Annotated in this window: 45 protein-coding genes and 2 pseudogenes; 30 read left to right on the forward strand and 17 right to left on the reverse strand. The window is 70.3% G+C overall.

What is annotated here, in order from left to right:
* Positions 1 to 138: 138 nt before the first annotated feature.
* Both ACFW9O_RS12415 and ACFW9O_RS12420 read right to left on the reverse strand, forming a co-directional pair.
* A pseudogene (locus ACFW9O_RS12415) lies at positions 139 to 747 on the reverse strand (DUF6250 domain-containing protein); the annotation flags it as partial.
* A gap of 54 nt (positions 748 to 801) precedes the next feature.
* Positions 802 to 2,985 (reverse strand): annotated as a pseudogene (locus ACFW9O_RS12420) (hypothetical protein); the annotation flags it as partial.
* On the opposite strand from ACFW9O_RS12420, the gene uvrA reads away from it, so the two are divergent.
* Positions 2,906 to 5,404, forward strand: a complete 2,499-nt coding sequence (gene uvrA / locus ACFW9O_RS12425) for an excinuclease ABC subunit UvrA (RefSeq protein WP_384608109.1) — start codon at positions 2,906 to 2,908, stop codon at positions 5,402 to 5,404. The pseudogene ACFW9O_RS12420 and the gene uvrA sit on opposite strands and share 80 nt — an antisense overlap.
* Before the next feature lie 264 nt (positions 5,405 to 5,668).
* Here uvrA and ACFW9O_RS12430 read toward each other — a convergent pair whose 3' ends face one another.
* The gene (locus ACFW9O_RS12430; RefSeq protein ID WP_384608112.1) at positions 5,669 to 6,634 is read right to left on the reverse strand and encodes a TauD/TfdA dioxygenase family protein; all 966 of its coding nucleotides are present in this window, start codon (positions 6,632 to 6,634) and stop codon (positions 5,669 to 5,671) included.
* Positions 6,635 to 7,158: 524 nt separating this feature from the next.
* On the opposite strand from ACFW9O_RS12430, the gene ACFW9O_RS12435 reads away from it, so the two are divergent.
* Positions 7,159 to 8,364, forward strand: coding sequence for an ROK family protein (locus ACFW9O_RS12435; protein WP_384608116.1), 1,206 nt, complete (start codon positions 7,159 to 7,161; stop codon positions 8,362 to 8,364).
* Between the two features lie 415 nt (positions 8,365 to 8,779).
* On the opposite strand, the gene ACFW9O_RS12440 is transcribed toward ACFW9O_RS12435, so the two are convergent.
* Positions 8,780 to 9,388, reverse strand: a complete 609-nt coding sequence (locus tag ACFW9O_RS12440; RefSeq protein ID WP_384608118.1) for a TetR/AcrR family transcriptional regulator — start codon at positions 9,386 to 9,388, stop codon at positions 8,780 to 8,782.
* A 94-nt stretch (positions 9,389 to 9,482) separates the two neighbouring features.
* Between ACFW9O_RS12440 and ACFW9O_RS12445 the strand changes: the two genes are divergently transcribed.
* Positions 9,483 to 10,226, forward strand: coding sequence for an SDR family oxidoreductase (locus ACFW9O_RS12445; RefSeq protein WP_384608121.1), 744 nt, complete (start codon positions 9,483 to 9,485; stop codon positions 10,224 to 10,226).
* Positions 10,227 to 10,273: 47 nt separating this feature from the next.
* Positions 10,274 to 10,921: an NADPH-dependent F420 reductase gene (locus ACFW9O_RS12450; protein ID WP_384608124.1), complete on the forward strand. Its 648-nt coding sequence runs from the start codon at positions 10,274 to 10,276 to the stop codon at positions 10,919 to 10,921.
* Positions 10,922 to 10,966: 45 nt separating this feature from the next.
* Here ACFW9O_RS12450 and ACFW9O_RS12455 read toward each other — a convergent pair whose 3' ends face one another.
* A complete protein-coding gene (locus ACFW9O_RS12455; RefSeq protein WP_384608127.1) occupies positions 10,967 to 12,610 on the reverse strand; it encodes an FAD-dependent oxidoreductase in 1,644 nt (547 codons plus the stop codon).
* A 27-nt stretch (positions 12,611 to 12,637) separates the two neighbouring features.
* On the reverse strand, positions 12,638 to 13,561 hold the full coding sequence (locus tag ACFW9O_RS12460) for a diiron oxygenase (protein ID WP_351177306.1): 924 nt from the start codon (positions 13,559 to 13,561) through the stop codon (positions 12,638 to 12,640).
* A gap of 255 nt (positions 13,562 to 13,816) precedes the next feature.
* Here ACFW9O_RS12460 and ACFW9O_RS12465 point away from each other — a divergent pair, with 255 nt between their 5' ends.
* The 4 genes from ACFW9O_RS12465 (at position 13,817) to ACFW9O_RS12480 (ending at position 17,954) form a co-directional block, all read left to right on the forward strand.
* Complete coding sequence (locus tag ACFW9O_RS12465; protein ID WP_384608130.1) at positions 13,817 to 14,137, forward strand: DUF6191 domain-containing protein; 321 nt, start codon at positions 13,817 to 13,819, stop codon at positions 14,135 to 14,137.
* A gap of 621 nt (positions 14,138 to 14,758) precedes the next feature.
* Positions 14,759 to 16,099 (forward strand): extracellular solute-binding protein, encoded by a 1,341-nt coding sequence (locus ACFW9O_RS12470; protein WP_384608133.1) that lies wholly within the window; start codon positions 14,759 to 14,761, stop codon positions 16,097 to 16,099.
* Positions 16,096 to 17,058, forward strand: a complete 963-nt coding sequence (locus ACFW9O_RS12475) for a sugar ABC transporter permease (RefSeq protein WP_351177291.1) — start codon at positions 16,096 to 16,098, stop codon at positions 17,056 to 17,058. Before ACFW9O_RS12470 ends, ACFW9O_RS12475 begins: the two co-directional genes overlap by 4 nt.
* The gene (locus ACFW9O_RS12480) at positions 17,055 to 17,954 is read left to right on the forward strand and encodes a carbohydrate ABC transporter permease (protein ID WP_384608137.1); all 900 of its coding nucleotides are present in this window, start codon (positions 17,055 to 17,057) and stop codon (positions 17,952 to 17,954) included. Before ACFW9O_RS12475 ends, ACFW9O_RS12480 begins: the two co-directional genes overlap by 4 nt.
* Before the next feature lie 70 nt (positions 17,955 to 18,024).
* On the opposite strand, the gene ACFW9O_RS12485 is transcribed toward ACFW9O_RS12480, so the two are convergent.
* Positions 18,025 to 18,894, reverse strand: a complete 870-nt coding sequence (locus ACFW9O_RS12485; protein WP_384608140.1) for a UbiA family prenyltransferase — start codon at positions 18,892 to 18,894, stop codon at positions 18,025 to 18,027.
* Positions 18,895 to 19,013: 119 nt separating this feature from the next.
* On the opposite strand from ACFW9O_RS12485, the gene ACFW9O_RS12490 reads away from it, so the two are divergent.
* From ACFW9O_RS12490 to ACFW9O_RS12515, 6 genes are all read left to right on the forward strand, one after another.
* The gene (locus tag ACFW9O_RS12490) at positions 19,014 to 20,072 is read left to right on the forward strand and encodes a type III polyketide synthase (protein ID WP_384608143.1); all 1,059 of its coding nucleotides are present in this window, start codon (positions 19,014 to 19,016) and stop codon (positions 20,070 to 20,072) included.
* Positions 20,073 to 20,085: 13 nt separating this feature from the next.
* Positions 20,086 to 20,613 (forward strand): isoprenylcysteine carboxyl methyltransferase family protein, encoded by a 528-nt coding sequence (locus ACFW9O_RS12495; protein WP_384608146.1) that lies wholly within the window; start codon positions 20,086 to 20,088, stop codon positions 20,611 to 20,613.
* Entirely contained in the window at positions 20,610 to 21,623 is a 1,014-nt protein-coding gene (locus ACFW9O_RS12500; protein ID WP_384608148.1) for an NAD(P)/FAD-dependent oxidoreductase, read from the forward strand. The genes ACFW9O_RS12495 and ACFW9O_RS12500 overlap by 4 nt, the downstream gene beginning before the upstream one ends.
* Before the next feature lie 134 nt (positions 21,624 to 21,757).
* A complete protein-coding gene (locus tag ACFW9O_RS12505; RefSeq protein WP_384608151.1) occupies positions 21,758 to 22,450 on the forward strand; it encodes a YqjF family protein in 693 nt (230 codons plus the stop codon).
* Positions 22,451 to 22,571: 121 nt separating this feature from the next.
* Positions 22,572 to 24,722 carry an MMPL family transporter gene (locus ACFW9O_RS12510; protein ID WP_384608153.1) on the forward strand — a complete coding sequence of 717 codons (2,151 nt, stop codon included), beginning with the start codon at positions 22,572 to 22,574 and terminating at the stop codon, positions 24,720 to 24,722.
* An 83-nt stretch (positions 24,723 to 24,805) separates the two neighbouring features.
* Entirely contained in the window at positions 24,806 to 27,502 is a 2,697-nt protein-coding gene (locus tag ACFW9O_RS12515) for a SpoIIE family protein phosphatase (protein ID WP_384608155.1), read from the forward strand.
* Positions 27,503 to 27,518: 16 nt separating this feature from the next.
* On the opposite strand, the gene ACFW9O_RS12520 is transcribed toward ACFW9O_RS12515, so the two are convergent.
* The 3 genes from ACFW9O_RS12520 to ACFW9O_RS12530 form a co-directional block, all read right to left on the reverse strand.
* Positions 27,519 to 28,151 (reverse strand): class I SAM-dependent methyltransferase, encoded by a 633-nt coding sequence (locus ACFW9O_RS12520; protein ID WP_384608158.1) that lies wholly within the window; start codon positions 28,149 to 28,151, stop codon positions 27,519 to 27,521.
* Between the two features lie 23 nt (positions 28,152 to 28,174).
* Positions 28,175 to 28,960, reverse strand: coding sequence for an SAM-dependent methyltransferase (locus ACFW9O_RS12525; RefSeq protein ID WP_384608160.1), 786 nt, complete (start codon positions 28,958 to 28,960; stop codon positions 28,175 to 28,177).
* Positions 28,961 to 29,108: 148 nt separating this feature from the next.
* The gene (locus ACFW9O_RS12530) at positions 29,109 to 30,803 is read right to left on the reverse strand and encodes a lysyl oxidase family protein (RefSeq protein ID WP_384608163.1); all 1,695 of its coding nucleotides are present in this window, start codon (positions 30,801 to 30,803) and stop codon (positions 29,109 to 29,111) included.
* A gap of 299 nt (positions 30,804 to 31,102) precedes the next feature.
* Between ACFW9O_RS12530 and ACFW9O_RS12535 the strand changes: the two genes are divergently transcribed.
* The 8 genes from ACFW9O_RS12535 to ACFW9O_RS12570 all read left to right on the forward strand — a co-directional run bounded on the left by ACFW9O_RS12535 (position 31,103) and on the right by ACFW9O_RS12570 (position 39,416).
* A complete protein-coding gene (locus ACFW9O_RS12535) occupies positions 31,103 to 33,556 on the forward strand; it encodes a SpoIIE family protein phosphatase (RefSeq protein ID WP_384608166.1) in 2,454 nt (817 codons plus the stop codon).
* 55 nt (positions 33,557 to 33,611) lie between these two features.
* A complete protein-coding gene (locus ACFW9O_RS12540; protein ID WP_384608169.1) occupies positions 33,612 to 34,421 on the forward strand; it encodes a PP2C family protein-serine/threonine phosphatase in 810 nt (269 codons plus the stop codon).
* A 160-nt stretch (positions 34,422 to 34,581) separates the two neighbouring features.
* Positions 34,582 to 35,007 carry a DUF6221 family protein gene (locus ACFW9O_RS12545; RefSeq protein ID WP_351181401.1) on the forward strand — a complete coding sequence of 142 codons (426 nt, stop codon included), beginning with the start codon at positions 34,582 to 34,584 and terminating at the stop codon, positions 35,005 to 35,007.
* 731 nt (positions 35,008 to 35,738) lie between these two features.
* Positions 35,739 to 36,353: a lamin tail domain-containing protein gene (locus tag ACFW9O_RS12550; RefSeq protein ID WP_384608172.1), complete on the forward strand. Its 615-nt coding sequence runs from the start codon at positions 35,739 to 35,741 to the stop codon at positions 36,351 to 36,353.
* 183 nt (positions 36,354 to 36,536) lie between these two features.
* Complete coding sequence (locus tag ACFW9O_RS12555; protein WP_384608175.1) at positions 36,537 to 37,034, forward strand: peptidylprolyl isomerase; 498 nt, start codon at positions 36,537 to 36,539, stop codon at positions 37,032 to 37,034.
* 162 nt (positions 37,035 to 37,196) lie between these two features.
* The gene (locus ACFW9O_RS12560; protein ID WP_384608178.1) at positions 37,197 to 37,817 is read left to right on the forward strand and encodes a DUF6629 family protein; all 621 of its coding nucleotides are present in this window, start codon (positions 37,197 to 37,199) and stop codon (positions 37,815 to 37,817) included.
* Between the two features lie 97 nt (positions 37,818 to 37,914).
* Entirely contained in the window at positions 37,915 to 38,709 is a 795-nt protein-coding gene (locus tag ACFW9O_RS12565) for an SDR family NAD(P)-dependent oxidoreductase (RefSeq protein WP_384608181.1), read from the forward strand.
* A gap of 26 nt (positions 38,710 to 38,735) precedes the next feature.
* Positions 38,736 to 39,416 carry a ribonuclease H gene (locus tag ACFW9O_RS12570; protein WP_384608183.1) on the forward strand — a complete coding sequence of 227 codons (681 nt, stop codon included), beginning with the start codon at positions 38,736 to 38,738 and terminating at the stop codon, positions 39,414 to 39,416.
* A gap of 5 nt (positions 39,417 to 39,421) precedes the next feature.
* On the opposite strand, the gene ACFW9O_RS12575 is transcribed toward ACFW9O_RS12570, so the two are convergent.
* Entirely contained in the window at positions 39,422 to 39,898 is a 477-nt protein-coding gene (locus tag ACFW9O_RS12575) for an ATP-binding protein (RefSeq protein WP_384608894.1), read from the reverse strand.
* 216 nt (positions 39,899 to 40,114) lie between these two features.
* On the opposite strand from ACFW9O_RS12575, the gene ACFW9O_RS12580 reads away from it, so the two are divergent.
* The 4 genes from ACFW9O_RS12580 to ACFW9O_RS12595 all read left to right on the forward strand — a co-directional run bounded on the left by ACFW9O_RS12580 (position 40,115) and on the right by ACFW9O_RS12595 (position 44,324).
* Positions 40,115 to 40,954, forward strand: a complete 840-nt coding sequence (locus ACFW9O_RS12580) for a helix-turn-helix domain-containing protein (RefSeq protein ID WP_384608186.1) — start codon at positions 40,115 to 40,117, stop codon at positions 40,952 to 40,954.
* A 254-nt stretch (positions 40,955 to 41,208) separates the two neighbouring features.
* A complete protein-coding gene (locus tag ACFW9O_RS12585; RefSeq protein WP_351178056.1) occupies positions 41,209 to 41,550 on the forward strand; it encodes a YkvA family protein in 342 nt (113 codons plus the stop codon).
* A gap of 27 nt (positions 41,551 to 41,577) precedes the next feature.
* Positions 41,578 to 43,482 (forward strand): rhamnogalacturonan lyase, encoded by a 1,905-nt coding sequence (locus ACFW9O_RS12590; RefSeq protein ID WP_384608188.1) that lies wholly within the window; start codon positions 41,578 to 41,580, stop codon positions 43,480 to 43,482.
* Between the two features lie 638 nt (positions 43,483 to 44,120).
* Positions 44,121 to 44,324, forward strand: coding sequence for a hypothetical protein (locus ACFW9O_RS12595; RefSeq protein WP_384608190.1), 204 nt, complete (start codon positions 44,121 to 44,123; stop codon positions 44,322 to 44,324).
* Positions 44,325 to 44,832: 508 nt separating this feature from the next.
* Here ACFW9O_RS12595 and ACFW9O_RS12600 read toward each other — a convergent pair.
* The 3 genes from ACFW9O_RS12600 to ACFW9O_RS12610 all read right to left on the reverse strand — a co-directional run bounded on the left by ACFW9O_RS12600 (position 44,833) and on the right by ACFW9O_RS12610 (position 46,514).
* Positions 44,833 to 45,477: a hypothetical protein gene (locus tag ACFW9O_RS12600; RefSeq protein WP_384608193.1), complete on the reverse strand. Its 645-nt coding sequence runs from the start codon at positions 45,475 to 45,477 to the stop codon at positions 44,833 to 44,835.
* Positions 45,478 to 45,638: 161 nt separating this feature from the next.
* The gene (locus ACFW9O_RS12605; RefSeq protein ID WP_384608195.1) at positions 45,639 to 46,007 is read right to left on the reverse strand and encodes a DoxX family protein; all 369 of its coding nucleotides are present in this window, start codon (positions 46,005 to 46,007) and stop codon (positions 45,639 to 45,641) included.
* A 54-nt stretch (positions 46,008 to 46,061) separates the two neighbouring features.
* The gene (locus ACFW9O_RS12610) at positions 46,062 to 46,514 is read right to left on the reverse strand and encodes a nuclear transport factor 2 family protein (protein WP_384608198.1); all 453 of its coding nucleotides are present in this window, start codon (positions 46,512 to 46,514) and stop codon (positions 46,062 to 46,064) included.
* A 133-nt stretch (positions 46,515 to 46,647) separates the two neighbouring features.
* On the opposite strand from ACFW9O_RS12610, the gene ACFW9O_RS12615 reads away from it, so the two are divergent.
* Positions 46,648 to 47,538 carry a LysR family transcriptional regulator gene (locus tag ACFW9O_RS12615; protein WP_384608201.1) on the forward strand — a complete coding sequence of 297 codons (891 nt, stop codon included), beginning with the start codon at positions 46,648 to 46,650 and terminating at the stop codon, positions 47,536 to 47,538.
* 99 nt (positions 47,539 to 47,637) lie between these two features.
* A complete protein-coding gene (locus ACFW9O_RS12620; protein ID WP_384608204.1) occupies positions 47,638 to 48,444 on the forward strand; it encodes a hypothetical protein in 807 nt (268 codons plus the stop codon).
* 174 nt (positions 48,445 to 48,618) lie between these two features.
* Here ACFW9O_RS12620 and ACFW9O_RS12625 read toward each other — a convergent pair whose 3' ends face one another.
* Together ACFW9O_RS12625 and ACFW9O_RS12630 are read right to left on the reverse strand one after the other, a co-directional pair.
* The gene (locus ACFW9O_RS12625; protein ID WP_384608207.1) at positions 48,619 to 49,527 is read right to left on the reverse strand and encodes a MerR family transcriptional regulator; all 909 of its coding nucleotides are present in this window, start codon (positions 49,525 to 49,527) and stop codon (positions 48,619 to 48,621) included.
* Positions 49,528 to 49,773: 246 nt separating this feature from the next.
* Complete coding sequence (locus tag ACFW9O_RS12630; RefSeq protein WP_384608210.1) at positions 49,774 to 50,556, reverse strand: VOC family protein; 783 nt, start codon at positions 50,554 to 50,556, stop codon at positions 49,774 to 49,776.
* A gap of 80 nt (positions 50,557 to 50,636) precedes the next feature.
* On the opposite strand from ACFW9O_RS12630, the gene ACFW9O_RS12635 reads away from it, so the two are divergent.
* Together ACFW9O_RS12635 and ACFW9O_RS12640 are read left to right on the forward strand one after the other, a co-directional pair.
* The gene (locus ACFW9O_RS12635; RefSeq protein ID WP_384608213.1) at positions 50,637 to 52,955 is read left to right on the forward strand and encodes a GH92 family glycosyl hydrolase; all 2,319 of its coding nucleotides are present in this window, start codon (positions 50,637 to 50,639) and stop codon (positions 52,953 to 52,955) included.
* Between the two features lie 183 nt (positions 52,956 to 53,138).
* Positions 53,139 to 56,465 (forward strand): LamG-like jellyroll fold domain-containing protein, encoded by a 3,327-nt coding sequence (locus tag ACFW9O_RS12640; protein WP_384608215.1) that lies wholly within the window; start codon positions 53,139 to 53,141, stop codon positions 56,463 to 56,465.
* A gap of 178 nt (positions 56,466 to 56,643) precedes the next feature.
* Here the strand turns inward: ACFW9O_RS12640 and ACFW9O_RS12645 are convergent, their stop codons facing one another.
* Entirely contained in the window at positions 56,644 to 57,663 is a 1,020-nt protein-coding gene (locus ACFW9O_RS12645; protein WP_384608218.1) for a LacI family DNA-binding transcriptional regulator, read from the reverse strand.
* Positions 57,664 to 57,671 lie beyond the last annotated feature (8 nt).

A 57,671-nucleotide genomic window follows, 5' to 3' on the forward strand; every position in this document is an offset into this window, starting at 1 on the left:
CGCGCCCGCCGGGCCGCCCCCCCGCCCGGGCCCGGACCCCCCCGGGGCCGCCGGCGGGGCCCCCCCGCCCGGCCGCCCCCCCACGCCGCGGCCGTCGGTGGTCCCCGGCGACGGGGCGACGGCTGCGGATTCCACCGATCAGATCCGGGTCGGCGGACGCCATACGGCGAAGTCGCTGATCCGGAAGTGACTGGTGACCGTACGGAAGGCGAAGTGCCCGCTCGTGTACGCCTCCGGGTCGTGGTGGTCGAAGACCAGCCGCCCGTTGTTCCACCACCGCACCGTCGAACCGTCGGAGACGATCCTGACCCGGTTGGGCTCGTTGGCCGTCAGCAGCGGCTGCGTGTAGTCGTACAGCAGCGGCCGGTTGTCCGGATCCCCCACGTAACGCCGCAGCCGTGTGGTGGTGTTGCCGTTCGCCCCGTAGCCGACGTAGTACGTCCTCAGGTAGTTGTACTCGTCGAGCCGGCCCTCCCTCACGGTGGCGAAGAGGTCGTGCGGGGAGCGGGTGTCCGTGGCGTTCCAGAAGTTGTTGAGGTCCGACACCCGGTCGTTCGGACCGCCCCGTGAGACCGGTGTCGCGGTGTACTCGAGCTCGTACCGGCCCTTCAGCCGCTGCCCGAACCAGACGGTGGCGCCGCTGGGCACGTCGATGTCCAGGACTCCGTCCTCGGCCGTCACTGAGCCGCCGTCCTGGAGCTCGGAGCGCCACTGCCCCGTTCCGGAGCGGAAGGAGTCACCGGCGATACGGGTCCATGCGCGGCCGGTGCCGGTGTCCGTACGGATGGCGGGCTTGCGCGGGTTCCTGGAGTCGAAGCCGAGGTAGTAGTCGGTGAAGGTCGACTGGAGGTAGCCGCGCACGGTCCAGCCGAGCCGGTACGCGGGGTTGTGGGCGAGCGTGTAGAGCCGGGTGCGGGTGGGTTCGGTGGTGGTGTGGAGACGAAGTGCGCGGTGGTCCTCGGTCTCGGTGAGGATCTCCTCACGCCAGTCGCCCAGGATGTCTCCGTAGAAGGGCGTCGCGTTGCGGGCCCCGGCAACGACACCGGACGGATCGAAGATCCGCTCCGACGTCCCGGACCTCGGGTCCCACTTCTCGACGTGGGTGCTGTCCAGGAGCTCCGCCCCCTTGTCCCCGTCCCACCAGATGCGGAAATTGACGCTGGGGGTGGTCGTGGAGACCTTGCCGTCCCGGACGTTGCGCACGCCCGCGCCGGGCGCGGTCACGTCGGCGGTGGACGTCCAGTACTCGAGGCCGCGGTGGCGGGGGTCGATATCGGCGGCGGTACCGCGGCCCACATCGAGGTCCGCCTCACCGGCCGGGTTCTCGGGATGCGCGCCGGTGGTCAGGCGCTCGCCGGTATCGGCGTCGTAGTAGTACCAGGGGAACGCGGAGACCACGCCGAGCTCGGACTGCTGGATCGCGAACCCTTCGAGTCCGGGGCGGTCGGGGTCGAGGTCCGCGATGTGGAAACGGTCTCCGTGGCCCGCGCCGTCGACGACATAGCGCAGCGTTCCGTCGCTGTTGACCACGTAGTTGCCGTCGGCGATCTCGTCCTTGCCGTCCTGGTCGACGTCGACGACCCGGATCTGGTGGAAGCTCGTCGCGCCGCTCTGCGGGGTGGTCACGTACTTCCACCGCCTGCTCAGGTCGCGGCCGTCGAAGTCCCAGGTCTGGAAGAGGGTGCGGAAGGAGCCGCGCTTGGCACCGACCCGGGTGACCAGCTTCGTCACCAGGCTGGGGTGTACCCCGTCCAGGTACGCGACCCCGAAATGGCCTCCGGAGGGGCCGTCCGCGACGAAGTCCTCCGGAACGGGCTGCCGGGCGCGTTCCGTTCCGCTCCCGCCGTCGATGACCGAGATGAACTGCTCGGAGGGTGAGCCGGCCTCGACCTTCGCACCGTCGGCGAACGTGGTGCCGTCCGCGGTGTGGACGAGGACCTCGGCCCTGCCGTCGCTGTCGAGGTCATGGACGGTGACGTTGTCGTCGTTGCGGTAGCCGCCGATGGCGGTCGACCCGCTGATCGCGGCGGGCGCGGGGTCGTTGGCACCGTTGCCCGCGACCTGGACGAACGAGCCGGGGCCCTGGTCGACGCGCCACAGCCGACGGCCCAGGAGGGAGTACGCCTCCAGCAGATCGGGTCTGTCCCGGGTGCCGGAGAGGCGGCTGACGACCAGCTCGTAGCGGCCGTCGCCGTCGAGGTCGCCCGGCCAGGCGTGCTGCACCGTGTAGCCGTCGGCATCGGCCAGCGGGATCTCGGCGTAGCCCGCGGCGAAGGAGAGGGCGGGGGCGCCGGCCTGCTGCTCCCGGCCGCCCACGATCGCGCGCACGGTGTACGTACCGCCGCCCGCGCTGTCGTCCTGGTACGTGGTCGACTCGGTGACGGGCCTGCGGTTGAGGCGCTTGCCGTCCCTGTAGACGTTGAACGAGATGTCGGATCCGTACTCGGTGCCCAGCAGGCGCCAGCTGAGGAAGGTCCCCCTCCCGGACGGGACGGCCACGAGCCCCCGGTCGAGGTTCTCCACGATACGGCGGGGCTGCGGCGAGCCGCTGTGGCCGGATGCCGCCGCGGCCGGGACCGACAGGAGTCCGGCGAGGACCACTGCGGCGCTCACCGCGGCGATTCTTCGGTATCCGGAACGGATGGCATGCATGACGATCGGTACTCCTCTGGGCAGGGGCGCAAGGTACGGAAGGGCAGTTGCGGAAGGTAGTAAGCGCTTCACACGATGCGGGCCCCCGGGCGCCGTGTCGATCTTTTCCGGTGACGTGCCACACGACCGCAACGGCGCGCTAACAAAGGCGCGGGGACGCGGACTGCGGATGGGCAACGGCGGGCGCACACTGAGGAAGGAGACGCGTCGGGCGGCGGCGTGCCCGTCCGTCCCCGATGCCGTCCGGAGAGATATGACCAGCCCGGCCGATGACCCGTACGTACGGGTGCGCGGCGCCCGCGAGCACAACCTGCGGAACGTCGACGTGGACATCCCGCGGGACGTCCTGGCCGTCTTCACCGGGGTCTCGGGGTCGGGCAAGTCGTCGCTGGCGTTCGGCACGATCTACGCGGAGGCGCAGCGACGCTACTTCGAGTCGGTCGCCCCGTACGCCCGCCGGCTGATCCATCAGGTGGGAGTGCCCGCGGTCGACGACATCATGGGGCTGCCACCGGCCGTCGCCCTGGAACAGCGACGGGGTTCGGCGACGTCCCGTTCCTCCGTCGGCACCGTGACGACGTTGTCGAACACGCTGCGGATGCTCTTCTCCCGCGCGGGCACCTATCCCCCCGGAGCCGAGCCGGTGGACTCCGACGCCTTCTCCCCGAACACGGCAGCCGGCGCGTGCCCGGAGTGCCACGGCCTGGGCAGAGTGCACCGCACCACCGAGGAACTCCTGGTCCCGGACCCGTCGCTGAGCATTGCCGAGGGTGCCGTCGCCGCGTGGCCCGGCGCCTGGCACGGCAAGAACCTGCGGGACGTCACGCGGACCCTCGGATACGACATCGACCTGCCCTGGAGGGAGCTGCCGCACCGGGAGCGGGAGTGGATCCTGTTCACGGACGAGCAGCCGGTCGTGACCGTGGACCCGGTGCGGGAGGCGGGCCGGATCCAGCGTTCGTACCAGGGCACCTTCCAGAGCGCCCGGCGCTATGTGATGCACACCTTCGCCGACTCCAGGAGCCGGACGCTGCGCGCCCGTGCCGAACGGTATCTGGAGAGCTCGGCCTGTCCGTCCTGCGCCGGCAGCAGGCTCCGCCCGGAGTCCTTGGCCGTCACCTTCGCGGGGTGGACGATCGCCCGGCTCAACGCGATGCCGCTCGGCGCCCTGGCCGAAGTACTGCGGCCCGTCGCCCGGGGCGAGGGCGGCGCATCCCCCGACGGTCCCCGGCGGCAGGTCGCCGAGACGCTCTGCACGGACCTCGTCGACCGCATCGCGGTGATCACCGAACTGGGCCTGGGCTATCTGAGCCTGGACCGCACGACGCCGTCGCTCTCGCCCGGGGAGCTGCAACGACTGCGCCTGGCCACTCAGTTGAGGTCGGGCCTGTTCGGCGTGGTGTACGTCCTGGACGAGCCGTCGGCGGGGCTGCACCCGGCGGACACCGAGGCGCTGCTGACGGTGCTGGTGCGGCTGAAGGAGGCAGGCAACTCGGTGTACGTCGTCGAACACGACATGGACGTGGCCCGCAGGGCGGACTGGCTCGTCGATGTCGGGCCGCACGCCGGCGAGCTCGGCGGCCGGGTCCTGCACAGCGGTCCGGTGGACGGTCTGGCAACCGTCGCCGAGTCCGCGACCCGCCGGTTCCTGTTCGCCTCGGGACCCGACCCCGCGGCAGGGCGTACCCCGCGGGAGCCTTCGGTCTGGCTCCATCTGCGGGGCATCGACCGGCACAACCTGCGCGACCTCGATGTGGACCTGCCCCTGGGGGTGTTCGCGGCCGTCACCGGCGTCTCGGGGTCGGGAAAGTCGACCCTGATCACGCAGGTACTCGCCGGGGCCCTCGCCGAGCACCTGGGCACGGAGGTCCCACCGGACAAGGCAGGAGAATCGGGCGACGAACGCGACGCGGGGGAGAGCGAGACCGGGGCCGGCCCGGACTTCGTGGCCGAGGGGATGGAGGCGGTGGACCGCCTGGTGCAGGTGGACCAGAAACCCATCGGCCGTACGCCGCGGTCCAACCTGGCGACCTACACCGGTCTGTTCGACTCCGTGCGCAAGCTCTTCGCGGCCACCGACGACGCGAGGCAGCGCGGCTACAACGCGGGCCGCTTCTCGTTCAACGTCACAGGCGGCCGGTGCGAGACCTGCCAGGGCGAGGGAATGGTGGTCGTGGAGCTGCTCTTCCTGCCCGGCACCTACGCGCCCTGCCCGCAATGCCGTGGCGCCCGCTACAACGAGGAGACCCTGCAGGTCCGTTACCGGGGACGCGACGTGGCGGAGGTGCTGGGCATGACCGTGGACGCGGCCGCGGAGTTCTTCGCCGACGTCCCGCAAGCGGCGCGGAGCCTGCGCACCCTGCGCGAGGTGGGCCTCGGCTATCTGCGGCTCGGGCAGCCGGCCACCGAGCTGTCGGGCGGCGAGGCGCAGCGCATCAAGCTCGCCTCGGAGCTCCAGCGGAGCCGTACCGGACACACCGTGTACGTACTCGACGAGCCGACAACAGGGCTGCATCCGGCCGATGTCGAACTGCTCATGCGGCAGCTGCACGGGCTCGTCGACGCGGGCCACTCGGTGTTCGTGGTCGAGCACGAGATGGGGGTGGTCGCCGGAGCCGACTGGATCGTGGACCTGGGGCCCGGAGGCGGCGACGCGGGAGGCCGGGTGGTCGCCTCCGGCCGGCCCGCCGACGTGGCCCGGACGGCCGGGAGCCGGACGGCGGACTATCTGGCACGCAGGTTCGACGGCTGAGCCGACGCGAGGTCCTGTCGCCAGGGTGGACGTGTCCGGACCGCGCCGTCCGAGGACCGGGTGGCGCCGTCACCGTCCGCCGCACAGTGGCCGAACGACACCCCCTCCCACGGCACTTCGGCTCCGCGCGGCGTGGTCCGCGCCGTACGCACCTCCCGGTGGAAGTACGTCACGCCGCTGGTCGGTGAGGACCACGATCACCTGCGGTCCCACCCCGGCGCCTCACGCCGGGGTGGGCACGTCGCCGGTGCGGGGCGGACACGCTCACGCGCCGGCCTTCTGCGCCACCGAGGACTCAGAGGCGCCGGAGGCGATGCCGAAGGCGGGGTCGGGCACCTCCTCGGGGCTGATGAGGGCGGACGAGCGGCCGTCGACACCGACCGGGACGTCACCGTCGATGGTGACGCGGCGGAGCTTGCGCTCGTGGGTGTCGGAGTCGTCCACGCCGTAGTGCTGCGTGGCCCGGTTGTCCCAGATGGCGACGTCACCGGTCTGCCACTGCCAGCGCACGGTGTTCTCCGGGCGCTCGATGTGCGACTGGAACAGGTCGAGCAGGGCGCGGGAGTCCCGGCCGGTCAGCCCGCTGATGCGCTGGACGAAGTTGCCGAGGAGCAGGACGCGCTCGCCGGTCTCGGGGTGGACGCGCACCACGGGGTGCTCGGTGAGGAACTTGGTGGACGTGAACACCTCGCGGTACTGCGCGAGCGCCTCGGGCAGGGCGTTGGGGCGCAGGGCCGCGTAGTCGTAGTCGTTGGAGTGGACCGCGCGCAGACTGTCCGCGAGTACGCGAAGGGGCTCCGGCAACTCGGCATAGGCGGCAGCGGTGTTGGACCACAGGGTGTTGCCGCCGTACGGAGGGATGACGACGGCGCGCAGGATCGAGAACGCCGGGTAGGCGGGCACGAACGTGACATCGGTGTGCCACTGGTTCGCCCGGCCGCCGCGGTCGGAGTCGATGCCGAGCGAGTAGCGGCCGTCGGCGGAGGGAACGGTGGGGTGGGCGACCGGGGTGCCGAGCAGTTGGCCGAACGCCTCGTGGCTGTCCTCGTCCAGGTGGTCCTGGCCGCGGAAGAAGACGACCTTGTTGGCCAGCAGAGCGGCCCGGACCGCCGCGACGGTCGCGGGATCGAGGTCGCCGCCGAGGCGAACCCCGGAGATGACGGCACCGAGACGGCCGCCGATCTGCTGGACGGTGACGGTGGAGGCGGGGGCAGTGGTTGTCGAGGACATGGTGGGTATTCCTTTCGGAGACCAAGATCATTCGATTGATTAATCTTGGAGCGGAAGTAATTGGGCCGAGCGAGGTGCCCTGCGACGGACGCGATGCGGGACGGGTGCCGCGGAGGGCGGGGGAGCGGGGCGGGATCGCCGGAGGTGCGGGGCCGGAGCCGGCAGGTCAGACGGCGCTACAGCGACCCGGACACACCTGGGGCACTGTGGCGCGGCCGGCGTGGGCGGACCGCGCGGCGGGAACGGCCGTCGCGAACATGCCTCGGAGACTTCCAGTGGCCCGCGGCGTACGTCAAGCACACATCCACGCCCCGCACGGTGCGCGGCAGTGGTTGAATCGGCGCCTGCGTGAGGCCGGAGCCCTGTCCGGCGACGCCTCGTCAAACAGCCTCTGAGCAGCAGTTGTTCCTGCCGCTCCGGATGTGCCGCGCACCCTGGCGGGGTGGGGGGCGAAGGCCCCGGCACGATTTCACGCCGCCGTAACGTCGCGACCGCCCCCGGTCGCAGGACCGGAGGAAGTCCCCATGACAGCCGCCCCTCGCATCGCCCGGACGACCGGTGACGGCCGGCGCGAGGCCAACGCCGCCACGGTCCTGCGCACCGTGCTCGATCACGGACCCGTCGCCCGCAGGACGATTGCCGAACTCTCCGGTCTCAGCCCCGCCGCCGTCTCACGTCAGTGCACCGATCTGGTCCGCCTCGGCCTCGTGAGGGAACTTCCCGAACTCGTCGAGAGCATCGGTGTGGGCCGACCGCAGATTCCGGTCGACCTGCATACCGGGGAGACCGAAGGGCCGGTGGCCGGTGGTGTCCATATCGGCGTGCCCGGATCGACGTTCGGCCTGCTGGATCTGCGCGGCCGGCTACTGGCCCGCAGCGCCTTCCCGCACGACGGCATCGCCCCCGGGGATCTGCCGCACCGCATCCTCGGCGCGCTGCGCACCTTCCTCGCCGACGCCAACCGGGGCCGTCGTCTGCTGGGAGTCGGCGCGGCCCTGGGCGGCTGGGTGGATCCCGGGCCGGGGACGGCCGTCCGGCACGACGCGCTGGGCTGGCACCAGCGCCCGCTCGCTGCCGAACTGGCCCGTGGGCTGGGCGGAATAGACGTTCGGATCGACAACCATGCCCGGGCCATCGCGCAGTCCGAGATCCTCTTCGGCCGGCCCGCGGCGCGCCGCAGCCTGGTCCACCTCTTCGTCGGCAATGTGGTCGACGCCGCCCTCGGCATCGCCGGGGTCGTCCACCAGGGGCCGGGTTCCGGCGCGGGGGACGTGGCGCACCTGCCGGTACCGGATTCCACGGCCGTCTGCCCCTGCGGGCGGTCCGGCTGCCTGGAGGCGACGGCGTCCAACACGGCCGTCGGGCGGACCGCCGTGCGGCGCGGGATCGTGCCCGAACCCGATGCGCACCTCGTCGTGGACGCGGCCGCGGCGGGGGACCGGCGCGCGGACCGGCTGCTGCGCGAACGGGCCCGGTCGGTCGGTCGTGCGACGGCCCTGCTGCTCGACATCCTCAACCCCGATCTGGTCGTGGTCACCGAGCACTCCAGCCTGGTCAATCCCGACTACCTCGAGGAGATACGGGGCGCGGCGATCGATCTGTCCCACGTCTGCCGGGATCCAGAACGGATCGTCAGTCCGCATGCCGGGACGGCGGTCCTTCCCGTCGCCGCGGGCACCGTCTTGCTGAACCCGCTGTTCAAGAGCCCTTTGGCGACCGTCGACAGATAGTCGTAAGGGACGGGAGGCCGTTCCATACCAGGATCCGGACCGACACGGTTGACCACCCGGCATCCGCTGCCGGATCGCCCCGTGAACCCGTCGACAGGCCGGCGCGGTCTGTGCCGTCCGGAACGGGCCGGACGATCCCCCACGCGGTCCCGGCCACGCCGTCGGCTGCGGGTCTACGGCGCCGCACCGGTGAAACGACGCTCCCTGCCGTGGCCACCGCGTCGAACCCCGCACCCTGTTCCGCACCGCGGAGCTGAGAGCCGCGCGTTCCCCATTCCACCCGCAGCGGAATGAATGCCGGGCCCCGATTCCGAGTGGCTGTGAGAATTGCGGTGTGGCGACGTACGGGCCGGGGTGTCCGGCACCCGTCAGGCGTTGGCTGTGGGCCTGTTCGGTTTCCGGTGCCGGACGGACCTCAGGAGAGTGGCCAGTTCTGCAGTGCGGCGTCTGCCATCGACTGGAGTTCTGCGCGGTCGACTCCGCTCGCGGCTTGCACAGCGATGCCGAAGGCCAGGGTGGTGACGTAGCGGGCCAGGAGTGCTGGATCTGCCTGCGGCGGCAGGTCGCTGTCGTCGACGGCTTGTCGGAACCGCTGCTGCAGGCGGGAGCATCCGTTGTTCCGCCAGGCGGAGAGGAGGTCCCGGACCGCCTGTCCGGAGTCACTGGTGACCAGGGCGCTCTGGACGCCCATGCATCCGTGGGGGCGGGCCGGTCCTGTGGTGGTCCGGATGGTGCCGGTCAGGATCGCGGTGGCGGTCGCCAGGGCGGTCGGTTCTTCCAGGGCGCGGTCCAAGTACGCGCTGGGGCCTTCTGTGTAGCGCTCCAACGCCTTGCGGAACAAGTTCTCCTTGTTGCCGAAGGCCGCGTACATGCTGGTGGTGGAGATGCCCATCGCGTCCGTGAGGGTGGCCAGGCTGGCGCCTTCGTAGCCGTGCTCCCAGAAGACCAGCATGGCGTGCTCAAGAGCCTCGTCGGCGTCGAACCCCCGTGGCCGGCCGGCGGAGCGGTTCTGTCTGATGCCCACGCTCCGCACACTACCACTTCCGTATCGATCGATACGGAAGTGGTACGTTCGAGTTCTGCATCGATCGATGCAGAATGCTGGGGAGGGTATTGCTGTGGGACTGCTGGAAGGAAAGACGGCTCTCGTCACCGGGGGCAGCACAGGCATCGGCCTGGCCAGTGCCATGAGGCTGGCGGCCGAGGGAGCGCATGTGTTCATCACCGGCCGGCGCAGGACGGAACTCGACGCGGCCGTCGAAACGATCGGCTCGGCGACCGCCGTGGTCGGCGACATCGCGGACCTGGCCGATCTGGACCGGCTCTACGAGGCGGTCCGGGACCGTGGACAGGGTCTGGACGTCCTGTTCGCGAACGCCTCCGTCGCCGCGTTCGTGCCGCTGGATCAGATCACCGAGGAGCACTTCGACACCCATTTCGGGATCAACGTCCGGGGGACGCTGTTCACCGTCCAGAAGGCACTGCCTCTGCTCAACGACGGCGCCTCGGTGATCCTGAACGGTTCCACCAACGCGGACGTCGGTGCGGAGGCGTTCGGCGTGTACGCGGCCTCCAAAGCCGCCATCCGGTCCTTCGCCCGGACCTGGGCCAACGAACTCAAGGGCCGAGGCGTCCGGGTCAACGCCGTTTCTCCCGGCCCGACTGACACTCCTGGCCTGTCGGGACTCGTTCCCGGTCCCGAGCAGGCCGGCCTGCGGCAGCACCTGGCGGCGCATGTTCCGCTGGGCCGGCTCGGGCGCCCGGAGGAGATCGCCGCGGCCGTGGTCTTCCTCGCCTCCGAGCAGAGCAGCTTCATCACCGGTTCGAACTTGTACGTCGACGGTGGAATGAACCAGATCTGATCGCGACGACGACTACGCCTCCCCACCACACACAGGGACGAGAGACCATGACAGTGATCGGCATCATCGGTGCGGGCGAAGTCGGCAGCCAGATCGCGCGTGCGGCGATCGCGAACGGCTACGACGTCGTCATCGCCAATTCACGAGGCCCCGAGACCTTGAAGGACCTCATCGACGAACTCGGTCCGTCGGCGCACGCCGCAACTGCCGCCGGCGCCGCCGTCGCCGGAGAGTTCGCTGTCGTGGCGGTCCCCCTCAAGGTGATCAACGACATGCCCGTACACCAACTGGCTGGCAAGATCGTGCTGGACACGAACAACTACATGACCTGGCGCGACGGCCACATCCCGGCCGTGGACTCGGGAGAGAAGACCGTGCACGAGCTCCGCCAGGAGCACCTGCCGCAATCCAAGGTCGTCAAGGCCTTCACCCACATCCAAGCCCCCCGCATCACCACAGCGGGCAGAACGGCAGGCACTCCCGGCCGGCTTGCGCTGTCGGCCTCCAGTGATCACCCCGAAGCCGTGGAGCTCGTGACGCGCCTGTACGACCGGTTCGGGTTCGACACCGTCGACATCAGCCCCCTCAGCGAGTCATGGCGCAGCGGTCCCGGCCAACCCGCGTGGCTCGCCCACGAGCACCAGACCCGGGACGAGCTCATCGCCAACCTTGCCAAGGCACGACGAACCGTCTGAGCCGAGCCTCGCCCGAAGACGGTTGCCGGCGTTCTCCTGGCAGCGTCAGCTCCGCCCACGTCCGCCCTTCGCCGCTGCGATCAGCGCCGGCACGGTGGCGAACTTGACCCGCGGGCGGCCGAGGGCGCGACCGCGTGCCAGCTCGGCACGGTCGATGGCGGCCAGCCCCCGGGCGTCGACGACATGGCGGGAGCGCTGCTGGGCGAGGCGGCGGAAGGCCTTGGGCGGCTGCGCGGGCGACGGGAGCCGGCCCGCGACCGCGTCGGCCAGGAGAGCGCCGACGGTCTCGGCCGCGCAGGTGCGGTTGGCTCCGATGCCCCCTGAGGGGCCGCGCTTGATCCAGCCGACCACGTACGACCCCGGCATGCCCGTCACACGGCCGTCCTCGTGCGGCACGGTGCCGGTCGCGTCGTCGAAGGGCAGGCCCGGCACCGGAAGGCCGCGGTAGCCGACCGCCCGCAGGAGCAGCCCGGCCGGTATGTCCTGCTCGCCCGTCGCGGCCGTCACGCGCACGGCCGCGACGCCGTCCTCGCCGAGCACTTCCACGGGGGCGGAGTGGAAGCGGAAGACGATGCGCCTGCCTGCCGCAGGGGGGCGTGACCAGTCGGTCCTCTCGCGGGCCACGTCGCGCAGCAGTGCGGCCTTCTCGCCGGGCTCCGCAGCGTCGATCCGCGCACCGGTCCTCGGATCGTGGTCGTCGACGACCAGGTCCACGCCCGGCAGATGCTTGAGGGCGAGCAACTCGGAGGCCGTACAGGCCACATCCTCGGGACCACGGCGTCCGAGTACGACTACCTCGCGCACCTTCGATTCGCGCAGGACGGCGAGCGCGTGGTCGGCGATGTCGGTACGCGCCAGCGCGGCGGGATCCGCCACGAGGATACGCGCGACGTCGAGAGCCACGTTTCCGTTGCCGACGACGACCACACGCTCCGTGGACAGGCGCACGGCCTCCGGCTCGACCTCCGGGTGGGCGTTGTACCAGGACACGAACGAGGTGGCCGGGATGCTGCCCGGCAGGTCCTCACCCGGGATGCCGAGCCGGCGGCCCGTGGAGGCGCCGACCGCGTAGATCACCGCGTCATGGTGTGCCGCGAGTTCACCGGCGCTGACGTCCTTGCCGACCTGGAGGCCCAGCTGCATGCGCACGCGGGGATGGGAGTGGAAGCGCGCGAAGGTCTCGCCGACCCCCTTGGTCGCGGGGTGGTCGGGCGCGACGCCGTACCGGACGAGGCCGCCCGCCACCGGCAGCCGGTCGATCAGCGTCACCTCGGCGTTGGTGTGCAGCAGGAGGTCCTCGGCGGCGTACATGCCCGCCGGGCCGGTGCCGACGACCGCCACCCGGATCGGCGCGAAATCGGAGGGCACGCCGCGCCTGAACGAGGGCTCGCCCCAGGCGTGGAAGTTCGGCCCCGCCGGTGCCGGGGAGGCCGGCCTGTCCGCGTAGTAGGCCGCGTTGATCGCCGCGTACTCCTTCTGCGCCCCGAAGAGGCTGTCCACCGGGAAGATCGCGTCGACCGGGCAGGCGTCGGCGCAGGCGCCGCAGTCGATACAGGTCTCCGGGTCGACGTGGAGCATCTCCGTGCTGCCGAACTCCCTTTCCTCGGGGGTCGGGTGGATGCAGTTGACGGGGCACACGGCGACGCACGTGGCATCGCTGCAGCAGGTCTGGGTGATGGCGTAGGTCATCTCGTCAGCTCAGGTCGTCGGCTCGGGTCAGATCAGGTCGGCGCGCTTGTAGAAGAACAGGGCCGGTTTCGTGAGGAGGCGGGCCGAGGCCAGGAACTCCATCAGTCCCGAACAGCTGGAACGCATGAGGGACTTGTGGTGCTCGTTGGTCCTGGCCTCGGCCAGGGCCCGCTCGGTGTCCAGGCCCGCGTTCGCGTAGACCTTCCGGTTCACCATGCTGGTGACGATGTAGTAGGAGGCGATGGCGACCACGAGCGAGTTGAGCTGCCGCCGCAGCGGGCCCGCGCCGCGCAGCCGCTTGCGGGTCTCGTCACGGGCGAACTTCATGTGCCGTGACTCCTCCACCACATGAATGTTGTTGATCGTCCGGACGAACGGTGCCACCCGCTCGTCCCGCATCCAGTCGCGCTGCATCACGTCGAGCACCTCTTCGGCGACGAGGATCGCGGCGTACGCGGCCTCACCGAAGGCGAGCGTCTTGAAGGCCCGGCCGAGCTCGATCACCATGCGGTGGGGGCGGTAGGCCGGAGCGCCCAGTTTCGCGGCACCCCGGGCGAACATGATGGAGTGCCGGCACTCGTCGGCGACCTCGGTGAGCGCCCACTGGAACCGAGGGTCGGTCGGGTCCTTGGCGTACATGTCGCGCAGCACCATCTGCTGCAGGATCATTTCGAACCAGATGCCGGTGCTGGCGACGGATGCCGCTTCCTGACGAGTCAGTGCCTTGCGCTGCGCATCGGACAACTCCTGCCAGTACGCGGTGCCGTAGAGCGTGCTCCACTCCGGGCTCGCCCCGTGGTCGTCCGTGTTGAGGGGTGTCTCCCAGTCCACCTCGATGGCCGGGTCGTACGAGAGCTTCGCGGCCGAGTCGAGCAGCCGCCGGGCGACTTCCTGCTCGGCGGCCGGGTCCCGGTGGTTCCTGTCATCCGGCCGAACGGTGCTGCTTGCCATGCTGCCGCTCCTAGAATCGAGAGATCGACTCGACGCCGCCCCGACCGTGTCCCGTCCCTTGCCCGTTCGACGGGTCCGGTGGCTGCGAGCGCCGTACGCGCTTATTAGACGTCACGTCTAGCAAGCTGTTGGACGGAAGGTATAACAAGAGGGGCGGGCGGGCCTACCCCTGAGTAGGAAATAGGCACGAGCTCTCCATGGAACGGTGGCACCGCGGGTCCGGCTCCGACGGCCGCCGAGGCGGATAATAAGGGCATGGAATTCGCCGTCCTCATGACGTTGCCCGGGCTGGTCGTCGCACTGACCGTGGTGGCCTTCGTCGATCAACTGCTGTTGCGCGCCGGGCGGGCAGGGGTGCTGCCATGGCGCAACGGGGCCCGCCAGGGCCAGATATCGGCAACCGGGTTCGAACAGCTGCACGCGAGCTTCTCCCCGGGAAAGCAGAGCGAACTGAAGGAGCGGCGGTCGGCGCTGCTGATGCGGGACGACGAGGAGGACGGGGCGCCGCCGAACCGGACAACGGTGGACCTCGACGGCGGCACCGCGGTGATCCGGATGCCGGAGACGGGCCGATAGGGGCGGTCTGCGTCAGGGGGTCGCTGCTCTGACTTCGTACGGGCGTGCTGTTCCAGGGCTGGTCCGAGTGGCCTTCCCGCGCGCGTACGACGGGGAGCCCGTGGGAAGGGGCTGCGCCGGGATGCGTGGAGGGGGTCGTCGCCGGAGCAGTGCGCCGCGCGTGTTCAGGTGCCCCCCGTCGCCTTGCCTGATGTCGAACGGTCGGGCCAGGATGGCCGCCAACGCCCCCAGTGCCACCATGGAGGCCGTCACGGCCGAGGCGGCGAGCGCAGTCAACTACTGCCCGCTACAACCCGGTTGCGCCTTCCGGCCGGCGTGTCGACGCGCTCGTCCTGTAGCGATGGACGCGGCGGAGGGGCGGCTGGTTCGTCCTGTCGCGGCTTCATGCCGGAGCTTCCCGCGAAAGGCCGCCGAGCACCCCGGGAGACCGGTGTGCGGAGCCTCAGGTCCGGCAACAGGACAGGCCGTCCGGGGTGTCGAACATCGTTCGCAATTTCAGCGAGAGTCATTGACGCCGGGTTGCCCCGCGCCTACGGTCCCGTCCGAAGTGACGGGCAGGATTCGGTATATCGAACACGCGGCCCGTGGCGAACGACCCGTACCCCTCAGAGACGAGCCGCCATGCACCCACACCACCCCAGTCGGCGCCGCGCCCTCGCAGGCGGAATCGGTGCCCTCGCGGCCGCCGGAGCCCTGGGCTCCCTGTCCGGCTGCGCCGCGCCCGCCACCGCAGCCGGGCCGGGGCAGACCCGGCTGCGGTTCTGGCATCTCTTCGGCGGCGGAGACGGCGTCAACATGGCCGGGATGCTGGAGGACTTCCGCACCGAACACCCGGACATGGCCCTGGAGGCCGCGACCCTGCAGTGGGGTGCGCCGTACTACACCAAGCTCGGCATGGCCGGCGCGGGAGGCAGGGCGCCCGAACTGGCCGTGCTGCACCTCGCGCGGCTCGCGGGCTTCGCCCCCGGCAGGCTCGTCGACCCCTTCGACCTCGATCTGCTGGCCGAACACGGCGTGGGGGAAAAGGACTTCCCGCCGGAGATCTGGAGCCGCGGCCGGGTGGGCGGCAAGCAGTACGCCGTTCCGTTCGACACCCACCCCTTCGTCCTCTACTACCAGACCGAGGTGTGCGAGAAGGCCGGGCTCATGTCGGGCGGCCGGCTCAAGCCGATCGGCGGCGCCGAGGAGTTCGCCGAAGCGCTGCGAGCCGCGAAGAAGGTGACCGGGCAGCCGGGCCTGGTGACGGAGACGCTCGGCCCCGACTGCATCACCCCCTGGCGCCTCTTCTCCACGTTCTACGCGCAGACCGGTGGCAAGGTCCTGTCGGAGGACGGCAAGCGCCTCGCGCTGGACGATGCCAAGGCCCTTCGTGTGCTGGAGTACATGGCAACTCTCTCCGAGGAGGGGCTGATGGTGCGCCGGTGCGACTACGGCGCCTCCGTGGGCATCTTCAACGGTGGCAAGACCGCCTTCCACCTCAACGGCGAATGGGAGATCACCACCTTCCGGACGGCCGGGATCCCCTTCTCCATGACCCGCGTGCCCGCGCTCTTCGGCAGTGCCGCCGCGCAGGCCGACTGCCACTCGTTCGTCCTGCCGCACCAGAACGACCGCGGCGGCGCGACCAACGAGGCGGCGCACGCCCTCGTCGCCTGGATGCTGAAGAACTCCGTCGCCTGGGCCGAGGGCGGTCATGTGCCCGCCTATCTGCCGGTGCTCGGCGATCCGGCCTACCTGAAGCTGAAACCCCAGTCCGAGTACCGGGACGTGATCGACGACGTGGCGCTGGACGAGCCCGCCTGGTTCGCGGGCTCCGCCTCCCGCATGTGGATCGAACTCGGCGCCGTGCTGTCCGGTGTGCTCACCGGATCCCGTACCCCGCGCGGTGCGCTGACCGAGTGCAAGGCCCGACTGAGAACCCTCCTCGACACCCGCAACCCCCTTCCGGGAGCCGCGTCATGACCTCCACCACCGCGGCGGCACCGCCACCCGTGACGAAGCCGGCGGACGCCGTCCGCCGCCCCACGGCCCGTTCCGTGCACAGGAGATGGACCGAGCACGGTCTGGTGTTCATCGCCCCGTTCCTGCTTGTGTACGGCATGTTCCTGGTCTGGCCGCTGATATCAGGTGTTGGCATGAGCCTGACCAGTGACAACATCACCGGCTCCGGAGGGCAGTTCGTCGGTCTCGACAACTACGCGGAGGCCCTGGGCGACCCCGAGGTGTGGTCCTCGCTCTGGAACACCGTCTGGTTCACCGTCCTGTCCACCGTCCCGCTCGTCCTGGTGGGGCTGGGTCTCGCGCTGCTCGCCCATCAGCTGCGCGTGGTGCAGTGGCTGTGGCGCCTGAGCTGGTTCGCCCCGTTCCTCCTGCCGTCCGGCGTCGTCTGCCTGCTCTTCGCGCAGATGATCTTTCCCTCCGGCTTCGGCCTCGCCGACCAGATGCTCGCCTCCGTCGGCCTCGAGCCGGGCATCGGATGGCTGAGCGAAGAGCGCTACGCGATGCTCTCCGTCGTGGCCACCACCCTGTGGTGGACCGTCGGCTTCAACTTCCTGCTGTACCTCGCCGCTCTGCAGGCCATCCCGGCCCATCTGTACGAGGCCGCGGAGCTGGACGGAGCGGGCGGCAGGCACCAGCTGTGGCACATCACCATGCCGATGCTCCGCCGTACCACGGGGCTTCTCGTCGTCCTCCAGGTGCTCGCCTCGCTGAAGATCTTCGATCAGATCTACCTCATGACCGGCGGCGGCCCCGACGACTCCACCCGGCCGATCCTGCAGTACGTCTACCAACAGGGCTTCACCGGTTACCGCATCGGCTACGCCTCGGCCGTCTCCTACATCTTCTTCGCCCTGATCCTGACCGTCTCCCTGGTGCAGCCGTTGCTGTCCCGGCGCCGAGCTGAGGAGGCCGCAAAGTGAGCGGTTCCGTCACCGTCAGAACCCGCCGCGTACTCCGGAGCGCGCAGCCGGGCGGATCCGAGGGCCGGCGCCGGCGCTGGACCCCCGGCAGGCTCGTCCTCCTCGTCGTGGCCATGGTGCTCGCGGTGGCCTGGCTGGTCCCGCTCGCCTGGGCCGTCGCCACCTCCCTGAAACCGGAGGCGGAGACGACCGGGACCCCGCTGGAGTGGATCGGTTCGCGCGTCACCTTCGACGCGTACTCCAAGGTCTGGGAATCCGGCGAACTGATGCGCTGGCTCATGAACTCGGCGTACATCTCGCTCATGACGACCGTGCTGACCGTCCTGACCTGTGCGATGGCCGCGTACGGCTTCACCCGTACCGAATTCCGCGGACGCAGACTGCTCTACGGGCTGGTGCTCGCCGGCATCATGGTGCCGCCGCAGGTACTCATCGCGCCGCTGTTCCAGGAGATGGTGCAGCTCGGCCTCGTCGACACCTACTGGGGCGTGATCCTGCCCCAGGTCGCGGTGCCCGCCATGGTGTTCATCCTGGTGAAGTTCTTCGAAGGCGTACCGAGGGAGCTGGAGGAGGCGGCCTTCGTCGACGGCGCCGGACGCTGGCGGGTGTTCTGGACGATCGTGATCCCGCTGTCCCGGCCGGTGCTGGCCGCCGTGGCGATCTTCACCTTCATCTCCACCTGGAACAACTTCCTCTGGCCGTTCCTCGTCACCACCGACCCGAACGGCATGACCCTGCCCGTCGGCCTCGTCAACGTCCAGTCGTCGTTCGGGGTGCGGTACGCGCAGATCATGGCGGCGCTCGTGATCGCCGGGCTGCCGCTCCTGATCGTCTTCGCGCTCTTCCAGAGGCAGATCGTGCGCGGTATCGCGCACACCGGCCTGGCCGGCCAGTAGGCGGCCGCGCGAGGCGGAACGGCCGGGCGGCCCCGCGCTCGGCCGTACGCCCCGCGGGTGCGACGGACGGTCAGGCGATGGACGTGCCCCGCATCAGCAGCAGCGCCACGTCCACCGACGCCGCGGCCACCGCCCCCGCGAGGGCCGCCTTGCGCCAGGTCCGCCGGGGCACGAACCCGGCGAACGCCGTCGGCACCACCGCCGCCAGGGTGAGCGCTCCCCACCAGCCGGGAGGTCCCGCAGGCCCCAGCACGAGCACCGCCGACGCCGCCACCAGCGGTACGGGGAGCAGCATCCGGGTGCGGGCGGCGCCCAGACGCTGGGGCAGGCCCCGACTGCCGGCCGCCAGATCCCCGTCGATGTCCGGAAGCACATCGCCCAGATGGGCCCCGACACCCAGCAGGGCCCCGGCGGTCACGGCCCACCACGCGGGCCAGGGGTGACCGGGCATGTTCAGGGCGACCAGGACGGGCAGGCCGCCGAAGCCGATCACGTACGGAAGCCAGGACAGCGCCGTCGTCTTGAGCTTCAGGTTGTACGTCCACGCCGCCACGACCCCGGTGAGGTGCACCGCACCGGCGACAGGACCGCACGCCGCCGACAGCACGGCGCACAGCAGCAACGCGGTGAACGCCGCCTGCCACACGCTGCTCCGTGACACCACGCCTTCTGCCACCGGTTTGCCGCGGCGCCCGGCGGCCGCGTCGCGCCGGGCGTCGAAGGCGTCGTTGCACCAGCCGACCGAGAGCTGGCCCGTCAGTACGGCCCCGCCGACCAGGACGCAGCGGGTGCCCCCGAGTCCGGAGCTGACGGACAGTGCGACGACGAGGGCGGTCACCGCCACCACCGGTCCCGGGTGGCAGGAGAGCGCCAGCCCCACCAGGGGGTGGGGTGGTCGCGTCACGGACTCGTGCATCTGTGGCCGGTCGGTGGTGTCCACGAGGGGATCGTAAGGACTCCGGATCGCACGAACACGCCAGCCGTGTGTCTGATGTGCACGGTTTCACCCTGATATGTAGGCAGGATGACGGTCATGACCTCTCCGAAGCAGGGGCCAGGATGACCCGGATCGCAGCCGTTCACGGGGTCCTGCCACCGCACCGCCACACCCAGCGGGCGGTCACCGACATGGTGGCGCGCACCAGCCTGCCCGCGGGGGCCGACCGCCGCGTCCTGGACCGGATCCACGAGAACGCCCGGGTCCGCACCCGGAACACGGTCCTGCCCCTGGAGCGCTACGGCGAACTGGACGGTTTCGGGGCGGCCAACGACGTGTTCATCGGCGCCGCGGTCGACCTGGGAGGCCAGGCGGTGCGCGGGGCTCTGCGGGCGGCGGGGCTGAGGCCCGCCGACGTGGATCTGCTGATGTTCACCTCCGTCACGGGAGTGGCGGCTCCCTCCGTCGACGCCCGGCTCGTCGGGCGCCTCGGTCTGCGGCCCGACGTGAAGCGGCTCCCGGTCTTCGGCCTGGGCTGCGTCGCCGGAGCCGCAGGGGTGGCCCGGCTGCACGACTACCTGCTCGGCAGGCCCGGCCAGGTGGCCGTGCTGCTGTCGGTCGAGCTCTGCTCCCTCACCTTCCAGCGGGCCGACCAGACGCCCGCCAACCTCGTCGCCACCGCGCTGTTCGGCGACGGTGCGGCGGCCGTCGTCGCAGTCGGCGGCGAACACCCCGCCCCGGCGGACGGACCCGAGGTGATCGACACCCGCAGCCGGCTCTACCCCGACACCGAACGCGTCATGGGCTGGGACGTCCGGAGCTCCGGCTTCAAGGTGGTGCTCGATCCGGCGGTTCCCGACGTCGTACGCCGGTACCTCGCCGACGACGTCCGCGGGTTCCTGGAGGAACACGGGCTGAAGCCGAAGGACATCGCCCACTGGGTGTGCCACCCCGGCGGCCCCAAGGTCCTGGAAGCCGTCTCCGACGTGCTCGAACTGCCCGAGGGCGCACTCGACGTGACCTGGCGTTCGCTGGCCGAAGTGGGCAACCTGTCGTCCTCCTCCGTACTGCACGTCCTGAGGGACACGATGCGGCAGCGGCGGCCCGAGCCAGGAACCCCCGGTCTGCTGATGGCCATGGGCCCCGGATTCTGCTCCGAACTGGTGCTGCTGCGTTGGTAGTCGGGAGGAACGCATGATCTGGTACACGGCCCTGGTGCTGGCCGTCGCGGGCGAACGCCTCGCCGAGCTCGTCGTGGCCCTGCGCAACACGCGCTGGAGTCTGGCCCGCGGCGGCACCGAAGCCGGGCGCGGACACTACCCGGCGATGGTGGCCCTGCACACCGCTCTGCTGGCGGGATGCCTGACCGAAACCTGGCTGGCCGGGCGCCCGTTCCTGCCGTGGTTCGGCTGGACCATGGTGGCGGTGGTGGCCGCGGCGCAGGGGCTGCGCTGGTGGTGCATCCGCACCCTCGGACACCGGTGGAACACCCGGGTCATCGTGGTCCCGGACCTGCCCCTGGTGACAGGCGGCCCCTACCGGTGGCTGCGCCACCCCAACTACGTGGCGGTCGCCGCCGAAGGGCTGGCGCTGCCGCTGGTCCACGGCGCCTGGACGACCGCCGCGGTCTTCACCGCACTCAATGCCGTGCTCATGGCCGTGCGCGTCCGGTGCGAGGACCGGGCACTGGCCTCCGTACGGCCGTCGGCCGCGCGCCCGTGATCGACGTCCTGGTGGCCGGGGGCGGCCCGGCCGGTCTGGCGGCGGCGATCCGGGCCGCCGGAGCCGGCCGGGAAGTCGTCGTGGTCGAACCCCGCGCCGCCCCCGTGGACAAGGCCTGCGGCGAGGGAATCATGCCCAGCGGCGTGGCGGCCCTGCGTGCGCTGGGCGTCTGCGTGGCGGGCCACGACCTGCGCGGAATCCGGTACGTCGAGGGCCACCGGAACGCGGAGGCGACCTTCCGCGGCGACACGGGGCTCGGCGTACGGCGCACCGAACTGCACGCCGCCCTGCACCGGCGGGCCGTGGAACTCGGCGTACGCATCGTCCCCGGGAAAGCAGGGACGATCCGGCAGGACGACGGCAGCGTCAGCACGGCGGGGCTCACGGCGCGCTGGCTGATCGCCGCCGACGGGCTGCACTCCCCACTGCGCCGCGAACTCGGCCTCGACCGCCCGGGATCCGCCCCGCGCCGCTACGGCCTGCGCCGGCACTACCGGGTCGCCCCGTGGACGGACTTCGTCGAGGTCCACTGGTCGCGCCGCGGCGAGGCCTACGTGACACCCCTCGGGGACGGGCTGGTCGGTGTGGCCGTGCTCAGCCCCGACCGCCGGTCCTACGAACAACACCTGGCCGAGTTCCCCGCACTGTCCGGTGCGCTCCGGGGCCTTGAGGCGGGTCCCGTCCGCGGCGCGGGACCCCTGCGCCAGGACGCGCGCAGTCCGAGGGCCGGACGGGTCCTGCTGGTCGGTGACGCGGCGGGCTACGTCGACGCACTTACGGGTGAAGGCATCGCCCTGGCCATGGCGACCGCGACGGCGGCGGTCGCGTGCCTCACCGCGAACCGGCCGGAGGCCTACCCCGCACAGTGGGCCAAACTGACACGTCGTCATCGCATGCTCACCCAGGGCCTGTTGGGCGCCGCGCGGCACCCTCGTATCGCCCGGCTGATCGTCCCTGCCGCCCACCGCATGCCCCGGGTCTTCTCGGCTGCGGTGCACGCACTCCAGTAGGCGTAACCCGGTTCATTCCAGCCGCGACGTCACGAACCGCGGCCCCGCTCTGCGATGCTGGCCCTGTGACGCCCTCGTCCCGAGCCCCGCAAGCCATCACCGCAGACTCGCCCCACCCGGGCATCAACCCGCTGATGACACAGTCCTGGCTGGATCTGGCCTTCGTGCACTGGCCGGCTGACCCCTTGGACGTGGCGCCGCTCCTGCCGGTCGGCACGGTTCCCGACACCCTGGACGGTGTCACCTACATCGGACTCGTCGCCTTCCGGATGCACCGCGTCGGCTGGTTCCGTCTCCCCGGCGTGCCCTACCTCGGGACGTTCCCGGAGACCAATGTCCGCCTCTACTCCCTGGACTCCCAAGGGCGGCGGGGCGTGGTGTTCCGCTCGCTCGACGCCTCCCGGCTGATCCCGGTGGCCGTCGCACGGACGGCGTTCCGCCTTCCGTACAGGTGGTCGCGGATGGCGATCCGGCGCGACGCGGACACCCTCACCTACACCAGCAGGCGCCTGCCCGGACCGCGTGGAGCGCACAGCCGGATAGTCCTGCGCGTCGGGGACCAGGTGGGGGAGCCCAGCGAACTGGAGCACTTCCTCACCGCGCGCTGGGGCATGCACTACACCTTCTTCGGACGGCAGACATATCTCCGGAACACCCATCCCCGCTGGCCCCTGCACCACGCCCGGCTCATCGAGTGCGACGAGAACCTGGTGAAGGCGGCGGGTCTGGCCGCACCGGCGGGGGAGCCGGCGAGCGTGCTGTACTCGCCCGGCGTCCCCGTACGCTTCGGCCGTCCGTCCCGGCCCGGCGGCATCCCCACCCCGTGAATCCGCTCCACGGTGGTCCGACCGAGGCTCATGCCGCGGCCGTACGGCATGTCGCGTGCCCGACCCGCAGGACACCGCTCTACTGTCGCCGCCAGGACCAGGACGACGCGGTGGGAGTGGCATGCCGGACGTACAGCGGCGTCGACGGCAGGGAGTGGCCCGGCTGGTCTGCGGACGGCGCACCAAGTGGCTGATCGTGGCGTTCTGGCTGATCGTCCTCGTCGTCGCGGCGCCACTCGCCGGGAAACTCACCGGCGCCCAGGACAACGACGCCACGTCCTGGCTGCCCACCAGCGCCGAGTCCACCCAGGTCTGGGAGGAATCCAAGGGATTCCGGCCCGAGAGCATCACGGCCGTCGTCGTGTACGCCCGGGAGTCCGGCCTGACCGGGGCCGACCGCACCAGGATCGCCGAGGACAAGCAGCAGCTCATGACGCTGCGCGCGCACGGTGTGCGGGGTGCCGAGACACGCGGACCGCTCTACGACAGCCAGAACGCACCCGCGGCCGCGCAGATCTTCGTCCCCATCACGATGGACGAGGAGGGATGGGAGCGCATCGGTCCGGCGGTCGATTCCGTACGGGACGTCGTGGGCGGCAGCGAGGGAGGTCTCGCGGTCCACATCACCGGACCCGGCGGCGTGGCCGCGGACTCCGCCGACGCCTTCTCGGGCATCGACTCGACCCTGCTGTTCGCCGCGCTGGCCGTGGTGATCATCATGCTGCTGATCACCTACCGCAGCCCGACCCTGCTGGTACTGCCCGTGCTCGCGGTCGTTGCCGCACTGCTCACCGCGCAGGCCCTCATCTACCTGCTCGCGGCGCATGCGGGCCTCACGGTCAACGGACAGAGCGCCGGCATCCTGACCGTCCTCGTCTTCGGGGCGGGAACGGACTACGCCCTGCTCCTCGTCGCCCGCTACCGGGAGGAACTGCGCCGGCACGAGGACCGGCACGAGGCGATGGCGCGCGCCCTGCACCGCGCCGGGCCCGCGGTGCTCGCGAGCAGCGGCACCGTGGTGCTGAGCATGCTCGTCCTGCTGTTCGCCGAGATGAACTCGACCCGGGGCCTCGGTCCGGTTGCCGCGATCGGAGTGGCCGTCGCGCTGATCGCGATGCTCACACTCCTGCCCGCCCTGCTGGTGATCTTCGGCCGGTGGGTGTTCTGGCCGGTCATCCCGCACTTCGGCAGTGACGAGCCGACCGAGCACGGATTCTGGGCGCGGACGGGGGAGAGGCTCTCCGCGCGTCCGCGCAGGGTCTGGGTCGCCACCGCCCTCGTGCTCGCCGCCCTGTCCCTCGGGCTGATCCAGCTGCGCGCCGCCGGTCTCAGCAACGCCGACTCCTTCCCCGACAAGCCCGACTCCGTCGTCGGCCAGGAGATCCAGAAGCAGTACTTCCCGGCAGGCAGCGGCAGCCCGCTGGTCGTCATCGCGGATCTCGGCAAGGGCGCCCAGGTGCGGAGCGCGGTCGAGACGACCCCTGGTGTGGTGCCCGGCTCCCTCGTCGTACCGCCCGGTGCCAAGCCGGTGCACGAGGGCCGGGTGATCTTCGAGGCGACGCTGACCGACCCCAGCGACAGCGACCAGGCCGAGCAGACCGTGGAACGGGTCCGTGACGCGGTGCATCAGGTGCCGGACGCGGACGCCCTGGTGGGTGGCGACACAGCGGCGATTCTCGACATGGACACCGCCACCAGGCACGACAACCTGCTCATCATTCCCCTCGTCCTGCTGGTGGTGCTGATCGTCCTGATGCTCGTGCTGCGCGCACTGGTGGCGCCCCTGCTGCTGATCGCGACCGTGGTGCTGTCCTTCACGGCCGCCCTCGGTATCAGCGCGCTCGTCTTCCGGTACGTGTTCGACTACGCCGGCGAGACGACGGACTTCCCGCTGTTCGTGTTCGTGTTCCTGGTGGCACTCGGTATCGACTACAACATCTTCCTGACCACACGGATCCGTGAGGAGGCCCTGCACCAGGGCACCAGGGCCGGTGTGCTGACGGGCCTCGCCGCCACCGGGGCCGTGATCACCTCGGCGGGGCTGGTCCTGGCGGGCACCTTCGCCGCACTGGGGACCCTGCCGGTCGTGGCCTTCGCGGAGATCGGCTTCGCGGTCGCCCTGGGCGTGCTCCTGGACACCTTCGTCGTACGGTCCGTGCTGGTCACCTCCCTCTTCCTGGACATCGGCCCCCGGGTGTGGTGGCCCCACCGGCTCGCCCATGAGGACGGGGGCGCGGCGAGGAAGCCGGAGGCACCGGCCGCTCAGTCGTAGGGTGCAGCTCCGGGCGCTTGTGGCCGCGATGCCTCGCGGTACACGGCTCGCCCGGTCCATGCCGAGGGTGTAAAAAGGGGACCATGGCCGGACGCTACGGCCGCCCGCGTTCGTTTCTCAAAATGAGGACCGTCGCAGGTCAGGTCTTTCTCCTGCAGTTGGCGATCGTGGTGTTGCTCGTCGCTGCGGCCGTGGCCGCGCTCGTGCTGCAGTCCCGGGCCGACAGCGCACGGGAAGCCCGCAACCGCTCCGTCGCCGTCGCCGAGACGTTCGCGAACGCCCCGGGCATGGAAGCGGCCCTGGAGAGCCCGGACCCCAGCGCGGTGCTCCAGCCGAAGGCCGAGGCGGCCCGGAAGGGCTCGGGAGTCGATTTCATCGTCGTACTGAACCTCGACTCGATCCGGTACACCCACCCGTTGCCCGACCGGATCGGGAAGAAGTTCGTCGGCGACGTGAAGCCCGCACTCGACGGCCGCGTCGTCACCGAGAGGGTCAACGGGACGATCGGCCCCCTGGTGCAGGCCGTGGTGCCCGTCTTCGGCGCGAACGGCAAAGTCATCGGCATGGTGTCCGCGGGAATCACCATCGAGCGGGTGAGCGGCGTCGTCGAGAACCAGTTCCCCCTCCTCTTCGGCTCCGCCGCGGGGATCCTGCTCCTCACGATGGGCGGAACGGCGCTCGTCAGCAGACGGCTTCGGCGCCAGACCCATGGTCTCGGCCCGACCGAGATGACCCGGATGTACGAACACCACGACGCCGTCCTGCACGCCGTGCGGGAGGGCGTGCTCATCGTCGGTGGGGACGGGCGGCTCCTGCTGGTCAACGACGAGGCACGGCGGCTGCTCGGCCTGCCGGCGCAGGTGGAAGGCCGAGCAGTCACCGATCTGGGTCTCGACCCCCTCACCACCGATCTGCTGGCCTCGGGACGCATCGCCACGGACGAGGTGCTCTCGGTGGGCGACCGGATTCTCGCGGTCAGCCAGCGCTCCACGGATCAGGACGGCGGCCCGCCGGGCAGTGTGACCACCCTGCGCGACACCACGGAACTGCAGGCACTCACGGGCAAGGCCGATGTGGCGCGGGGCAGGCTGAAGCTGCTGTACGACGCCGGTACGGAGATCGGCACCGCCCTCGATGTCGTACGGACGTGCGAGGAGCTGGCCGACTTCGCCACGGCCAGGTTCGCCGACTACGCGACCGTCGACGTGGCGGAGACCGTGCTGCGCGGCGAGGAGCCGACGGCGGCACGTACGGTCGCCGACATGCGGCGCACGGCGCTCAGCGGTGCCCGGCACGACACGGGGCTCTATCCGCTCGGGTCGGTCATCCGCTTCATGCCGAGCACCGCCATCGGCGCCGGCCTGCTCAGGGGTGAGGCGGTCATCGATACGAACCTGCCGGCCCTGTCTGGATGGCAGGAGCAGCATCCCGCACGGGCCGAGCGCCTCGTCGAGTGCGGTTTCCACTCGATGATCGCCGTTCCGCTGCGGGCCCGGGGCGTCATCCTGGGCGTGGCCATGTTCTGGCGGGCGCAGAGGCCCGAACGGTTCGAGGACGAGGATCTGTCCGTCGCCGAGGAACTCGTCGCCCGCGCCGCCGTGAGCATCGACAACGCCCGCCGCTACTCACGTGAGCACACCGTGGCGGTCACCCTGCAGCGCAGCCTGCTGCCACGGGGCCTCCCCGACCAGACCGCCATCGACGCGGCCTACCGGTACCTGCCCGCGCAGGCCGGGATCGGCGGGCTCGGCGGGGTGGGCGGGGACTGGTTCGACATCATTCCGCTGCCCGGCGCCCGGGTCGCACTCGTCGTCGGCGACGTCGTGGGCCACGGGCTCCACGCGGCCGCCACCATGGGACGGCTGCGCACCGCGGTCCACAACTTCTCCACGCTGGACCTTCCCCCCGACGAACTGCTCTGGCACCTGGACGAGCTGGTGGCCCGGATCGACCAGGACGAGACGGCCGACGACTCCGCCGGGGGAGTCACCGGGGCCACCTGCCTCTACGCGATCTACGATCCGGTGTCCGGGCGCTGCACCATGGCACGGGCAGGCCACCTCCAGCCGGTGATCGTCCACCCGGACGGCGCCGCCGAGTTCGCCGAGGTGCCCGGCGGGCCACCCCTGGGCCTCGGCGGCCTTCCCTTCGAGACACTCGACATACAGCTGCCGGAGAACAGCCGGCTGGTGCTCTACACCGACGGCCTCGTCGAGGACCGGACCCGGGACATCGACGAAGGACTGGAGCTCCTGCGCGGCACCCTCGCCGACTACGCCGGCCGGACACCCGAGGAGACCTGCGAGGCGGTCCTGCGCGTCATGGTTCCCGCACGAGCCCGCGACGACATCGCGCTGCTCGTCGGCCGCGCACGCAGGCTCGCCGCGCAGGACGTGGCCGACTGGGAGGTACCCTCCGACCCCGCGGCGGTCTCCCGCGTACGCGCCGAGGTGTCCCGCAAGCTGACGGAGTGGGACCTGGTCGAGGAGGCGTTCACGACCGAGCTGATCCTCAGCGAACTCGTCACCAACTCCATCCGCTACGCCAACGGCCCCATCCGCGTCAGGCTGGTCCGTGACCGCACCCTGATCTGCGAGGTCTCCGACCGCAGCAGCACCTCGCCCCATCTGCGGCAGGCCGCGACCACGGACGAGGGCGGCCGCGGGCTCTTCCTCGTCGCGCAGCTCGCGGAGCGGTGGGGCACGCGCTACACGGACGACGGCGGCAAGGTCATCTGGACGGAGCAGCTGCTGCCGCCCACCGCGCCGCCGGAACACTGAGCGGACCGCGCCCGCGTCAGCTCCGCAGGCAGTGCAGGAACATATGAGGTTCGGGCACCGCCCCGCCGTCGGCCGGCGTGAACACCGTGTGGTCCTCCCACTCCGCCGAGAGCCCCGCACCGGACGCCAGAGCGGCGAAGGCCTCGGGGGAGAAGCTGCTCACCAGCACCTGCTGGCCCATGAAGACCGCGCTCACCTCCTGCACGTCCAAGGGAACCGTGGCCAGGACCATTCGGCCGCCGTGCCGCAGTGCTCCTGCCAGCCGGTGCACGAGGGCGGTCTGTTCCTCGCGCGTCATCTGCAGGAGCGAGAAGTAGACGCAGATGGCGTCGAAACTCTCTTCCTCCAGAGGGAGTTCGCGAATGTCGGCGCAACGGAACGATGCCTCGGGCACTTGGCGGGACGCCAGTTCGACCATGACCGGTGACACATCGACCCCCAGCACCCGGTGCCCGGCGTCGGCCAGCGTGCGGGCGGTCGGAAGCCCTGTCCCGCTGCCGACGTCCAGGACGGTGCTGCCCGGTGCGAGCTGTCCGAGGAGCCGCGTCAGTGAGTCGCGGTGCGCGGCCGAACCGGCGAACGCCCGCTCGTAGTCGGCGCCGATCGCGTCGAACGTCGCTGCCGCAGAGTGTTGGTGACTGTCCGTCATGAAAGATCCCTTCGGTGCCGGTTCTACGGGACGAGGGCGACGGCCACGTACAGGCCGCTCTCCTCCGGCCGGGGAGCGGGCGTCCCGCGGTACCACTCGGGCGCCGTCACCACTCCGGGCTCGACCACATCGAGGCCCTCGAAGAAGCGCTCGAACTCCGTCCGGGTCCGCAGCGCCAGCCGGATGCCGCCCTTCCCGTACTCCTGAGTGCCCTGCTCGCCACGCTCCGGGTTCACGTCCGAAGCGCCCTGGGACAGCACCACGAAGCTGCCCGGCGCCAACGAGGCCGTCAGGGTGCGCACGATGGCGTACGGGTCCTCGTCGTCGGGCAGGAAGTGGAGGAGGCCCAGGAGCGAGAGCGCGACGGGGCGGTCGAAGTCCAGGACCTTGCGGGCGGCCTCGATGATCGTGCCCGTCTCGCGCACATCGGCGTGCACGTAGTCCGTCGCCCCCTCCGGACGGCTGATCAGCAGGGCTTCCGCATGCCTCAGGACGATCGGGTCGTTGTCGCAGTAGACGACCCGCGAGGCCGGGTTGATCTCCTGGGCCGTCTGGTGCAGGTTCGGCGCCGTGGGGATCCCCGTACCGATGTCGAGGAACTGGTCGACGCCCTCGCCGGCCAGCCAGGCCGTCGCGCGGTTCATGAACGCGCGGTTCTGCAACGCGCCCGTCTTCGCCTCGACCGGCAGGTGCTCGGCCACCGCCTGGTCCACGGGGTAGTTGTCCTTGCCACCGAGGAGCGCGTCGTAGACGCGCGCCGAATGGGGCCTGCTGGTGTCGATCGGGGGCTGAGGCGTCCCAGGCGTCATGACGAGCTCCGTTGCAGATGGGGTGAACCGCTCCACCTGCGAAGTCTGCCACAGCAACTCCACCACGATCAGCGGCTGTTGACGCAGCCCAAAGCGAACGCCGGCTCCCGGGAGACTCTCCCGGGAGCCGGATCGCACATGGCCGCCGTCAGCCGGCGTTCACCAGACCGTGCGCCGGCACGGTCACCGTACGGGCGCCGGCACGGCCGCCCAGGACGACCTTGCGCAGCGCGCTGTTGTTGCCGAGGTTCGTCTCCTTGAGCCGCTTCTCGGGGTTGGCCAGCACCTGGATGTAGTACGTGCCGTTGGGCAGTCCGGTGATGTCGAAGGACTGGCCGGGAAGGTCCTGCGTATAGGTGTCACCGGAGCCGACGTCGAGGACCTCCCGTACGGAGATCGAGTTCTCCTGGCCGCACGCGGTGGACAGATCGGTGTTGTCCGGGTGCCAGTTGGCGTTCTTCACCGTGTAGTCGACGGCGTCGGTGTTGGCCAGGCAGAAGGCTTCCTTGCCGCTGCGGACGGTCTCCTTCTTGTCGGCCTTGAGCAGTCGGTAGCTCGCGAAGTCCGTGAAGTGCCAGTGTTCATGACCCGGACGGGGGTCCCACTCCATGGTGCCGGTCGGTGTGTAGCCGACCTGCTTGCCCGAGGCGTCGTAGAAGTACTGGTAGGCGTCCATCAGCGCCTTGCCGGGAGCCCGGAAGCCGTCCACCACCAGCTGCGCGGGGCCCGCGTTCCACACATTGGCGCTGAACGCCAGGTAGTCCTTGCCCGGGGCGTCCGCGTCGCCGTCGGCGATGGTGATGCCGTACGCGGGCAGCGAACGGAGGTCGGGCTTGGGCACGTTCGGCACCGCGGCCCGGCCGGTCGGCCGCTTCGCGTTGGGGCGGGCGGCGGGCGCCTGCCGGGAACCGTCCGTCCGCCCCGGCCCGTCACCTGCCTGCGCGGACCGGAAGCCCGCCCGCTTGACCGCCCAGGGCAGCGCCGCCGGCGCCGGCGCGTAAGGACCGTGGCCCACGTTGTACGAAGGACCCGCGCCGCTGGTGGCCGCCGCGGGCGCGGGCGTGCGCATGGCCGCATGGCCCGAGTGCCCTGCCGCGTGGGAGGCGTGGCCGCCGGTGGACCGGGCGCCCGCGTTCTCCTCCCAGCTGCGCTCGCGCACGGTCACCTTGACCGTCTGCGGCTTGTCGGCGATACCGAACAGGTCGCGATAGGTCTTGGTCACCGACACCTTCGCGGTGTACTTCCCGGCGGGGAGTGTGACCGGCGTCGAGGAGTAGCCCGCGTACGTGTTGGCCGCCCAGCCGTTCTCGACACCCCAGACCGAGCCGAGCGTGAAGGGGTTCACGGGACAGCTCTCGGGATATTTCGACGTGGCCGGTGCTTCGGGGCGGACCCGTCCCGACGCGTTGTTCGGGCAGAAGGACTCCGTCTTGTTGAGCACGGTCTTGCCCGCGGCGTTCGTGACGGTGACCCGGACGAAGTCCGTCAGCCCCGTGAAGTCCTTCACGAGCCCCTTGGGCAGGGCCCTGGTGCGGGTCTTCTTCCCCTGGCGGATGATCTGCGTGGCGACGACCGGGTCCTTGTAGGACGCGCGGGTCACCTTCAGTTCCAGAGGGGCCTTCGTGGCGGTGAGGTACGTACCGAGATCCAGGTAGACACCCGGATCCTCCTTCCACGAGTCGAGCGTCACCGACGGCGAAGCGGCGATCAGGCCGAGCTCCGGAACGGGCTGTGCCTTCCTGCCGTCCGGTGCCGCGGCGACGACGCCGGCTATCACGGTGATCGCCGCCGCGGCGGCGACGGACGGCCGCCACAGCCGGCTGCGGGGGGTTCTGGTGGTCATCGTTCCTCGATTTCCGAGTGCCCGGTGGGCAGTGGAGGATCTTTTCCTGAGAGAGCCGAGGAAGGGCCCCCGAGGTTGTCCGGCGGCGCAGGAGTCACGCATCGTTGGCCGAAAGCCGGTCGTACGGTGTGGAATGAGACGTTGTCCCGCCGTTTCCGACTCGAACACCAGGACGTGTGTTACGCGGGCGCGGGCCCGGGGCCCATGCGGGCGGACCGCACACCGGGCCCGGTGCGGTGCCCGGCCACAGCGCGAAGCATGGAAGTGCCGGGGGTAAAGGGGTGGCGCATGCTGGTGGTGTGACCTGGAGACCCGATGACGGCCGGGCAGCGGGTGGCCCGTCTCTGGTGCTCGCCCAGGCTGTCGTCAGCGCGATCGAGGCCGTCGGCGGGTACGCCGGCGGCATCTACCTGCGCTCCCGCACTCCGGGGCTGCTGCTGATGGCGGTCCTCGCCGGCCTTCCCGCACCCCTGATGCGCCCCTGGTGGCGCATGCACGTGAACCGGCCCTTCCCGGTGGCCGAGGCGTACCGCTCGGGCAGGCCCGTGTACCTGGGCGACGCCGAGGACGCCATGCGGCGCTTTCCCCAGCTCATGGCAGGTCTGCCGTTCCCCTTCGGCTCGCTGTACGTACCTGTCAGGAGCGGGCGCACCATCGTCGGTGTGCTCGTCGTGCTGCGCTACGCCACCCGGGGGAAACCGGTCGGCGGGGCGGACCGCAACAGGCTGCAGGGCATCGCGGAACATCTCGGCGCGGATATCGCGGAGCTGGAGAAGGGCGGGTCGCGGGCCGAGTGGGAAGGCGACCCCATGACCGTCCGGCTGCCCACGGAGACCGCGCAGCCGATGCGGATCGGCCACTTCGACTGCGACCTGGGCACCGGGGCGGTCACCGCGGACGACGAGGCGTGCCTGATCCTCGGCACCGAGCCCGTGGACCTCCCGCCGCACACGATGGACTCGCTGACCGCCCGGCTGCTGCCGGAGGACGTACGCGGAATGTGGACCCTGGGCAGCCGGGCCGCACGGTCCGCACAGCCGTACGTACGCCGGATGCGGCTGCGCGGCCCCGACGGCCGTTCGCTCCTGCTGGAGCTCTCGGGTCACGGGCCCGGCGGCGCCGGGCACGCACACCATCTGACCGGTGTGCTGCTCGACCCGGGTGCCGAGCCCGTCGTCCCGGAAGCCGCCGACCGGATCCCGCGCGGCGTGCTCTCCCACGACCGGCTGGGACGGATCACCTACGTCAACCGGCACGGTGAGGAGATCCTCGGGCACAGACGGGCGGAGCTGGTCGGCCGGAGCCTGTGGGACGCGTTGCCCTGGCTCGCGCACCCCGCCTACGAGGACCACCACCGGGCGGCCCTCTTCTCCGACGCCCCCGTGCACTTCCGCGCCAGACGCACCCCGACCGAATGGCTGTCCGTAGCCATGTACCCGGGCCGCGACGGAGTCACGGTCACCATCACCCCCGCGCCGCAGCCCGACTACGCGCCGCATTCCGTCGGCACACCGGGCGCGGGCCTCGGCTCCGCCGCCGACCGCGCGACCGTCCTGTACCGCCCGGTCGCCCTGGCCATCGCGCTGACGGAGGCCGTCACGGCCCGGCAGGTGTCCGCCGTGGTCACGGAGGAACTGCTGCCCGCCTTCGGCGGCAGACAACTGGCCATCTACCTGCAGAACGAGGGGCGCCTCTACCTGGCATGGGAGACGGGTTTCCCGAAGGGCTTCCTGGACCGCTTCGACGGCGTCGGCCTCGACGCCCACATCCCCGGAGTGGACACGCTCACGACCGGCAGGCCGCTGTTCTTCGAGTCCATGGAGAAGCTGGCGGCCTCCTACCCCGGCATCCCCATGGACACGAGCGTCGGCGCCCGCGCCTTCCTGCCGCTCATCGCCTCCGGGCGGCCGGTCGGCTCGTGCATCCTCGGCTTCGACCAGCCGCGGGGCTTCAGCCCCGAGGAGCGCACCGTGCTCACCGCCCTGGCCGGACTCATCGCCCAGGCGCTCCAACGCGCCCAGCGCTACGACACCGAGGCCGCCCTGGCGCGCGGGCTGCAGGACGCCCTGCTGCCGCACCGGCTCCCCGTGCTCGACGGCGTCGAGACCATCGGGCGTTACCTCTCCGGCACCCAGGGCATGGAGGTGGGCGGAGACTGGTACGACGTCATCGAGACCGGCAGCGGGCCGGCCCTGGTCATCGGGGACGTACAGGGGCACGGTGTCGCAGCAGCCGCGACGATGGGACAACTACGCAGTGCGGTAAGGGCGTTCGCCCTCAGCGGGCATGACCCCCAGGAGATCATGAGCGCCACCAACCGGCTGCTCATCGACCTTGATCCGGGCCAGTTCGCCAGCTGCTGCTACGTCGTGCTCGACCCCGGCACCGGGTTCACCCAGGCAGTACGAGCAGGCCACCCCCAGCCCGTACTGCGGCACCCCGACGGCCGGACCGAGGTCCTGGACCTCCCGGGCGGCGTCGTGCTCGGCGTCGACCCCGAGGCGTCGTATCCGGTGAGCGAACTACAGCTCTCCCCGGGCGCCGTGCTCGCCCTGTTCACCGACGGCCTCGTGGAGAAGTCGGGAGAGGACATCGACGAGGGGATCGAGCGTCTGCGCAGCACCCTGGCAGAGGTGGGCCACGCTCCCCTCGCCGAGATGGCGGACCGTGTCATCGGGCAGGCGATCCAGGACGAGGACCGGCCCGACGACATCGCGCTCCTGCTGGCCGCCTGCGGGGTGTCGCCCGGCTGACCGGGCCGGGTAGGTTCGCCCGATGAGTACGGAGCGCGCACGAACCGTGCGGGGCGTGACGACCCCGGGATGCGCCGAATGCGGCGGCACGGTCGCCCCCGACGGCCACTGCTGGGACTGCGGCGCGGCGCAGCCGGCGTTCCGTTCGCACGTGGAGATCACGGCGGACACCGGTGCGGCGGCGGTCAGCGACCGCGGCAGACGGCGCGCGATCAACGCGGACGCCATGGTGCTGACCACGGCCGGCCCGTGGACGATCGGGGTGGTCTGCGACGGCGTGTCGATGTCACCGCGCTCCGAGCGTGCCGCGAAGGTCGCGGCCGACGTCGGCGCGAGGTGGCTGACGACGCGTCTGAACGCCGGAGACCTGCCGGAGACCGCCCTCGATCACGCCGCCGTCCGCGCGGCACACGCGGTTGAGGCGCTGGCCGTATCGAGGGACGCCGCCCCGGCCTGCACCTATGTCGCGGGCATCGCGGGTCCGCAGGGCATCTGGAGTTCCTGGATCGGAGACAGCCGTGCCTACTGGCTTCCGGACGAGGGACCGGGAATAGCGCTGACCGAGGACGACACCGGTCAGCACGAGGCGCTCTCCGCCTGGCTGGGGGCGGACGCGGGGGAACCGGCGCCTCAGGTGCGCAGCTACCGGCCGTCGGTGCCCGGCCGCCTCCTGCTGTGCACCGACGGACTGTGGCGGTACCTGCCCGACGCCGAGGCGCTGCGGTCGGCGCTGCCCCACCGCCGACACAGGGCGTCGGCCCGGGGCGACGGCCTGATCGAGGACGCGCGGTCCCTGGTGGACTTCGCCCTCGACGCGGGAGGACACGACAACGTCACCGCACTGCTGATTCCCGTCGGCACCTGACGCGTCCGTGTCCGTCATACGGACGGCACCCGGGGCGGACCGCGTGGGGGACGTGCTGGTGAGGCATCCTCTGCTGGTTGGGTAGAACGGGCCCGGAGCTGCGGACGTACGTCGGTGCGCAGCCGGCACGTGCCTGTGACGGCGAGGGATTTGGAACAAGATGGCAGAGAACTCGGACCTGTTGGCCTTCGTGAGGGCGCGCCTTTCCGAGGAGGAGCGCACCGCGCAGGAAGCCGGCGGCGAGGGCTGGCGGTGCCCTGCGGAGGCACCCGGCGAGGTTCATGACCGCACCAGCGGTATCGCGTTCGTCGTACGGAACCGTGGTTACGACCGGCACATCGCCCTTCAGGATCCTGCGCGCACGCTGCGCCGCATCGAGACGAACAGGGTCCTGCTGGACGAGTACGAGGAGATCGCGTCCATGGACACGGACCGCCCGGGCCAGGATTTCGTCTCCGGCCGTGCCGTGGGGCTGGGTTTCGTCGTCAGACAGATGGCCGCGGAGTACGCGGGGCACCCCGACTACCGGGTGAAATGGCTGCCCAGGTACTCGCATTGGGGCCCGCCCCCTGCGCCCGGGGCATGACCGCCAGCTGTACGACCGGTCCGGGAGTGACGGGACGGGGCTGACGGGTCGGGACTGACGGCCCGGCACGGGAGCGGCGCCGAATGAGTACGGCGGAGCGGCCGGACTGAGTACGTTGCCCGATCTCGCGGCAGGCCGCCGTTGATCGAATGGGAACCATGCTTCCCGACGCGCCGCGGCGCCCCCGCATCCAGAACCTGACGAGTGCCGGTACGGCCCTGGCCGTGACGCTGCTCCCGCTGGCTGCCGGCGTGCTGCTGGCCAGGACGATGGCGCTCGATCCGATGACCTCGGTCAACGCGATGGTCACCAGCGGTGGACAGCGGGCCCGCATCGGACCGGCGGGCTGGGCGCTGAACGCTCGAACGCGTGAGCTCATTTCCGGACGTAAGGGAACTCCTGTCCAGGAAAGCGCTGTCGCTTTCGTTACACGATGCGTGCGGGCCGGACGGGGGTGCGCGGGGAGCGGAGTGAGGCGTGGCGGGGGCGCTGTGACCAGGGAATCGGCCCGCTGAAAGGGTCGGTGCAATGATCAACGGTTGACAGGTATACGACCGGCGGGATCGGTGCCGATTGCAGTCGTGTGTGACAGAAATGTCCGTACTTTGTCACACGAACCAGGGCATCTTCCGGCCACAGCGAAAGCGGGACAAAGTTTGCGTTCCCGGCAGTACGCCGGGGCCGAACAACGCCCGGCAATTCGTTCCGGGCCTGCATCATGAGGGGTTTCCATGTCCCGTTCCGCACGACGGATCACCGCCACCGTTCTCGCCTCCGGCGCACTGCTCGCCGCAGCGGCACTCCCTGCCAGCGCCGATGGCCGGGACCACGGCAACAACAGGCCGGCTCAGCGCTCGTCCGTCGTCCTGGGCCACATCCAGCACGACGCTCCCGGCCGGGACAACGCGTCCAACCGCAGCCTGAACGCGGAGTGGGTCACCGTGACCAATACCGGACGCCGTGCCGTCAACCTCCGTGGCTGGACGCTCACGGACGAGAGCCGCCGCACCTACCGCTTCGACCTGCGCCTGCCCGGCCGCTCCTCCGTCCGGGTCCACACCGGCATCGGCCGGGACACGAGGCACGACGTGTACCAGGACCGCCGCCAGCAGGTGTGGGACTCCAGGGACACCGCGACCCTGCGTGACAACCGTGGCCACAAGGTCGACTCCAAGTCCTGGGGCCGGCACCACGGTGGTGGCCACCACAACGGTGGGGGCAACCACAACGGTGGGGGCAACCACAACGGTGGCGGCCACAACAACGGTGGCGGCCACAACAACGGTGGTGGCAACCACAACGGCAACGGTGGCGGCCACAACAACGGTGGGGGCGGCAACCGCTGATCCGACGGCTTGAAACGCGGCGCACCACGGCTTCGGGGCCGTGGTGCGCCGCACTTCGTTCACCGGCGGCGGCACGGGGCGAGCGGCATCGGACGGGGAGAGCGGCCCGCATCCGATGGGTGGCGAGCCGCGCCGGGCGGGGGCTGTGCATCGGGAGGTGGCCGGCAATGTCAGGATGGCCTCATGACCATCAAGGCGTATTTCGACATCACCATCGACAACGAGCCCGCCGGGCGGATCGTGTTCAACCTTTTCGACGACGTGGCCCCCAAGACCGCGGAGAACTTCCGCGCGCTGGCCACGGGCGAGAACGGCTACGGCTACGCCGGTTCGCCGTTCCACCGTGTCATCCCCGACTTCATGCTGCAGGGTGGCGACTTCACCCGGGGCGACGGCACCGGTGGCAAGAGCATCTACGGCGAGAAGTTCGCCGACGAGAACTTCACCCTGAAGCACAACAAGCCGGGTCTGCTCTCGATGGCCAACGCGGGCCCGAACAGCAACGGTTCGCAGTTCTTCATCACCACCGTCCTCACCCCGTGGCTGGACGGCAAGCACGTGGTCTTCGGTGAGGTCGCCGACAAGCCCAGCATGGAACTGGTCCGCAAGATCGAGTCCTACGGCTCGTCGACCGGCCGGACCAAGGCCCAGATCGCGGTCTCCGCGTCCGGGGTCCTCTGACACTCGCAACGGGGCTCCCGGCCGCGCCTCCCGCAGGCCGGGGCCCCGCACGCATCCGGTGACGACGGCGCAGCCGCCGTGTCGGCCCGATCGCGGGCCCCCGGAACCGTAGCGTGGCGCGGGCAACCGCTGACGCGTGCGGTTCCGGACCGGGGTGGCGCCATGTGCTGGAGTGCGACCGCCGATCTCGTCGCGGGCGCGGGAGTCGCCGTGATCGGGGTGTGCTGCGTCGCGCGACCGCCACGGGCCCGCGACCTGCCGCTCGCCTCGCTGCCGCTGCTGCTCGGGGCGCACCAGATCGTCGAATCGGTCGTCTGGCGCTCCGGAGGCGGCAGCGGGACCGCCACCCTGGTCTGGGCCGTCATCGCGCTTCCCCTGCTGGCACTCTGGGTGCCGCTCGGAGTCCTGTGCGCGTCGCCGCCCGCGGCCCGTCGCCGTCTGGCGGTCCCCCTCGCGGCCGGCATCGCCACCGCCGCGGCCCTGTCGTACAGCCTGGCCACTCGCCCCGTCACGGCAGACATCCGCGGCCACACGCTCGGCTACGTACTCGACCAGGCCCTCCCGGAACTGCTCGTGGCGGGGTACCTGCTCGCCACTGTCGGGTCCCTGCTGCTCGCGGGTGACCGGTGGCTCGTGCTGTTGGGCGTCCTGGTCGCCGTGGGTGCGGCGGTCTGCGCGGCGCTGTGGCGCACGGAATTCATCTCCACCTGGTGCGCCCTCGCGGCGGTGTGCTCGGTCGTGCTGCTCGGATGGACACTTCGGCGCCCGGCCGCAGTGGGCTGACAGGGCGCAACCGCGCCCCGGAAGGCGTCCTGGCGCGAGCGGTGCCAGGGTGGAGACGGCCCCGTACACCGAGGACGGGCGACGGAAGGAGCACAAGGTGCGCATCGATCTTGCCGGCAGGACCGCGGTCGTCACCGGCTCCTCGCAGGGCATCGGCCTCGCCATCGCCACCGGGCTCGCCGACGCCGGGGCGCGCGTCGTCCTCACCGGTCGTGGCCTGAACCGTCTGGAGACGGCGGCGGACGTCCTGCGCGGCACCGTGCCGGACGCGACGGTCCTCACGCTCGCCTGCGACCTGACCACCGAGCAGGGAGCCGCCGAACTCCACGAGGCCGTGCCGGCCGCCGACATCCTCGTCAACAATCTCGGCATCTTCGGTGCCAGGCCGCCCCTGGAGATCACCGACGAGGAGTGGCGCACCTACTTCGACACCAATGTCCTCAGCGCGGTACGGCTGATCCGCACCTATCTGCCCGGAATGGTTGAGCGGGGCTGGGGGCGGGTGCAGAACATCGCGAGCGATTCCGCCGTCGTGATCCCCGCGGAGATGATGCACTACGGGATGTCGAAGACCGCGCTGCTGGCGGTCTCCCGGGGCTTCGCCAAGGAGGCCGCGGGAACGGGGGTGACCGTGAACTCGGTGATCGCCGGCCCGACGCACACGGGCGGGATCGAGGACTTCGTCTACGAACTGGTGGACAGGGACCTGCCGTGGGACGAGGCCCAGCGCGAGTTCATGCGGCTGCACCGTCCGCAGTCCCTGCTGCAGCGGCTGATCGAGCCGGAGGAGATCGCGCACATGGTCGTCTACCTCAGCTCCCCGCAGGCATCGGCCACCACGGGTGCCGCGGTGCGGGTCGACGGCGGCTACATCGACTCGATCGTGCCCTGAGCCCCTGTGCTGGCATGATCAAGGGCATGAACGAGAGCATCATCGCCGCGTGTGACGGGGCATCCAAAGGAAATCCGGGACCTGCCGCCTGGGCATGGGTCGTGGCGGATGCCGAAGGCTGCCCGCAGAGGTGGGAGGCCGGTCCGCTGGGCACCGCGACCAACAACGTCGCGGAGCTCACCGCACTGCAGGAGCTGCTGAAGTCCACCGATCCGGCCGTGCCGGTCGAGGTGCGCATGGACTCCCAGTACGCGATGAACGCGGTGACCAAGTGGCTGCCGGGCTGGAAGCGCAACGGCTGGAAGACATCGGCGGGCAAGCCGGTCGCCAACCGTGAGCTCGTGGTCGGCATCGACGCGCTGCTCGGCGGCCGGAGCGTGAGCTTTCGCTACGTGCCCGCGCATCAGGTGAACGGTGATCCGCTCAACGCGCTCGCCGATCAGGCCGCGAGCGAGGTCGCGGTATCGCAGCAGCCTGCGGGAACCGCGCACGGTTCCGCCGGGCTGCCGGTGCCGGCTCCCGCCCGCTCGACGAAGGGCCGGACCCCGGGTGCGGGCACCGAGGGAGCTGCCTCACGCCCCTCCGCGACGATCCGGGCGAAGTTCTCGGGCCGCTGCCACTGCGGTAAGCCGTATGCGGCGAAGGACATGATCGCGAAGAACCCGAAGGGCTGGGGCCATCCGGAGTGCCGGACGGCTGTCGCCTGAGCTGTTCAGATGTCGGCCCAGACGAGCCGACTGGAGAGGCTGGTGCGCGTTCCCCATCGCGTCGCCAGCGCGTCCACGAGCATCAGCCCCCGGCCGTCCTCGGCGAGGGAGTCGATATCCGTGATGTCGGGGAGGTCGGGTCCGCCGACGGCCCCGGCAAGGTCCCCGTGGTTCGCGCCGGCCCGGCTTCCCTGGCCATGGGGTCCGTCCCCGGGCGCGTGCGACAGCTCGGGGCGGCGTGGCGTCGGGCCGTGGGAGCCGTGCGAGCCGTGCGAGGCCGACTTCGCGTCCATGGGCCGCGTCGGAGCCGGCACACGGGCCCGGGCGCGGTTCCACACGCAGATCCGCACCCCGTCGGAGGAACGCAGGAGCCTGCATCGGACCCGTCGGCCCGAGGTGTGCTGCACCGCGTTCGTGACCAGCTCGGTCACGACCAGGGCGGCTGTTTCGACCCGGTCGTCAGGCTCTCCCCACTCCCGCATCGCCTCCTGGACACGATGGCGCGCCTGAGGCACCCCCTCGGGTAGACGGGGGATCCACCAGCTCTGTGCGCTCCTTCCGCTCGGGTCCTCCGGAGCGAGGCGCGAGCGGGTGTCTATTTCCGGCATGTATGTACTCTCGGCGCAAAGTGCATACTTTGCAAGTGACAGAATGTCTGGGTTTCTCCGTTTCGGAGTCCTCATGAGGAAGGTGGGCGCATGAGGCCCCGTTCGGGTCCCACGGTCGAGCACCGTGTCCTCGCGGCACGCCTGCGGATCTTGCGGGAACGCGCGGGCGTCAGTCTGCAGGCGGCAGCCCGGGCTCTCGAAGCGCATCCGGCCACGGTGCGTCGCATCGAACGCGCCGAGACCGGGCTGGACGCCCGCCAGGTCCGGGCCCTGCTGGACCGCTACGAGGTTCCCGAGGCGGAGGCGGAATCGATCATCACGGGTCTGGGGGCCGCGAACCTGCCCGGATGGTGGCACCGCTGGCGGGACGCGATGGAGCCGTGGCGGCAGGAGGTCATCGGCCTCGAGTCCTCGGCCTCACTCGTCCGGACCTGGCATCCCGCGCTGGTCCCCGAACTGCTGCGCACTCCGGCCTACGCGGCTGCCCTGGACCGGATCCTGCACCCCGCGGACACCGGTGCGCTGCGCACCCGGCGCCTCGAGCTGCTGGAGGAGCGCCAGCGGCGCCTGGAGGGCCGCGGCGCGGCCCTGTGGGCCCTGATCCCGGCCGCGGCGCTGTATACCCGGGTGGGCGGTCCCGAGGTGATGACCGAGCAGTGGGCGGTGCTCTCCGAAGCCGCACACCGGCCGCACCTCACCGTGCAGGTGATGCCCCTCGACTCCCCGCCGCACCCCATGACCGCCGTCCCGCCCCTGCACCTCCTGCGGGTGTCCGCTCCCGAGATCGGCGACCGGGCGATTCTCGAGTCCCCGGGGGGCCGGGGGGACATCATGGACGAGCCGGGTGCTGTGATGGACCTCCGCATCAGGCTGGACGCCGCCTGCGCGGCGGCTCCGCCTCCGGGAACCCCCCTGCCGGTGGTCCGATGAGGGCGGCCGGGCCGGCGTGCGGGGTCCTCTCCGGTTTCGGACGCCCGATGCCGGTCACCCGCGTTGTGGAGACCAGTCACTGTCCGGCACAACCTCATTGGACGATCCGTAACAGAGGAGAAGAACTCATGGACGATTGGCCCATGAATGAGACAGGCCGGCAGTGCGCCCCTGAACGACGCGTTCGTCCGCGGGCCGGGAGCGGGCTCGCGGGATCCGGAAGCTCGGGCGTTCGGACGGGTGGACGATAGGCCATGGACACCTCCGTCTGGCTCGTTCTCGGCGGGCTCGTCGCCCTGCTCGCGGCGGGCGTCGCCGCCGTTCTCCTGGTACGGGTGTTCCGGGCCAGGAAGCTGCTCCTCGATGCGGGCATCCCGCTGCGCAACAAGGCGCTGATGTGGGCCGCCGTGATCTACACGGTGTCGCCCGTCGACCTGCTGCCGGATCCCGTGTACCTCGACGACATCGGGTTCCTGCTGCTTGCCCTGCGCTCACTGCACACCGCCGCGAACGCCGCCGGGCTGGGGACACGGGGCGGAAAGCGGGCCGGTGAAGCGGCAACCTTTCGGCGTCCGGGAGCAACTGACGTGACGTAAGCCATCCCCGGCCAGAAGGTGCGTACCGTGGACCCTCTGCTCCCCCACCCCGATCCCCGCTCCCACCGCAGGCGACGCCGGATCACCCGTAACCGGGCACTGCTCGGCTCGCTGACGGCAGGCGTGCTGGCCGCTGCCGGACTGGTCGCCCTCGGCCCCACCTCGCACGCCGCCACCGCCCGGCAGGCCGAGGCGCTCGACCGTGGCGTCGTCAGCGTGCACACCGACAGCGGCAACCTCATCAGCTGGCGCTGGCTGGGCACCGACCCCGACGGCGTGTCCTTCAACGTCTACCGGGCCGGCACGAAGGTCAACGCCTCGCCCGTCACCGCCTCGACCAACTACTTCCACTCGGGCGCACCCGCCACCGCCGACTACACGGTACGGGCCGTCGTCAACGGCACGGAGCAGGGCGACTCGGTCAACGCCATCCAGTTCCGCGCCGGGTACAAGGACGTGCCCATCAGCCCGCCCGCGGGCGGCACGACACCGGACGGGGTCTCCTACACCTACGAGGCCAACGACGCGTCCGTCGGTGACCTGGACGGCGACGGCGCCCTCGACTTCGTACTGAAATGGCAGCCCACCAACGCCAAGGACAACTCCCAGTCCGGCTATACGGGCAACACGATCATCGACGGGATCCGGCTCGACGGCACCCGGCTCTGGCGGGTCGACCTCGGACGCAACATCCGCTCCGGCGCGCACTACACCCAGTTCCAGGTGTACGACTACGACGGCGACGGCCAGGCCGAAGTGGCGACGAAGACGGCCGACGGCAGCGTCGACGGAACCGGCAAGGTGATCGGCAGCTCCTCCGCCGACTACCGCAACTCCTCCGGATACGTCCTGTCCGGACCCGAGTTCCTGACGATGTTCAACGGCAGGACCGGCGCCGCCATGGGAACCGTCGACTACGTTCCCGCCCGCGGCACGGTCTCCTCCTGGGGTGACTCGTACGGCAACCGGGTCGACCGCTTCCTCGCCGGCACCGCCTATCTGGACGGGGCCAGACCCTCCCTGATCATGGCGCGCGGCTACTACACGCGCAGTGTCATCGCCGCCTGGGACTGGCGGGGCGGCGCCTTCACCCGGCGCTGGACCTTCGACACCAACAGCTCGACCAACTCCGGCAAGGGGTACGACGGTCAGGGCAACCACCAGTTGTCGGTCGCCGACGTCGACGCCGACGGCAAGGACGAAATCGTGTACGGGGCCATGACCGTGGACGACAACGGCAGCGGACTGTGGACGACGAAGAACGGCCACGGCGACGCCATGCACGTGGGCGACCTCGACCCCTCCCGGGCGGGACTGGAGGAGTTCAAGGTCGACGAGGACAGCTCGAAGCCGTCCTCATGGATGGCGGAGGCGAAAACGGGCAAGATCCTCTGGTCCACCCCGGCGAGCGGCGACAACGGCCGTGGAGTCTCCGGTGACATCTGGTCGGGCAGCCCTGGCGCCGAATCCTGGTCCTCCGCCGTCTCCGGGGTGCGCAACCCCCAGGGCACCGTGGTCACCAGCCGGAAGCCGTCCAGCTCGAACTTCCTGTCCTGGTGGGACGGCGACACGACCCGAGAACTCCTCGACGGCACCCACATCGACAAGTACGGCACCTCGGCCGACACACGCCAGCTGACCGGTGCCTCGGTCCACAGCAACAACGGGACCAAGGCCACGCCGGCGATCTCCGGCGACATCTTCGGCGACTGGCGCGAGGAAGTCGTCTGGCCGACGACCAACAACACGGCGCTGCGGATCTACTCGACGCCGTACGAGACCGGCACCAGGATCACCACGCTGCTCCACGACACCATGTACCGCACCGCGCTGGCCTGGCAGAACACCGCCTACAACCAGCCGCCGCACCCCAGCTTCGCCATCGGCAGCGGCATGGCGACCGCACCGCGGCCGACGATCACCACACCGTAGCCGCGGGAACGTCGGGCTGGCTCCCACGAACCGGCGACTGCGAGTGATCCACTTGCAGTCGCCGGTTCGTCGGTCGGACGCCTCTGGGGAGTTCTCATCGGAGTCGAGAATCTGGGCGTCACCGTCGGCCTCGGCTGTACTCGCGTCCCGGCCAGAAACCTTCCGAGCGCAGCCCTACCTCGGTTGCCCGACTTCGGCATCAAACGAATGCAGGTCCGCATCGTGAAGGCCGGATCGGAGTGCCCGAGTCGCGCAGCCGCTGAGTAGTCGTCTCACCCTCAGCCAGAACAGCGCCGGCGAACGTCTGCCTCAGGACGTGGGAGCCGACGTCGCGCGGCACGGTCCTGGCGCCGCGGGTTCTCGCCCGCCTTCGGCTCCATGGGAGGCATCTCCGCCGATGGAACGAGGATTGCGCCGACTTCCCCCGGTTGTCGTTGAACGTGTCTTTGTTGATGGCCCCACCATGCACCCCGCTGGTGACTTGAGTGGTGGCGAACAGTCGCACGGTCCTCTTCTGACGGTCATCAAGAACGATGGGAGCGGGCATGAGCAGAAGGATTAACCCGCTACTGCGTGCACCCTGGCGACCCGGCTTGCCCCGGCTTACGCTCAACGTCCAACTCGGGGGAGGCGGCGGCGTGGCGAAGAAGAAGGCCAAGAGGCCGAAGGACTGGTGGGTACTCGAACGAATCGCGAAAGTCCAACTGGCCAAAGCGGACGATGCTGAACAGCAGCGCCGCTACCGGGTCTACGGCCGAGTCGGCGAGATTCCGCCCGATGAACCGTCTGAGTCGGTGCGCGCCATGTCTACAGGCTTTGAGACTGGCCGGCGCCGCCACTGACTCCACAGGATCCCGCAGCCACGCCGAGGAGCAACTTGCTCGCTTACCACCGCTGAGGAGCGAGTCGGCAGCAAGCCCATGCAATCCGCTCAGGGGGCGGCGACCGCAAGGGCGTTCCTCGCACTCGCCGGATCCATGCTCGTGTAAATAAATCGAAGCGCCGGTCCCGCCTTCACCGGTTAAAGTGAGGGCCATAACTTCAAGCACCTCCCGGTGCGCAGGCCGCGGTTACTTCTTTTGGGTAGAACCACTTCGGTGGGCGGGGATCGAACCCCGTAGAGCCGCAGCCGTCTTGATCTCGGGAGGCACAGCGTCGGGGGTGCCCGGTGCGCAGGCAGGGGATACTTCCACTGTTAATGGGGCGGTCGCGGGTTCGAATCCCGTCGGAGGCTCACGGCTTCCGTAGCTCAGAGGCAGAGCACCTTGTTCCCCAGCCGATCTGATCTCGGGCACCCCACGCTGCGATCCCCTCCATGTGAGGGGTCGGCCGACTGCCCGAAGGCATTGCCTACGGGCAGCTCTCCTCGTACTTCACCGCGGTGAACTCGACGGGCTGACCGTTCAGGGCCGCTCCCGGGGCCGGCGACTGGGTGCACACCTGCCAGTTGCTCTCCAGTAGGACCATGCGGTCCCGCGCCGCGTCCGTCGTCGTGATGGACGTACCCGAGTCCAGGGCGCCACGGGCTGCCTTGACGGACTTCCCGACCAGGTTGGGCATCTTCCCGCCGGCCACCTCGGGAGCTTCGACGTCGCCGGCGGGGCAGGTCTCCGCAAGCTTCACCGCACCGAAGTCCAACTCGGTGTCGGTGGGCACCGTTCTCCCCGCCTTGACGCTCTGCGAGCAGACCTTCCAGTTCCGGTCGAGTGCCTGCAGTCTGTCGCGGCCGGCACTGTCGTGGGACGTCAGTAGGTAGAAGCCCTCGGCCTGGGCTTTGTCCTGTGCCGACTGCAGGCCCATGCCGACGAAGTTCGGCACGGCGTTGGAAGCGGGCGGCTCGTCGGTCTTCCGGGACGGCGGCGCAGCAGGGGCACCGGTGGAGGACTCGGAGGCGCCAGGCGCTGCGGGCTTCGGATCCGTGGTGGCAGGGTCGCAGCCGACCAGTGTCACGGCGGCAAGACAAGCGAGGGCGGCGGTGAGTGTGCGGGTGTTCACGTTGTCCCCCAAGGGTGGTTCATGGAGGCATGACCGTAGCGGTGCGGTATGTGACAGGGGGGCGGGATATTTCGGTAGTGACGGAGTTGTGACCGAAGGGGAGGGGTGATTCCCGTCCGTCAGTTGTCAGGCCATGGTCGTTGCACGTCGCAGGGCACCGTTCAGGCGGCGAGGTGTCCCCAGGCGATGAAGGCCGCGAGCAGGAGATAGACCGAGTTCAGCATCACGAGCTTGAACTGGCCGAGGCGGCCATGGGTGACCATCGCGCCGACCATCAGAAGGATCCAGCACAGTGCGGTCACCGGCACCATGACCGGTGCGATGTCCAGCGCGGCCGGCAGAATCAGGCCCACAGCGGCGAGCAGTTCGAGGATCCCGAGAGTCTTCAGGAAGCCGGCGCCGGCATCTCTGGTCCACTCGCCGCCGTGCTGCGCGGCCAGCTTCTCCTTGGGGACGAACGTCTTGGTGATGCCGCCGAGCAGGGCAACGGTGGCCAGCAGTCCGGCAGTGATCCACAGTGCGAGGTCCATGAGGTACTCCTTGTCCAGGGGTGATCGTTCGGTTGGGGTCGGTGGCGCGCGTGTCTAGGGCCGAGGAGCTGCGGGCAGTGGTGAGCCCGCCAGTGGCGAGGAGTCCACGTACTTGATCTCGTAGACGCGTTCGCTGAACCTCCAGCCGTCCGGGGTGCGCTGGTAGCGGTCGTGGTAGAGGGCGTAGTTCAGGTGCGAAGCGCCATCACGCATCCGCCCGAACTCCTGGATGTAGGCGCGGCCGGTCGCGGTGTCACCGTCCAGCCGAATGACGCCTGGGTGGACGTTCTGTACGAAGAACTCCCAGAGCCCTTGCCCCCACTCGACCCCGGCCCCGATCTGCTCCCGGCCGACGAACTCCTTGTCGATGTGCGGCCACCGCATGACGCCGCGAGGTGTGAACAGCATCGCCACGCGGTCGAAGTGACGCATCATCACCGCGTCGGTGAGCTCGGCGCGCAATGCCTCGATCTCGACGCGATCGGCGATCTCTTGCATATCGCTCATCGTTTTCCCTGCCTCATCGATGCGTACAGAAGCTATGTGCCGTCTGTCCGGTGGTGGTGTACTCAGCATCGATGCAGGTCAGCGGTGGATCAATGTAAGGTTCGCGCAGAGACTCATAACATGGGGGTTATCCATGGAGCTGCGCGACATCGAGATCTTCCTGGCGTTGGCCGAGGAACTGCACTTCGGCCGCACCGCCGAACGGCTCCATGTGTCCCAGGCCCGCGTCAGCCAGGCCATCGGCAGACAGGAACGACGCCTCGGCGTAGCCCTGTTCGATCGCACCAGTCGGCGCGTGAGCCTGACTCCTGTCGGCCGACGCCTCCGTGAAGACCTCCAGCAGGCCGTTGACCTCCTCCAGGCGGGACTGGCCCGTGCCGAAGCGGCCTCCCTGGGCGCCGGCCACACCCTGAGGCTGGGTGTCTTCGGCCATGCCGGTCACGAACTACGGCCACTCATCGACGCGTTCCTCGCTCGTCACCCCGGCTGCGACGTCCAGTTCGGCGAAATCAACGGAAGCGACCCGTTCACCGCCCTGCGCACCGGCGACCGTGACGTGCACGTGCTGTGGCTGCCCGTCGTCGAGCCGGACCTCACCGTCGGTCCGACCGTGCTCACCGGCGGCCGCGTGCTGGCCGTATCGACCGACCATCCGCTGGCCGGTCACGGCACCGCGTCCCTGGAAGACCTTGCTGACAACCGTGTCGTCGACCTCGGCCCCGAGGCCCCCGAGTACTGGGTGTCGGCCATGGTGCCCACACGTACACCGCTCGGCCGCCGAATCCCTCGCGGGCCCGTCGCACGGACCTTCCACGAAATACTCTCCCTGGTGACCGCCGGACACTGCGTCCATCCGCTCGGTGAAATCGCGGCCCGCTACAACAACCCTCCTGGCATCGCCTTTCTGCCCATCCGCGACGCCCCTGCCATCCAGTTCGCCCTGACATGGAGCTCCAACAACGACAGCCCCGTCATCCGCGCGCTTGCCCAGACCGCAGCCGATCTCGGCCCGATCTCCCTGTGACCACGGCAGTACTCCAAGCCCTACAGGTACCACCGGTCACCGACTCCACACACGACACCCCTCGCCGCGGAGGCTCGAGGACGCTATAGCCTCCCGGCTGTGACCCATAGCCGCAGTCGGACCGGGAACCCTCGTCCCCACGAACTGCCTCACCACCAAGCGCTCCTGGACGACACGGACTGGGCGTCGTTCGCCACCGTGTGCGGGACGGGCGAAGCCTTGCCGACGGCGCTGGCAAGCATCCTCAACCCCGACCCGGCCGTCAGGGCGGCCGCCACCGACGAAGCGCTCAGGTCAGTGACGCACCAGAACACCATCTACGAAGCCACCGTGCCCGTGGCGCTCTTCGCCGCGGCCGTCCTCGACCACCCGGCCGTTGCGGCAGGCGACTTCGGCCACGGTGCCGACACGCCACCGCACCGCCCGACCCTCGTGAGGCTGCTCGAGTGGCTCAGTGACACCGCCTACGACGCCGACGACGAGTGCATCGCCATCAGCGAAGGCCACTTCGGCAAGGGGTTTCTCCAGGAGGACAGGGAGATGCGCGCGTTCAGAGACGTACGCCCGGCCATCTTCTCCGCTGTCCATCCCCTTCTCGGCCACGACAACGCGGACGTACACGACGCGGCCCTCCTCGCTGCGATCCCCCTCGCAGAGCACCCCCTCCTCACCGCACACCGGGCCGAACTGGTCGACCACGTCGGCCGCCTGCTGGCCACCAGCACCGACCGCCACAATCGAGACCGTGTCCTGGACGCCATGCAGGCATGGGGTCACGACACCAGCGCCCTGGAGAACGCGGACGACATCGCAGCCTGCGAGCGATACGCCCGTCTCAACGCGGAGCGTGATTCCTGGTGGGCGGCCGACGGGACAAGCGGCTACTCCGAAGACCCACCGTTCTGACACAAGGACACGCAGCGCCCCCAGGCATCCGTCAATTGCTCAGCGTGGTGGTGACGTCGGCCCCGCCGGGTTGCGCTGTTGTCGGACAGCCGCGGTCCGTGGGCGATCAGTTCGTCCCGGTCGAGCGGCGCCGTGAGGTCGGCGGCCTGCCCCGTGCCGAGGCCGAGCACCAGGTCAGGTCTGATCCGCGGCGCGCAGGGCACGCGCCAGCCATTCCAGCTCCTCGGTCGCGTCGGGAGACGCATCCTGCCCGCGCACACGTGCGACGAGCCTGCGGTATTGCTCCGCTCCTGCCTCGATCCCGGCCTCCAGACTGCGCAGCACGGCGGCCCGATCGGCGTCACCGAACAGCTCGGACAGCACCTCGGCCGCTGCCGGCCCCTCGGGAGCGACCCCGCCCCTTCTCACCTCTGCGACGGTCTGCACGATCTGCCTGGCCCACCAGATGGACGCCCCGGGAGGACGGCCCTGCCCCGGTACGGTCGTGTTGAGCTCCATCCATGTGCGCAACCGGGCACGGAAACCGGGGTCCCGCACCAACTCGGCCAGTTCGATCCAGGCGTCGACCTGTTCTGGCGTGGGATCGTCGGGCAATTCGATGCTGTAGGTGCGTATGCGGTCGCGCAGGCGCGGGTCGTCGAGGCCGCCGAACACCTCCTCCTTGAACGCGTCGATGATCTGCTTGCGCTCGGCGGCGGAAAGCCGCGCCAACCGGTTCATCAGTGCTGTCTCCTCAACGGTCGAACCCCGTTTCGCCACGGTGGACAGGACGGCCCGGCTCACCTTGAGTGAGCGGATCTGCGCGTCGAGCGCGGCCACATGCGCGTCGGCGACCTCGATGACCGTGGTGCGGCCGCTCAGGAGGCGGCACACGTCGTCGAGCCCGAGGCCCAGCTCCCGCAGGGTGCGGACCAGCTCGACGCGGGCCACGGACTCGGCGTCGTACAACCGGTAGCCGCCCGCGGAGCGGGCCACAGGCGGCACCGCCCCCTGGTCCGACCAGAAGCGGAGGGTACGCACCGGAAGTCCGGTGCGGTGCGCGAGCCGGCCGATGGTGAGCACGTCGGGGCGTTCGTCGTCCATGAGTAGATCCTGAACCCTCCGGCGGCTGGAGACTCAAGAGCGTTTCCGGGCGGCCGAGAATCCATCCGGTCACCGAACGGTGTGCTGGGGGTTGTGCGGTGACTGCGGGGTGAGGTGCGCTTCTTCCTGTTGCAGGCGCTGACGATGCCGTAGCTGCCCTTGTGACCGAGCGGGACGAGCTCCGGCACGTCTGTCGCTTCGGATCGTCCAGCACCCTTGGCGGCTTCAAGGACGAAGGACGCCCGGTCAGTCGCCCGTCACCGGGTCGCGCCGCGTGAGGCAGTAGACGCCGCCCGCAGGGTCCCGCAGCACGGTCCACGCGGGGCCCCGGCGGACGAGCGTCGCGCCGCACCGCTCGTGCCAGGCCTGTCCCGCGGCGAGGTCGGGGCAGGCGATGTCCAGGTGCGCCGAGGCGGGGCGGGCCTCGTCCAGGCGCTGGAGCAGCAGGTGCACGGGCAGGTCCAGGTGCGGGCGCAGTACGTGGAACTCCTTGTGATTACCCGGAGTTGACTCCCAGCCCGTCAGATCCGCCCAGAAGGCGACCTCGGCATCGAACGCGGCCGGTGCGACATCGAGGCAGAGCTGGTCCAGCCGGTTCTCGGGACCGCCCTGGGCTGCGAGGACCGGCGGGCGCGCCTTCTGCCCGCGCCAGGGCACGACACAGAACCGCTGACCGCCGGGGGAGCGCAGCACGTTCAGTTCCGGCTTCCGTGCTTCGACCACGGCACCCAGCTCGGTGGCCCGCGCGGTGAACGCCGGCAGGTCCTCGACCGCCAGATCCGGATGGGCTCCGCCCGCCCCGCCGACGGCCTGCACCGTCAGGCAGGCGTCGGCCCCGTCGGCTTCGTCGGGGAGCAGCGTGGTGAACTCGCCCCGGTCGCCCCACGGCACGGACTCGTGCGTCCCCGTGACCTCGGTCCAGAATGCGCGGGCGAGGCCGACGGTGGGTGCCGGGCGGTCGATGAAAGCGTAGGTCCAGCGAATCACGTCGCTCCTCCGGGAGGTCGGGTTCAGGGCAGGCGCTGCCATGGTGCCAGGGTGGCCGCCCGCCGGTTCGTTCACCACTCGTTCACCGGTGGGAGTCCGCGCAGGGCTTTCCCCCGGGCGCGGTGGGGACCTACGCTCGGCCGCGCAACGATCAACGTGGGCGCCGGAGAACGGCGCCCGACAACGTTGTCCAACTGCGGAAGGTACGACATGCCCCCCAGACCGCCTGTACGACCGGCGACCAGACCAGCACCGGGGCGGCGAACGGTTACGAGTACGGGGCCACCCGCCTGCGCGGACTGAGCCTCACCCATGTCAACGGTGCCGGGTGCAACCCGGGAGCCGCGGGCGATGTGCCGATCATGCCGTTCGTCGGCGACGTCACCACGTCGCCGTCCGCCGACACGAAGGACGCCGTGTACGCGGCGAACTTCTCGCACGACAACGAGCGTGCGGTGCCCGGCCGTTACACCCTCGGCCTCGACTCCGGCGCGTCGGCCGACCTCGCGGTGAGCAAGCGCGCGGGCGTGGCCGACTTCAGCTTCCCGGCAGGCAAGCCCGCCAACCTGCTCTTCCGGGTGTCCAACTCCCTCAACGGCAGCGAGGACGCCGAGGTCGAGATCGACACCGCACACCGAAAGGTGACCGGCTCGGTGCTGACCGGGGCGTTCTGCGGACGGCGCGCCAACGGTGGCACCAACAACCGCAAAAGCTATTACCGGCTCTACTTCAGCGCCTCCTTCGACCGGGACTTCGCCTCCACCGGTACCTGGAAGGACGGCACCCTCGCACCCGGCTCGACCACCGCGAGAGGCGGCGAGGGGTACGCCACAGGAGCCGACCGGGCCGGACGCGGGTCCGGCGGATGGGTCGGCTTCGACACCACCGCCGATGACGACGTCCGCATGCGGATCGGGATCTCCTACGTCAGCCAGGCCGGAGCGGAGGCCAACCTCCGCAAGGAGATAGCGCCGAAGGCGGGCGTGGACGACGTCGCCCGGGCCGGATCGCGTGCCTGGGACCAGGAACTGAGCTCCGTACGCACGGGCGGCGGGACCGACGCGCAGCGCACCACCTTCTACACCGCGCTGTACCACTCGCTGATGCAGCCCAACCTGATCAGCGACACCGACGGCCGCTACCCGGGCATGGACGGGGAACCGCACCGTGTGACGCGCGGGCAGAAGGCGCAGTACAGCAACTTCTCCGGCTGGGACCAGTACCGCGCCCAGATCCAGCTCCTCGCGCTCCTCAAGCCGGAGATCGCGGGCGACTTCGCCCAGTCCCTGTACAACTTCGCCCGGCAGAACGGCGGGGTGTGGGACCGCTGGGTGCACGTCAACGGTGCCACACACGTGATGACGGGCGATCCCACGGCGGCCACCCTCGCCACGTTCTACGCGATGGGCGTACGCAACTTCGACTACGAGGGCGCCTTCGAGTCCCTGGCCCGACAGGCAACGGTGCCCCACCCCGACGGCCTCTCGGACGCCGGGTGTCCCGGCCAGTGCACCGGTCAGCGGCCCAACCTCGCCCAGTACCTGGAGTCCCACTACGCGCCTCAGGACGTCTGCCACTGCTGGGGCGGCGCCGCCGAGACGCTGGAGGACGCCGTCGCCGACGCCGCGCTGGGCCGCTGGGCCCGGCTGCTGGGGCGTGACGAGGAGGCCGACGCCTTCGACGCGCGCGGCCGTTGGTGGCGCAACGTGTTCAACCCCGAGGCCGGCGACGGCGCCGGGACGACCGGCTACATCCAGGCACGTAACCTCGACGGCTCCTGGGTGACCCCGTTCAGCCCCGGAAGCGACCGCGGCTTCGCCCAGGGCACCAGTGCCACGTACACCTGGATGGTCCCGCAGGACGTGCAGGGGCTGGCGGACGCGATGGGCGGCCGGGACACCGCGGCCAAGAGGCTGGACGCCTTCTTCCACAAGGCGGACGGCTCCTGGTCGGTGAAGGGCGGCGACGCGCTGCGCTACGACCCGACCAACGAACCCGGCATCCACGCCCCTTGGCTCTACAACGCCCTGGGGAAGCCGTGGAAGACGCAGGAGACCGTGCGGGAGATCGTGAACACGGTGTACGGGACCGGACCGCGCGGACTGCCGGGCAATGACGATCTCGGCACCATGTCCGCCTGGTACGTCTTCTCGGCCCTCGGCCTCTACCCGCAGACGCCGGGCAGCGCCACGATGCTCCTGGGCGCCCCGCTCTTCCCTGCCGCGGTGATCGACCGGCCGCAGGGCAAGGACATCACGATCAGTGCCCCGGCCGCCGATGCGACACATCCGTACGTCGACGCCGTCGAGGTCGACGGCCGCCCGAGCGACCGGTCGTGGACCGACGCGCGACTGGTCACCCGGGGCGGTTCGCTGAACTACCGGCTCGCCGGCCTGCCGAACACCGGTTGGGCCACCGGACCTGCGGGTCTGCCGCAGTAACCGTCACCCGGGCGCGCCCCGATCCATGGCGATCGGGGCGCGCCCGGGTGGGACCGGCCGACGGGCCGAACGGTCGCGGGCTCGACGGTCGGTCGGGGGCCTGAATTTTCTATCGTTGAAAATTATGTGTGCACGACCGTTGTTAAGTGTTTGAGGTTGTGGCTCAATGTTCGACTATGTGCAGTGCCTCGCCGTTCGGGGCACTCCGGCTTCTTCGACGAGGACGACGCCTTGATACGACAACTAGCCCGCCCCCGCACGCTCTTCAGAACGCTGGCCTGTACGGCCGCGTTGCTGCTCCCCCTCGGGGCCACCCTGGTTCCGGCCGCGGCCGCGGCGCCCGACGCGGGCACCGCCGCAGCCTCCGCGTTCACAGCCGAGGAGCCGTCGACCGAGGTCCACGGCCTCAAGGGCGAGTACTTCGCCATGTCGGCCCCGGGTGCACGGGACTTCGCCCAGCTCGGCGCCGTGGCGCTCGACCCGGAGATCAACTTCCCCGGACTCACCGGCGCGTTCGAGTCGGCCACCGGCAAGACCGAGCACACCACCGCTCGCTGGACCGGACAGATCGAAGCACCCGAGACCGGTGACTACACCTTCTCCGCCATCGGCGACAACGGGTTCCGGCTCTTCATCGACGACAAGCCCGTCATCGACCACTGGGTGCCGGACTGGGACAAGGAGCAGACCAGCTCTCCGGTCGCGCTGAAGGCGGGCGAGCCGCACACCTTCCGCCTGGAGATGTTCCAGGACATCGGCGGGGCCAACATGTTCCTGCGCTGGTCGAGCGCGAAGCTCGCCAAGCAGATCGTGCCCGAGTCCGCCTTCACCCCGCCCGCGGACTTCGAGGTCTACCCCGTCGCGCTGAGCGTCGCCGAGGACGGCCGGAAGCTGCAGGCAACCTTCGACAACGCTGTCAGCGACATCGAGGGCGTCAAGGACCACCTCACCGTCGAGGCCGACACGACGCCGATGCCCGTGAAGTCGGTGTCCGCGGTCAAGGGCAACCCCAAGGCGCTCATCGTCACGCTGGACGCAGCCGTCCAGAAGAACCAGCAGGTCAGGTTCGCGTACGACGGTCAGGGCGGCCTGAAGGCCGGCGACGAGACCGTCCCGGAGATCAGCCGCAGGGCGAAGAACCTCTCCACGCAACGGCTGACCACGCCGTGGGGCGACAAGGTCGACCGCAAGAACCCGCTGCCCGAGTACCCCCGCCCGCAGCAGGTGCGCGACGACTGGAAGAACCTCAACGGACCGTGGGAGTTCGCGGGAGCCACCGCCGGTGAGCAGCCGGTCTTCGGCAAGTCGCTCGACGAGCGCATCACCGTGCCCTACCCCGTCGAGTCCCAGCTCTCCGGACTCGAGCGCCACGAAGACCACATGATCTACCGCAAGCTCGTCACGGTGCCCAAGAGCTGGTCGGTCGGCAAGCGGAACAGCGACGACCGCCTGAAGCTCAACTTCGGCGCCGTCGACTACCAGGCGCGGGTCTGGGTCAACGGCAAGCAGGTCGCCGAGCACACCGGCGGCTACACCGCCTTCAGCGCCGACATCACCGACGCCCTCAAGGGCAGCGGCCCCCAGGAGATCGTGGTCGCGGTCACCGACACCACCGGAGCCGACCAGCCCACGGGCAAGCAGTCCGCGAACCCCAGCGGCATCTTCTACACCGCCTCCTCCGGCATCTGGCAGACCGTCTGGCTGGAGCCCGTCGCCCCCGCCGCGGTCGACTCCCTGACGACCACGCCCGACATCGACAAGGGCCGCCTCGCACTGAAGGTCAACTCCGAGAACGCCTCGCAGGCCGCCCGGATCACCGCCGTCGCCCGTGACAAGAAGGGCAAGGTCGTCGGCACCGTCACCGGCCCGGCCAACAGCGAACTGAGCCTTCCGGTCGCCAAGCAGCACCTGTGGACGCCGGACGACCCGTACCTGTACGACCTGGAGGTCACCCTCAAGGACGGCCGCTCCAAGGACACCGTCGACAGCTACTTCGGGATGCGCTCCTTCGGTGTCGCCAAGGTCGGCGGCTACCAGAAGCTGGTGCTCAACGGGAAGCCGTTCTTCTCTCTCGCCGAGCTCGACCAGGGCTTCTACCCCGACGGCCTGAACACGGCGCCCAGCGACGCCGCCCTGGTCTTCGACCTGAAGACGCAGAAGGACCTCGGCTTCAACTCCGTCCGCAAGCACATCAAGGTCGAGCCCGCCCGCTGGTACTACCACGCCGACCGGATGGGTCTCCTGGTGTGGCAGGACTTCGTCTCCGGCAACATCACCGGCGAGAAGGGCCAGAAGGCCTTCCTCGACCAGGGCGCCGAGATGATGCAGCAGCTGCACAACTACCCCTCGATCGGCGCCTGGATCGTCTTCAACGAGGGCTGGGGCGAGTGGGACCGCACCGAGACCGGCAAGATCACCGAGAAGGTCCAGGCCGCCGACCCCTCCCGGGTCGTCAACGCCCACAGCGGTGTCAACTGCTGTAACTCCAAGGGTGATTCCGGCAAGGGCGACATCATCGACCACCACGACTACAACAACACGGACCCGGCCTTCCCGGATGACAACCGCGCCGCGATGGACGGTGAGCACGGCGGCTTCACCCTGCGGATGCCCGGACACATGTGGCCGGGTGCCCCCACCGCGATCTACAGCGGTGTCGCGGACAAGGACGCCCTGACCGCCAAGTACGTCGAGAACACCCGCACCCACTACCTGGCGGCGGCCGGCGCCGAACTGTCCGGCTCCATCTACACCCAGGTGACCGACCTCGAGAACGAGCTCAACGGACTCTGGACGTACGACCGCCGTGAGATCAAGGTCGACCAGGCCCAGGTGCGGAAGATCAACCAGGAGGTCATCGCGGCCGGCGCCGCAGCCGGTGAGCGTGACGAGGTCAAGGGCGGCGGCAGCTGGTCCCTCGACGAGAACACGGGCACCAAGGCCGCCGACAGCGGCCCGAACCACAAGGACCTCACCCTCTCCGAGGGAACGTCCTGGGCACCCGGCGTGCAGGGCTCGGCGCTGAAGTTCAACGGCGAGGGCCAGTACGCCGAGACAAGCGGTCCGGTCGTCGACACCACCGGCGACTACACCGTGTCTGCCTGGGCCACGCTCGACGCACTCCCGGGCAACTACGCCACCCTCGTCAGCCAGGACGGCCGGCGCCAGGAGAACCCGTTCTACCTCCAGTACGGACAGGGTGCGTTCGCCTTCTCCACACCGGGCGCCAAGCGCGCCCGGCTCGAGATGAAGCCCGAGCTCGGCCAGTGGTACCACGTGGTCGGCGTACGCAGCGGTGACGAGATCAAGCTGTACGTGGACGGCAAGCTCGCCGCGACCGCGGCTGCCGGCACCGCAGATGTCAGCACCGGCGCGCTGTCCGTGGGCCGCGCCAAGTGGTCGGGAGCCAACACCGACTTCTGGAACGGCTCCATCGACCAGGTGAAGGTGTACGACAAGGCGCTCACCGACCAGGAGGTGACCGCACTCCACGACGGCGAACAGCCGTAGGAAAGGCTACACAGGACTGCTCCCGGCGGCGCGCGCACGAGTCCGCGCCGCCGGGAGCGTCCGTGTTGCCGATCGGTGGCCGCTGAAGGCGTGCGGCGATCGCCGCCACCTCGGCAGCTCCCTTTCCGCGGTTCTGCCGCAGCTCCCTGTCGTACGCGACGGCCGCACTCCGACCGTCTCACACGGGGGAGACCGCGGCTCCCGTGCTCTCCCGGACCACCACGCGGTGCGGGACCACGATCCGGCGGGCGGGCAGCGCGTCGAGCCGGCCGAATACGCGCTCGGTCAGACACTGCACCGCGCGTTCGGCGATCTGCGCCCGGTCCGGGGCGATCGTCGTGAGGGACGGCGCGGCGAACCGGCCGTCCTCGATGTCGTCGAACCCCATCAGCGCCAGGTCCTCCGGCACCCGGACACCCTGCTCGGCGGCTATGCGCAGTGCGCCCAGGGCGAGTTCGTCGCTGAAGCAGAAGACGGCGTCGACGGAACCGGGCACCCTCAGCAGTTCACGCAGAGCCCGTGCTCCTTCCGCCCGGTGCAGATCGGCCACCTCCACCTCGGCCACCGGACTCAGACCGGCCTCCCGCAGCCCTTGCCGGAAACCCTCGGCGCGCAGTTCGGCCGTACCGTGGCCCAGCCCGGACTGCAGGCCGATCGCCGCGATGCGCCGACGGCCCCGCGAGGCCAGATGGCGAGCGGCATCCCGCGCTGCCTCCACGTTGTCCAGGGCCACATGGTCGATGAGCCCGTCCGGCTCCAGCTCACCCAGGACGACGAGAGGCAGATCACCCGCGAGCGAGGCCAGTTCGGACGGGGACGTCGACCACGGGCTGATGATCATCCCGTCGACCTGGTGTCCCTCCGAGCCGTCGAGAAGGCGCCGCTCCAGATCCGCCCGCCCTCCGGTCCTCTCCAGGAGCACCGTCCATCCGCGCTCCCGCGCCGCGTCGATGAGGAGACCGGCCAGTGCGCCGAAGTAGGGGGAGTGGATCTCGGGTACGACCACCCCGATGAGTCCGGTGCGCCCCTGCCGGAGGTTGCGGGCGGCGAGGTTGGGGCGGTAGCCCAGTTCCTCGACCGCCGCCATGACCCGGGCGCGCGTTCCTGGCGCGACGGCCGCGGCGTTGCTCACGACGTTGGAGACGGTCCGGACGGACACGCCGGCGAGCGCGGCGACGTCCTTGAGTCTCGCTGCCAAGGTCGGTG

The organism is Streptomyces sp. NPDC059499 (assembly GCF_042749285.1).
In the GTDB taxonomy this organism is placed as follows: Bacteria; Actinomycetota; Actinomycetes; order Streptomycetales; family Streptomycetaceae; genus Streptomyces.

Excerpts from the sequence above, each read along its gene's own strand:
- ACFW9O_RS12580 (WP_384608186.1), top strand. The coding sequence starts at position 40,115 with ATGAGGCCCCGTTCGGGTCCCACGGTCGAGCACCGTGTCCTCGCGGCA.
- ACFW9O_RS12475 (WP_351177291.1), top strand. The coding sequence starts at position 16,096 with ATGACCTCCACCACCGCGGCGGCACCGCCACCCGTGACGAAGCCGGCG.
- ACFW9O_RS12455 (WP_384608127.1), bottom strand. The coding sequence starts at position 12,610 with ATGACCTACGCCATCACCCAGACCTGCTGCAGCGATGCCACGTGCGTC.
- ACFW9O_RS12630 (WP_384608210.1), bottom strand. The coding sequence starts at position 50,556 with ATGGCAGCGCCTGCCCTGAACCCGACCTCCCGGAGGAGCGACGTGATT.
- ACFW9O_RS12545 (WP_351181401.1), top strand. The coding sequence starts at position 34,582 with ATGGCAGAGAACTCGGACCTGTTGGCCTTCGTGAGGGCGCGCCTTTCC.
- ACFW9O_RS12510 (WP_384608153.1), top strand. The coding sequence starts at position 22,572 with ATGCCGGACGTACAGCGGCGTCGACGGCAGGGAGTGGCCCGGCTGGTC.
- ACFW9O_RS12625 (WP_384608207.1), bottom strand. The coding sequence starts at position 49,527 with ATGGACGACGAACGCCCCGACGTGCTCACCATCGGCCGGCTCGCGCAC.
- ACFW9O_RS12530 (WP_384608163.1), bottom strand. The coding sequence starts at position 30,803 with ATGACCACCAGAACCCCCCGCAGCCGGCTGTGGCGGCCGTCCGTCGCC.
- ACFW9O_RS12555 (WP_384608175.1), top strand. The coding sequence starts at position 36,537 with ATGACCATCAAGGCGTATTTCGACATCACCATCGACAACGAGCCCGCC.
- uvrA (WP_384608109.1), top strand. The coding sequence starts at position 2,906 with ATGACCAGCCCGGCCGATGACCCGTACGTACGGGTGCGCGGCGCCCGC.
- ACFW9O_RS12490 (WP_384608143.1), top strand. The coding sequence starts at position 19,014 with ATGACCCGGATCGCAGCCGTTCACGGGGTCCTGCCACCGCACCGCCAC.
- ACFW9O_RS12465 (WP_384608130.1), top strand. The coding sequence starts at position 13,817 with ATGGAATTCGCCGTCCTCATGACGTTGCCCGGGCTGGTCGTCGCACTG.
- ACFW9O_RS12550 (WP_384608172.1), top strand. The coding sequence starts at position 35,739 with ATGTCCCGTTCCGCACGACGGATCACCGCCACCGTTCTCGCCTCCGGC.
- ACFW9O_RS12470 (WP_384608133.1), top strand. The coding sequence starts at position 14,759 with ATGCACCCACACCACCCCAGTCGGCGCCGCGCCCTCGCAGGCGGAATC.
- ACFW9O_RS12450 (WP_384608124.1), top strand. The coding sequence starts at position 10,274 with ATGACAGTGATCGGCATCATCGGTGCGGGCGAAGTCGGCAGCCAGATC.
- ACFW9O_RS12575 (WP_384608894.1), bottom strand. The coding sequence starts at position 39,898 with ATGCGGGAGTGGGGAGAGCCTGACGACCGGGTCGAAACAGCCGCCCTG.
- ACFW9O_RS12610 (WP_384608198.1), bottom strand. The coding sequence starts at position 46,514 with ATGAGCGATATGCAAGAGATCGCCGATCGCGTCGAGATCGAGGCATTG.
- ACFW9O_RS12585 (WP_351178056.1), top strand. The coding sequence starts at position 41,209 with ATGGACACCTCCGTCTGGCTCGTTCTCGGCGGGCTCGTCGCCCTGCTC.
- ACFW9O_RS12615 (WP_384608201.1), top strand. The coding sequence starts at position 46,648 with ATGGAGCTGCGCGACATCGAGATCTTCCTGGCGTTGGCCGAGGAACTG.
- ACFW9O_RS12560 (WP_384608178.1), top strand. The coding sequence starts at position 37,197 with ATGTGCTGGAGTGCGACCGCCGATCTCGTCGCGGGCGCGGGAGTCGCC.
- ACFW9O_RS12495 (WP_384608146.1), top strand. The coding sequence starts at position 20,086 with ATGATCTGGTACACGGCCCTGGTGCTGGCCGTCGCGGGCGAACGCCTC.
- ACFW9O_RS12525 (WP_384608160.1), bottom strand. The coding sequence starts at position 28,960 with ATGACGCCTGGGACGCCTCAGCCCCCGATCGACACCAGCAGGCCCCAT.
- ACFW9O_RS12515 (WP_384608155.1), top strand. The coding sequence starts at position 24,806 with ATGGCCGGACGCTACGGCCGCCCGCGTTCGTTTCTCAAAATGAGGACC.
- ACFW9O_RS12460 (WP_351177306.1), bottom strand. The coding sequence starts at position 13,561 with ATGGCAAGCAGCACCGTTCGGCCGGATGACAGGAACCACCGGGACCCG.
- ACFW9O_RS12505 (WP_384608151.1), top strand. The coding sequence starts at position 21,758 with ATGACACAGTCCTGGCTGGATCTGGCCTTCGTGCACTGGCCGGCTGAC.
- ACFW9O_RS12570 (WP_384608183.1), top strand. The coding sequence starts at position 38,736 with ATGAACGAGAGCATCATCGCCGCGTGTGACGGGGCATCCAAAGGAAAT.
- ACFW9O_RS12430 (WP_384608112.1), bottom strand. The coding sequence starts at position 6,634 with ATGTCCTCGACAACCACTGCCCCCGCCTCCACCGTCACCGTCCAGCAG.
- ACFW9O_RS12435 (WP_384608116.1), top strand. The coding sequence starts at position 7,159 with ATGACAGCCGCCCCTCGCATCGCCCGGACGACCGGTGACGGCCGGCGC.
- ACFW9O_RS12520 (WP_384608158.1), bottom strand. The coding sequence starts at position 28,151 with ATGACGGACAGTCACCAACACTCTGCGGCAGCGACGTTCGACGCGATC.
- ACFW9O_RS12605 (WP_384608195.1), bottom strand. The coding sequence starts at position 46,007 with ATGGACCTCGCACTGTGGATCACTGCCGGACTGCTGGCCACCGTTGCC.